Source organism: Trinickia violacea (genome assembly GCF_005280735.1).
Lineage (GTDB): Bacteria > Pseudomonadota > Gammaproteobacteria > Burkholderiales > Burkholderiaceae > Trinickia_A > Trinickia_A violacea.
Window position 1 is genome coordinate 1596906 of sequence record NZ_CP040078.1, and the last position, 57671, is coordinate 1654576.

A 57671-nucleotide genomic window follows, 5' to 3' on the forward strand; every position below is an offset into this window, starting at 1 on the left:
TATCTCCGCTCGATCGACGTGCCCTTGCTGGCCAACTCCGGTCTCAACAGCAACTGGCACGAGGCGGTGCTCGAAGTCAGCGAGCAACGCGAGCTGGTGGTGGCCACGCTAGAGCTGTGGGAGCGCAACTATCGCACGCCGGAGGACCCGCTACAGGCGACGGCGAGCGTCTCCAAAGACGCCGACGACCGCTCGGTATTCGGGCAGATCAGCTGCAGCACTGAGTTCCACCTGACGCAGCCGCAGGGTGAGGCGCTCGTGCAGACGCGGCGCGACGAGCAGATCGCGCGGCAGGCGACGCTCTCGGGTACGACCAACGCGAAGGGCGTTGCGCCGGGCGTGGTCGTGAAGCTGACCAACACGAAGCTGGCAAGCGCGGAATATGGCTTCGTGATTACCTCGATGAAGATGGACGGCAGTCGCACGCAGCCTGCGCATATCCGCTTCAAGGCGATGCCTGCGCACCTGACGTACCGTCCGGAATTCGTTTATGCACAGGACTGGCGTTTTCTGGAGGGGCCCGTCGTCGGCGTGGTCACGACGTTTGACTCCGCGCCTTACGGGTGTATGGACGAACACGGTCGCTATCCGGTTCTCCCCAAGTTCCTGCAGGGATCCGGCAATACCGACAAACAACTGCTGAAGCTGCGCCTACTGCGTCCATCGTCGTCCTATCAGGGCGGCTTCCATTCGCCCCTGCTGCCGGGGACCGAGGTGATCCTCGACGCGGCCCACCGGGATGTGGATCGGATTCACATCACCGGGGCTCTGCATGACTACTCCCATCCTGACGTCGTGCATGGGGCACAGGCGATGTTCAGCTACGCGATCTGGCGCTCGCCGCTGCGTGGCGCGGAGATCGTGTTCAACGACCTGCAGAGCAAGGAAAGCGCGCGCATCGCGACGGTGTACAGCCAGTCGGCGGTCAATCTCGGTTATCTGCTCAATAGTAAAAAGCTCCAGCGCGGAGAGGGGTTCGAGATCACGACCCAGGCGTGGGGCACGATGCGCGCGCCGAAAGGGCTGTTTCTCTCGGCGGACGCGGCGACCGGGGCCGACACGCCGCACCTGGAAATGCAGGCAGCGATACAGCAGCTTGAGGCATCCCAGGCTGAAGTGGCTTCTCTGCGTCAGCAGGCGCAGCGCGCCGCGGCAGAGCTGTCGGAACTCAAGGCGCAGCAGGATCAGCTCGCAGGCGCGTTCCGGGAGCTGCAGAAGGCCGTGATCCTGATGTCAGCACCCGAAGGCATCGGGATGGTTACGCCGAAGACCATCCAGCTTGCTGGCGGTGAACATCTCGCGCTGACGGCAGCCAGCAATGCCGACGTGAACGCCGGCGACAACGTCACGATGGCCGCCGGTGAGGCCGTTTCCCTTTTCGCCGTGAATAAGGGCATCAAGGCCCTAGCTGCAAACGGCACTGTGGATATCCAAGCACAGGCGGGCAAGCTGCAGCTGTTCGCCGAGCAGGACATGAAAGTGACCAGCGCGGACGGCAGCCTCAACGTGTGCGGGGGCAAGTCGGTCACGATCTCCGACGGCGCGGGCGCATACATCAAGCTGCGGGGCGGCAACATCGAAATCGGCTGCCCGGGCACGGTGCTTGTGCGAGCGGCGGGCATGCCTCGCGGCGGACCTGCAAGTCTGCAGCGGCAGTTCCAGACGGACAAGCAGCTCGACGACCTGCACGTAGGCTACATGGATGCCGACGGCCAACCGATTCATGCAGAGGTCCTGAGCCTGCTAAAGAGCGATGGCAGCATCCAGAAACTGACAACCGGTGCAGACGGTCGCGCCTCGCTGGTCCAGACCGTATTCGATCATTTCAAGGCGCAGATGCCGCAACGACTGGAGGGCAGCAGCGGTGAGTGACGTAACCAGCGATTACCGGACGCTCGTGAAGAGCAGGCACTACATTGACCTGCCGGGCGAACCTCCAAAATCCAAGCTGTGGCCGGGGGTGAACAACCTTATCATTCTGCGCAAGCATCGGGATGTGGTATTCGATATCAAGCTCGGCAACGGCGCGACGTATACCGTGACGACGGATCGGCCTCAGTCCGAATATGGCCGCTTCTACGATCCGAAGCGCAATCTCAACGTGACGAAGGTGACGTTCAAGGACGGCGAGCCGTGCCACCTCTGGCTCGGCAGAACCTTCCAGGGAAGCCTGATCCTCAAGCAGGGTGACAAGCTGCTGGGGCGGTACCCCATTCGCAAGATGGACTACACGCAGGGCTGCACGGAGGATCCAAAAGACAAGCCTGCGCCTATCATTATTGCCATGGGACTCGCGCAGAAAGCGGAACAGGCAACCACAGTCTCCTCAAGTCGGACACCGCAAAGTCCGGAAAAGATACTCTTCCCGCGACCGACAGTTCCGGGCTTGACAGACGATTCGCTAATTTTTGATCAATCGCTGATGCAAGAACAGCTGGCGTGTCGGCTGCCAATCAAACTCGCACAGGATTTAACAGTCGCACCGCCACAGGAAGCGCACATCGTTGAGGTCGACGCACGCTCGATTCCGGAGGAATTGTTGGATGCAGTGGCGGCGGGTGGTTCGGACGAGACTGCGATTGATAACAACAAGATTGCGACACGTAATTGGCTGTTCGGACAGCTCGGTGGGGCGTTGGGTTTTTTCAGCGACAACAAGGAGTGGATCCGCGAAATTTGGTCCGAGAAGTTCAGGTTGATGAAGATTGTCCACAAGAATGCCGGCGAGCGGTGGTATGTCGTTCTCACCGGTAATCCGAGGTTGCGCAAATATTTAACTGCGGCACGGTACGGTGCGAAAAATGAGAAGGTGCTGACGATCGCTGGTGGCGCGGGGACGCTGGAATCCGGTGCTGCTGCTGCTTGGGAAGCATCAAAAGGCGCTTTCAAGAAAGCTGGCCTGCTTGCATTGATCTTTACAGTCGCGCTTGATACGGCAGAGTGGCTGCACGACTATCAGCAGATTGGGCCGGATGGCAAGCCCAAGAAGGATTTTGCGGATTTGCTCGGAAAGATCGGTATCGACCTCGCCAAGGCGGGACTGAGCGCAGCACTCGCGTCGATAGCAGTGGGCGCAGTCATCGCTTTCCTAGGTACTACCACGTTGCCGGTGTGGGGGATTGTAGTAGGTACCATCGCGATCGCCGTTGGAATCGGTTATGGACTCGATTTGATCGACAAAAAAACCGAGGCAACCGGACACTTTACGTCTGGAATCCGGTGGCTTGGCAAATCACTAAAGGATTCTGCTGAGTACCTAGAAAAGGCGATGCCCAACGATTATCAAGGGTACTCGCTTATGTATATGCCGTAGAGGCGAGGCTATGGGCGAAGCTTTGCTATTGGACTAGCTTGAATGAAGAGAGTCAAATCGATGGCTGAATTTCAGGATGATTACATTTTTGCAATTACAAAGAGAGCACTGCTGGTATGTGTGATTTTCCCACTGCTGAGCACGGGGCTGTCGTATGCCGCATATGAGAGCGATTTCTCCGTGTCGGGATGGCCCTGGAAGATTGGCGCAGTGACGACGATTGTGTGCTGCCTTACGCCTGTCCTTATCTGGCTCAGGTATCGGGGAACGAATGCGTTGCGAGCCTATGGAATGGTAATGCTGATTGGGGTGTTTGCAATTTACTATTTCTTCGGAGTGTTTGGTTACTTCTACTTTTTCATCTTTGCCCCGATGAGTGAATATCTCCGATGGGTGGGGGGCGGAGGGGGCGCTGCTCTAACCGCGTACTGGATTTGTATCACGTACAGGATTGTTTCGCACACCATCGATAACACTTCGTTTGTCAGGAAGACTTTTTTGGACGATGCGGGTACTGTGATATTTCCACTGCAACGAGGAATGAAAGCGTATGAGAAGGTCGACAAGGAACGGCGCCCTTTCCCCAAATTGTTCATGTACGTTATCTATGGCATCGCGCCTTTTTATCTCATCCTGAACCGATTGCTGTCGTCAAATTTTGGAACAACGGGTGTCTTGCTGTTTGTGGCCATACTAGGTATGCCGTTGTCATTGTGGCTCGCTGGCGCTTTTGTACGCCTTTATCTTGTGATGATAAAAACGGCATCATGTATAGAAAAAGAAAGGAAAGTTCGAGTGGTGGTTGCCGGCTAAAACAATGTCCACGGTTGCAGTGTGCATCGAATGCTAGCGGGCCAAAGCTAAGAATTCATCGTCGGACCATGACTGCGAACCCAAGATTAACTGCCATGAAGTCAGCCATTGGCAAACAGTTACTACCGCTGCGCATAAAGAGGATTGACAGCGTGCCGGTTGATTTCCTCGACCGCGCCCACGAAGAGGTGAATGACGCGAAGCCGCCCAGCCCGATTGTCTGGGGGCTGCTGCTCGTCATCGCCATCGCCGCAGGCGTTGCCCTGACGTTCTATCTCTGGCCAAAGGGTCGGCCCGCGCGCGGCTGGAGGTTTTACGGCTGGTTCGTGGTGGCTCCGTTGGCCTGGGCTTTGTGCTTTGCCGCGCGTTTGCACAGCTACGAGATCCGCGTCTGGCGCACGCAGGGGCATAACTCGGAACGTACTGTGACCATCGAGCACAACACCACCTATACACGACGACCGCTCGCGTTGCTCGGTTACGCCTATGACACGGCGATGGGGCGCGACAAACTCGCTAAGCAGGTCATCGGCGGCAAATCGGCACTCGGATGCCGACGGCCAGCCGATTCATTCAGAGGTGCTGAACCTGCTCAAGGGCGATGGCGGCATGCAGAAGCTGACCACGGGAGCAGACGGCCACGCCTCGCTGGTCCAGACCTTGTTCGATCATTTCAAGGCACAGATGCCGCAATCCGATCATTTCGAAGCGCAAATGCCACGACTGGAGAGTAGCAGCGATGAGTGACGTAACCAGCAGCGATTACCGCACGCTCGTCAAGAGCAGACATTACATCGATCTGCCGGGAGAGCCCCCAAAGTCCAAGCTGTGGCCGGGGGTGAACAACCTCATCATCCTGCGCAAGCAACGCGATGTGGTGTTCGATATCAAGCTCGGCAACGGCGCGACGTATACCGTGAAGACGGACAAGCCCCAGTCGGAATATGGCCGCTTCTACGATCCGAAACGCAATCTCAATGTGACGAAGGTGACGTTCCAGGACGGCGAGCCGTGCCATATCTGGCTCGGTAGAACCTTCCAGGGAAGCTTGATCCTCAAGCACGGCGACAAGGTGCTCGGTCGCTATCCGATCCGCAAGATGGACTGCACGCAGGGTTGCACGGAGGATCCGAAGGACAAGCCCGCTCCTATATTGATCATCATGCACGACGACAAGGCGCTGGCCCATGACCTTCTGGCCTTGCAAGACTCTGCGGTGGCTGCGCAACCGGCGTCGGCTTCGATGATTACCGCATTCAATCGTGCCAAGTCCCAACCCGGCCTATCTTCCAGCCCATTCGGCGATACTCCCCGGCCGACGGCAGCGACGCTTGCTGATACGCATGGACTGACCGTGACACGGGACGGGCAGCAGGAAGTGCTGCAGATGGTTCACTTGTTCGAAGTCAAGCCGACTGCGGGAGTTGATGTACCCGAGTGTGTCTTGCAGTTTTTCGCAAGTGGAGACGAAAAGTACGAGATCGATCAAAGAAACATTCTGAGCCGCAACTGGATTCTCGGGCAGATGGCCGGCGTCGGCGGCTATTTCAGGGATGCGCTTGCCGGGGAGGAGGCTTGGTTACGCAAGTTCTGGCAGCGAAAAATCTATCTAGTCCGAAGCGGCGGGAAATTCGTGATGACATTTGCCACGGGACCCGAGGATTGGCGCATTCTCGGCGTGCTCCTTGTTGGCTACCGCAAAACAGTTTCAGCCGGCAGTCAGGTCATGACTATTGCCGGCGGTGCGGGAAAGCTTGGCAATACCGCCAGAGCGGCATGGGGTGCAGCGCATGACTCGGTGATGCATGGCGCGGGAATGGCGCTTGCATTCACGATGACTGTTGATGCCATGGTCTGGTTCAAGGACTACCGTGAAGGTAAAAAAGATTTTTGCGACCTGTTTTCTGTACTCGGTATCGATATAGCCAAGACAGGGTTGGTTGCTGGCGCAACTAGTATGCTTGTTTCCACTGGAATTACCATATGGGCAGCGTTATTCGGAACCGCTGCTCTTACGATATTAACAATCACTGTCGGAACTGTTTTATTTACGATTGGCGTGGGATACGGAGTCGATTGGATGTTTGATAAGTTCGACCTGAACCAGAAGGTTACAAAATTTGTTCATGAGGCCGGGAAAATCGTCGAGCAGGCGTTGTCGCGAGATTATGGCGATACTTATGCCGCGTCGGAATGGGCGATTGTGCCGGCGTTGGCGATTCCGTAATAGGGGCCAAGCGATGAATGACCGACCAATTGAGAAACTGCAAAGCCAAAAATCGCCATCGTCCCGAACTCGAATCGATGATCATCCTCTGGTTGCCGGCCTGAATCTTTTGTTGGGCGGCTTTATCACATTTATATATTACGCAGGGTTCAGCGATTTTCGGGCGTCGACTCTTCCATGGAAGATTTCAGGTGCGCTTACGCTTGGGGCCACGGGAGCCGTGTTGCTCGAATATATTCTGAATCGTCGGAGGAGGCGACTTGTATGGGAAGGCTGCGCAGCAGTGTGTGGTGTAGTGCCTAGTTGGCTAATGTTGGGCTCGTGCTGGCTTTTCTACTTCTTGTTTGCACCGATCGCAACTTGGGCGCGCGTTGTCGTACTTTCACCATGCTTTTTGGGAACAGTCTATTGGCTACACGTAGTATGGAAGGACTACGCGCGTGATTTCGAGAAGTTTAGCTTGAGGGAAAAACTATACAAGCTTGAACCAAGCCAAATTATGTACCCGGGGGGCGCATCGGATATGAGCGTCGCTCTGCTCAAGCAGCGCAATCCTTTTACGCGATTGCATTTCTGGTTGGCGACGGCATTCGGCCCAATATTTGCAGGTATAGCAATGGTCTCGGTCGAGCACTTTCAATCGTCGCAGGGACCTCATACGGTATTTTTAATACTGTCGTTCTTTTCATTTCCAATGTCCCTATGGATCCTCGCGTACTTGGGGGTGAGGACGGTGTTCTTCCACATTTGTGTTCCGCTGAGGCTTGAGCGGGAGACCGGAAAGAAGGTCATCCTTGGCCCATGAGAAGTCCTATGCAATGTGATGGCATGGCGTCTGCTAAGGCAGGCATTGGTAGACATCCGATCAACGAGAACTTACGACGTGCCCGTTGATTTCCTAGATCTCCCCGCAGAGGAGAAGCTCGACGCAAGGCCGCCCAGCCCAATTGTCTGGGGGCTACTGCTCGTCATCGCCATCGCCGCAGGCGTCGCCCTGACGTTCTATCTCTGGCCGAGGAACCGCCCCGCGCACGGCTGGCAGTTTTACGGCTGGATGCTCGTTTCCCCACTCGTATGGGCACTCTGCTTCGCCGCGCGGTTGCACAGCTACGAGATGCGCCTCTGGCGCACGCAGGGGCATAACTCGGAACGTACTGCGACCATCGAGCACAACACCACCTATGCACGACGACCGCTCGCGTTACTCGGCTATGCCTACGACACGGCGATGGGCTGCGACAAACTCGCTGAGCAGGTCATCGGCGGCAAATCGGCACTCGTGACGCGCGCTGTGCGCAACACGATGGAGGTGCGAGCGCACAGCGAACTGCCGCGCGACGACTTCCCGTCAATCGCCGATCAACTCGACAGCGTGGTCGAGGGTCTGCTCGCAAACCTCAAACCGGTTCTGCAGGGACTTCCACCAACCGCGGTGGTCGAGGTATGGCTTGACCTTCGCGACGACGCAGTTGCCGAAGAACGCGACGCAGTATGGGAGCTCATCCGACGGGCTCTCGGTGCGCGAGCGAAGGCAGTCGTTGTCCTGGGCGGCGACGAGCGCGTGATGGCGCTCGACACGTGGCTCGACGACGATACTCCCGCCGCAGTGAAGTACGTGCTGGTCATCGCGGTGCAACTGCATACCGAAGTGCCCGCAGAGACGGGAGAAGCGGCCGTGGCGCTGCTTCTGGGTTGGCCTGCACGTGTCGATCAGGATCGACGCACGGCCATCGCGATGGTTCACCGGCCAGTGGTGTCACCGTCCGATCGAGCTCGCACCTTACTCGATACCGCACTGGACTGGGGCGCGACTGAGCCTGCCGCCGTTGAGCGCACGTGGATCAGCGGCATGACCAAATTGCGGCAAGACCCCGGCCTTATCCCGGCACCGCAGGCGACGGGAAAAAGCGCTCCCGTCACGACGGACCTTGACTCGGCACTGGGCCATACGGGTGCAGCATGCGGCTGGCTTGCGATTGCAGTGGCTGCCGAACAGTGCCGTGAAAGCGGCGGAATCCAGCTCATTTCGACCGAGGCGACGCAGCAGCCGTGCTGGCTCGTCGTGTGTTCTCCTTCTTCGACTCCTGAAACTTCCCTATGAGCGACGTCAAACCGATGCGCCGCCCCGTTGGCTACGTGCTTGGCGTAGCTGTGGTCTGTCTCCTGTTGTTGGTGGTGGCCTTTCTGATGGACGACGACTGGGGCCTGTCACAGCGCGGCTGGATGGGCTGGATCGTTGCCGCCATCGCCCTACTCGGGATGGTGCTGTACTTTCTGTATGGTCCGGTCTATGGCACCTGGACATGGCTTAACCGTCTGGCGTTCCAGCCGCACCGCCGCGGCACTGCGCCCGTCGTAAAAACGCCGAAGCGTGATCCCCGACTGCAAAACCTGAGTGAAGAACTGCGTACCTCATACGGCTGGCGCTGGCGTTATCGGTTACCGTGGCTCATGCTTTCGGGTGTTGACGAGCGGATCGAGGAAGTCGCGCCTGGCCTGAAGGAAGCGGGCGTCATGCACATCGCTGACGCGATCCTGGTGCATGCGACGCCCGATGGCGTCGAGGCGTCAGTGTGGCGTCAGCAAGTTCGGCGACTGCGTTCCCGCCGACCGGTCGATAGTCTGATCTACGCTGGACGTATCGGGGCCAGCAATCGGGCAACAGACTCGGAACTGCCGCGCAGACTGGCAGGCATCGCGACCGATCTTGGCTGGGCCGCACCAATAACGTTCCTACATGCGGTCAGGACGCACGGCACGAAGCCTGAGCATTTTGATGCTGTCGGTGCATTTGTAGCGGATTCACGACGCCCGCAGTCTGGCGATGCTCCTGGGCAGATACGGGAGCAGCTCGGATTGCTCGAAGCGCAGACCGCAGATGCTGGCGTGAAGCGGCTACGCGCGCCGGAATGGATCAGCTGGCTCGCCGAAATATCGGACTATATCGGCGAGCAGCGCGAAAGAATCGCTGAAGGCTGGGAGACGCTCGCTGCGTCGAAATGGTTGCGTGCGCCACTGGCTGGTGTCATGTTCGTCCCGGCATATGCGGAGCCGGTTCCGGTGCTAGCGGCAGACTTGCGCATGGTCAGTCCTGATGCGCGCAATGCGGTTGGAGGAGCCACGGCAATCTCAGGAAACACTGCCGGGCATAGTGCCACGCCTGCCGTCGTCCATCTGCTGCGCGTACCGTCGGTGGCGGCAGTGCCGGCGTGGAAGCAGATCGCAGGTGCCGTACAACAGCACCATGGTCGACGGGTGGGCTTCTACTGGCCCAACGTGCTGGCTGCCGGTCTGACGGTGGCGGCGATCGCTTGGACGGTGATGCTGATGGTATCGGGCCTCGGCAACCGGGCGCTCGTTGAGGAGGCCGAAGCAACCGCCGCTGCGGCGCTGGCGGCTACACCCGGCACACCGCAGGCGCTGCGTACGCAGCTCGCTCTGCAGCGGCAGATCGACACGCTCGAGTACCGGCGTCAGCATGGGGTGCCGTGGTACCTGCGCGCGGGTCTCTCGCGCAATGACGACCTGCTCGACGCGCTGTGGCAGCCCTACAGGACCGTCGCCCTGCGCAACCTGCGGCAACCGGTCGTACAGGCGCTGGAAGGGCAACTCGCCCAACTCTCGCAGGTCCGCGCCGACGAGCAGCAGAGCCACGATGCTCAGCAACTCGCCTACAACCGCCTCAAGGCGTACCTGATGCTCGCCACGCCGGCGCGCACCGACGCGCCTTTCCTCAAGACGCAACTGCTGGACGTGTGGCCCGCGCCCGCCGGCATGCGCGCGGGGGAATGGCTCGACACCTCACAGCAGCTCGCGGGCTTCTGGTCCGAACACCTCGAGGCGCATCCCGACTGGCGGATCAGCGCGTCGACACAGCTCGTCACGCAGATGCGCTCGACACTCGTCAACCAGATCGGCCTGGCGGCGAGCGACGACATGCTCTATCAGCATGTGCTTGATGAAGCGCGCGGCAAGTATGCGGACGTATCGCTTGCGACGCTGCTCGCCGGCACCGATGCGCACGGCCTATTTACGACCACGCAGACGGTGCCGGGCATCTTCACGCGCGCAGCCTGGGAAGGCGTTGTCGAAAAGGCCATCGACGACGCCGCGAAGGAACAGCGCGTCGAGGGAGACTGGGTGTTGACCGGCGACCAGCCGACCGCCCAGGTGAGCGCCACCGTCGTGGAAGGGGCCGTCGACGCGGCGCGTACCGCCCTCGACGCGAAGCGCGAGAGCGACGCTCTCCGGCAGCGGCTGCGCGAGCGTTACTTCACGGACTACACAGCAGCCTGGGCGAGGCTGCTCAACAGCTTCCAGTGGATTCCGGCGACGAGCTTCTCCGGCGTGATCGACCAGCTCACGCGCATGACCGATGCCCAGACCTCGCCGCTGCTGGCGGTCATGAAGTCGGTGCAGTACCAGGGCGAGGCGGGCCGTCCCTCGCAGGCGCTCACCGATACCCTGGTGCGCAAGGCGCAGGGGATATTCGGCGGCGGCGATGCGACCCAGGCGTTTGCGGTTAACCCGCTCGACCGCTCGTTCGGTCCGCTATTGGCGTTGCTAGGCGACGCGAACCCGGCAGCGGCCAGCGGCAATACGGGCAACGGCCAGGCAGCGAATGCCGCCGCGTTCAGCGGCGTCAGCCTGTCGCGCGTGCTGACGGCCGATACGACCGTGCGCCTGAAGCTGCAGCAGATCCAGTCGAGCCCGGATGCGCAGTCGATGGCGCGCTCGCTCGCGCAGGCGGTATTCCAGGGCAAGCTCTCGGACCTGTCGCAGGCGCGCGATGACGCGGCGCTGACTGCTGCGAGCCTCGGCGCGCAGTGGTCGGGCTTCGGCCAGACGATGTTCGTGCAGCCGCTCGACGCGGCGTGGCAGGCCGTGCTCCAGCCCGCCGCCGCGAGCCTGAACGATGCGTGGCGCGCAAGCGTGACGGCGCCCTTCGAGTCGACGTTCGCCTCGCGCTATCCGTTCTCGCCGACGACGGCGGACGCATCCTTTGCCGAGTTCGGCCGTTACGCGCGGCCCGATACGGGGCTGATCAACCGCTTTATCGAAGTCGAGCTGTCCGGCGTGCTCAAGCGCCAGGGCGACCAGTGGGTACCCAACGAACTCGCGCCGCAGTCGCTGCAGTTCGACCCGAAGTTCCTCGCGATGCTGCGGCTGATCGGGCCACTGGGCGCACGCCTTTATGCGCAGGGCCAAGCCGGTTACCACTTCGAGATCATGCCGCGCTCGACGCCCAGCGTGACGCGCACGGAACTGACGATAGACGGGCAGCCGGTCGTCTACTTCAACCAGCGCGAGACCTGGACGCCGCTCGCATGGCCGGGCAACGGCCTCGCCGGCCACGCGTTGCTGACCTGGCAGACGCTGAACGGGGGGCTGCGCATCGCGTTCGACGCCCCGGGCGACTGGGCCTTCCTGCGCATGCTGGAGAAGGCCCAGGTGAAGCCACTCGACGAGACGCGCTACGAACTGGTCTGGAATGCCGGGGCGGGAGACGAGGCCGCGAAGGCAGCCTCCGCCGCAGCCGGCGACACGCCGGACGGCACGACGGCACCGCTGCGATACGTGCTGCGCACGCAGGCGGGCGCCGGGCCACTGGAGCTGCTCAAGCTGCGCGGCTTCCGTATGCCGGAGCGCATCTTTGTGACGGGCCGCGCCGGCACGTTCTCCACCTTGCCATCCCTGCCGCCCTTACCACCGGAATTGCAGCCATGACTGCACCGTGGAAGACAAACCCGGTTGAACACGAGAATCCGTTCCTCAGGTATTTCGACGGCGAGATGCGCTATCTGCGCGAGGCGGGCCGAGAGTTTGCGCAGACTTATCCCGACGCCGCGCGTCGCGTGGGGATCCTCCATGGCGAGCCCGATGGACCTGTCCGTGCGGTCAACGAAGGCTTCGCGATGCTCGCGGCGCGGTTGCGCATGAAGCTCGACGACGGGATGCCGGAGGTGACTGATGCGCTGCTCGACAACCTGTATGAGTACGCGGCGCGGCCGATTCCGTCGTTGTCGATCATCGAGTGCATGCCCCAGAACGGCACGGGCTCGACCAAAGTGCAGATCCCGGCCGGCGCCGTGGTGCGCTCGGCTCCGGTCGGTCCCGATGCGGTGCCGTGCCTGTACCGGACGACGCAGGCCGTCGAACTGCTGCCGCTCTCGGTGGAGGACGCGCAGGTCGCGGTACGCACCGACGGACATACAGTCATCCGCCTCACGTTCGGGCTCTGCCTCGCGGAGCAGCGCGAGCGTGTGGACCTGTCACGCATCCGCCTATACCTGCATGGCGACCGGCCCGCCGCTGCCGCGCTGTACGCGGCGCTGACGCGTCAGGTGGCGTCAATCGGTCTGCGCCTGCCGTCGGTGCGCGATGGCGAACTGCAGCGACTCGATAGCGTGTGCTTCGAAGCGGCAGGCTTCGGCCCGTCGACGCGGCTATGGCCAATCACGGATCCCGGGCGCGACCAGCAGCTCGACCGCGAGCAGACGATGCTCGAGTATTTCGCGTTTCCGCAAAAATTCCACTTCGTCGATCTGTGCGGCTTCGATACCGCGGTGCTGCCGGCGGGCGAAGCTCAGATGACCTTCGAGATCGAGTTGGATGCTCGCATACCGGGCGATCATCCGGTCGGCCGCGACAGCTTCCGTCTGTTCTGCACGCCCGTGATCAACGTGTTCGAGGTCGACGCGCTACCGCTGCAGCCTGCCGACTGGCTCGACCGGGAGCACCGCGTCCGCGTGCAGCCTGCCGCGGCTGAACATGTCGAGCCCTACGACGTACTCGCGCTCATCGCTGCCGACCCGGAGGACAGCGCACGGCACGCCTACCAGGCGTTTACGAGCTTCCGGCATCGCGGCTGGATGCTGCGTTACGAGAAGCCGGAGCGGTACTTCCATACCTCGACGCGTTTCGGCGCGACGGGCCGAGAGCTGTGGGTGACGCTGGCGGGCCAGCTGTGGGCGGGGACATACCGGAATGCGCAGGACGACGAGGACCGCCCCGACCCGGACCGCTACCTGACGGTGCGGGCGCTCGCCAACAACGGGCGCCTGCCGCGCATGGCGCTCGCTGAGGCGGCGATCACCGAAACCGTGTCGGGCTTCACCGGTATCGCGTCGGTGCGCAATCTGACGGCGCCGACGCTGCCACTCTATCCGCCGCGCTACCACCCGGAATATGACTGGCGCGTGCTCGGCCACTTTACGGCGGGCAGCGCGAACGAACTGAATCGAATTCACGTGGAGGGCGCATCAGCGCTGCGTGAGACGCTGGAGCTCTACGACTGGGCGGCAGACGACGCGATCGAGCGGCGCATCGAGGCGATCAGGGACGTGCGGTTCTCCGCGCAGCAGTTGCTGCTGCGCGGCTACGTGCAACGTGTCATCTGCGCACACGTCGAGCTCGACGCGACCGCCTTTGACGGGCCGGGCGATGCAGTGCTGTTTGGCGACGTGCTGAGCTGCTTCGTGGGGCGTTACGCGTGCTTCCACCATTCCATGCAACTGGTGCTGATGATCGACGGTAAGGAGACCGTCTATCCGCGCATCGACTTCGAGGGGGCACCTTTCTAATGAACCTCGCCGTGACGGCGCATCGTCGCCGGTACTTCGCGCACTGATGTTCGCGGATAGCGCGAATACGGCGGCGGGTTATGTCTCGACAGATCTCACTGAAACTCAACGCGATGGTCATCAGCAACCTACGCCAGCCGGAGTAGGCGAGTGGCGTACAACCCAGCGAAGACAGCATGAAACGATATGACATCCGGAATGGCGATACGACGACCGCAGGCGGCCGCGTTCAAGCGAGCGGTCGCGACGACCCGATTGACGGCGTGCCTGTCGCATACGAAAACGATCCGGTCTGGTGCGAGAAATGTCGGACGACCGGATACATCGCCTGTGTCGGGCCGCGTGTTTCCTCAACGGGGTCGGACGGGCGCCAGCAGGCGTTGAGCGATGACCTGTGCCGGTGTCGCTGCACGCCCGCCCCACGCCTGATCGCTTCGCAAACCCGTTCGTACTGCGAGCTGACCACTGGTGCCGGGAGTGCGTGATCCTTCAGCGCTGTCTGAGCCGCAAGGCGAGACGAAGGTTTATTGTGCGAACACAATTTTCCGGAAGTCGATCGACACCAGCAACGGCTCGTCGACCTTTCGTCCCGCTTCGTCGTAGGCATAAACCCGGCGCGACATCGGCACCATGACGCCGCGCACCTCGCGGTAGTCCGACGCGTAGTTCGCGCCTTGCGCCCCGCCCATCACGTCCACGGTGTAGTCGTGACGGCGCAGCAATCCGTCTTCGCCGAAGTAGGAAATCTGCTCGCGGCTGTGACTGGCGATCGAATCCGGGAACGTGACCTTCAGCCGCCGCCAGACTTCGCCGTTCTCGTTCCATTCGGGCAGCTCTTCGGTCTGGAAGCCGGGGAGCGTGTAGAGAAACGGTATCGTCAGATAAGTCCACAGCGCGTAGCCTGTGAAGTACAGCGCGTGCAGGCGATCCCACGGTGTCATCTGGGTGTGGCCTTCATATGCCGACCGCGGTGCGTGCCGCTTCTCGGTGGTACGGCCGTCCAGCGAGTCGAGGTGCACGACGTCCGGTGCGAACGTGCCTCGCCAGCCGGCCGCCGGCGCGGTGATCGTGAGGTGCTGGCGTCGCAGGTCCGCAGCCAATTCTATGCCCTTGAACATATCGGGCTGGCCCTTGAGGTGCCAGATGGCGCCGCCGGTATCGAGCGCGGCTGTTGCGCTGCGGAACCTGGCCCAGTTGTCGATGCCGCCGTGCGCCCGCACGGCCTCGTCAAGTAATGTGCTCATTGCATTCTTCCTGTATGGCGCGAGCGTTACTGCTCGTTGGCGAACGTGTCGCCGAACATCGGCAGGCCGCTGACCGACTCCGCTTTCGTCGCCTCGTCCTGCAGGACGTCCCAGTGTTCGGCCAGCTTGCCGTTCTCGAAGCGCACGACATCGGCGGCGATCCATGCCCGCGGCCGTCCGTGTCCGGTGAAACGGCCATGGGCGATCACGTAGTCGCCTTCCGCGACGATCAACTGGTTCTCGTAGCGCAGCGTGGCGGGCAAGTCGCGGATCAGGTTGAACAGGCCGTCGCGTCCCGGCGCGATGTGCGCGCTGTGCTGGATGTATTTGTCGGACCAGAAGCGTTCGGCGGCGGCATAGTCGCGCTGGTTGAAGAGCGTGTCGAAAGCCTCGAGGACAAGGGCCTTGTTCTGTTCAGGGGTGGTTTTGCTCATGTTGATCTCGCTATCTCATTCGACCGGAATCGGGTTGTCGACGATGAACTGATTGAACTGCTCGACAAACGCGTGCTCGTTCGGCCCCGCGTTGTCGCGCAGCGGCTTGGCCGCGTCGACGATGACCTCGGTCGTGGCGGTTTCCAGGCGCTCCATCGTTTCGGCGATGAACGCGTCGAGCGGCATGGCGCGCGGGTCGCCGCTCTTGTGAATGAGGTCGGTGTCGACCCAGGGCGGCGCGATCTCGAGCACGCGCACGCTCGTATTGCGCAGCATGAAGCGTTGCGACAGCGTGTAAGAGTGAATCGCGGCTTTGGTGGCCGAGTACAACGCGGTCTGCGCGATCGGTACGAAGGCGAGCACCGAGCTGTTGTTGATGAGGGTCGACTCGGGCTGCTGCTTCAGATGCTCCACGAAGGCTGCGCTGACCCGTACCGGGCCAAGCAGGTTTGTTTCGACGAGACGGACGGCCTGCTCGTCGTCGAGTGCGCCGCCGGCGTCGTCGAACGGCATGATGCCGGCGTTGTTGATCACGACGTTCAAAGCCGGATAGCGTGCGATCAATTGCGCGGCGACCTCGCGAATCTGCTGGCCGTTGCCGATATCGAGCTCGACGGTATCGATGCCGGGGTTGGCCTTCGCGACCTCATCGAGCAGTGCCTTGCGGCGGCCCGCGACGATGACCTTGTTGCTTCGCTTGTTGAGGGCTTCCGCTAATGCGCGGCCGATGCCCGACGTGCCGCCGGTGATGAAAATGGTGTTTCCGGTGAGTTTCATGATTAGCAATCCTTTGTATGATGATTCGAAAGCAGGTTCGAAATTCGCGCCAAATTACGCCGTCGTATAGCGCGGGGCCGGAACCTTGTTCGACAGAATCGGGGCCATCGCTTGACGTGCGGCCTCATAGGCATCCCACTTTTCGCCCGCATGCAGCGACGGGATCGTCACGAGTTCGCCGCGGTCGAAGCCGATCAACGCCGCGTCGACCATATCGGAGGCCGACATGACGATGCTCTCGGGCAAGTGCTCGATCGGCAGGCCGCCGGTCTCCCAGAAGTCGGTCGCGGTGGCGCCGGGCAGCACGGCTTGCACTTGCACGCCCTTGCCGGCGAGTTCGTGATGCAGCGACTGGCTGAACGCGAGCACGAACGCCTTGCTGCCGCCGTAGACGCCGTTGAGCGTTTCCGGCGAGATCGCGACGATCGACGAAATGTTGATGACGGCGCCCTTGCCGCGCGCGATGAAGCCGGGGACGGCGGCATACGTGAGGCGGGTGAGCGCGGTGACGTTCAGATCGATCAACCGCGTCATCGCGTCGACGTCGCTGTCGAGCAGGGGCTTGTGCGTACCCACACCGGCGTTGTTGACCAGCAGCGTGATGCTGGCGTCCTGTTTCAGTTTCGCTTCGACGGCGGCGAGGCCCGCGCGGTCGTTGAGATCCGCGTCGACGATCTCGACGCTGCGGCGCGTCTCGTTCGTGATGCGGTCGGCGAGGGCGATCAGCTTGTTGCGGTTGCGTGCGACCAGAATCAGGTCGTAGCCGCGGCGCGCCAGCCGCTCGGCGTAGACTGCGCCGATACCCGACGAAGCGCCCGTGATAAGTGCGGTACCTTGGTATGCCTGAGCCATGATGTCACTCCTTGAAGAAGGTGGTTGGTGAATCCGTGAGTGCATTCTGGCTTCGTTTCGCCATGACGGAAATGACGTAGAAGGGTATGATTTAGGACATTGCCTGGAGGATGACGGAAATGCACCGGATCGGCTTTCTAATGAGTGACGGCTTTCAGATCATGGCGCTCGCGCCTCAGTCGGTGTTCGAGTACGCGAACATGACCGCGGGCGAGGCGTTCTACACGCTTGAGAATTTCTCGATAGACGGCGGCGAGGTGCGCTCGTCGCTCAACGTGGCGGTGAGCACGCGGCCGTTGCGCGGGAAGGTCGACGTGGACACGTGGTTCGTCGCCGGCGTGAACGATCCGCTTAGTTCGCCGGCGCCGGAAGAGATTCTTGCGTTCCTGCGCAAGGGGGGGCAACGCGCGAGGCGCATCGCCGGGATCTGCACCGGCGCCTTCGTGCTCGCGGAAGCGGGCTTGCTGGCGCAGCGGCGCGCCACGACGCATTGGTATTTCGGGCGCGAAATGCAGAAGCGCTTTCCGGACATCCGCGTCGAGGAAGACCGGATCTATATCGTCGATGGTCCGATCTGGACGTCGGCCGGCATGACGGCCGGCCTGGATCTCGCGCTCGCGATGGTGGAAAAGGATCTCGGTCCGGAAATAGCACGTTCGGTGGCGCACAAGCTGGTCATGCATCATCGCCGGGCGGGCGGCCAGTCTCAGCATTCAGAAATGCTGGATCTCGCGCCGAAGTCCGATCGCATCCAGAATGCGCTGAACTATGCGCGCCAGAATCTGAGCCGGGCGTTGACGGTGGAGGAGTTGGCCGACAGCGTGCATTTGAGCCCGCGCCAGTTCAGCCGTGTCTTCACGCTAGAAACAGGGCAGTCTCCGGCCAAGGCCATCGAAGGTTTGCGCCTGGAGGCGGCGCGGCTCATGATCGAGCAAAGCCGGCATCCACTTGAAGTCATCGCTAAGGAAACCGGCTTTCGCGACCGCCGCCATATGCGCGAAGCGTTCGTGCGCGGATTTGGCGTTCCGCCCCAGGCGGTCCGGCGCGAGGCGCGCGTGGATGTCGAATGAGTCGAACGCTAAGCGCAGCAGCACGCAGCGTCAGCAGCAAATCGCAGATTGCGTCAAACTAACGCGCACCCAATGACCCTTGCCACACGGCGAGCGGTGCTTATGCACACGCCGAATACCTGGAGGATGCCACCCATGCCTAGCCAATCCCTCGTCAGCGTCGCCATTCTCGACGACTACCAGAATGTCGCGCTCGACCTGGCGGACTGGTCGCCCTTGAACAACCGTGCGCAGATCACGGTGTTCAACGACCACGTGTCGGAAGATGCGCAAGTGATCGAACGTCTCAAGCCGTTCGACGTGCTGTGCGTGATGCGCGAGCGCACGCCGCTCACGCGCGAGATCCTCGAGCACCTGCCCAATCTCAAGCTGATTGCCTCGACGGGCGCGGGCAACGCGTCAATCGACACGGACGCGGCCGCAGAGCGCGGCATCGAGGTCGTTCACACGGGCTACTCGTCCACGCCGACCATCGAATTCGCTTGGTCGATGATTCTGGCGATGGCCCGCAATATCTCTGTCGAGAATCAGTCTTTGCGCGAAGGCGGCTGGCAGGTCACGCTCGGAACGGAACTGGCGGGCAAGACACTCGGCCTGCTTGGGCTCGGCCGTGTCGGCTCGGCGGTCGGCGTGATCGGCCGCGCGTTCAGGATGAATGTGATTGCCTGGAGCCAGAACTTGACTGCCGAGCGTGCGGAATCGAAAGGCGTTCAGCTGGTCGACAAAGATACGCTGTTCTCGACTTCCGACTTTCTGTCGATCCACGTCCGTTTGAGCGAACGGACGCGAGGTCTGGTTGGCGCGGCGGAGTTCGCTCAAATGAAACCCACGAGCCGCATCATCAATACGTCGCGCGGGCCCATTGTCGATGAGACGGCGCTGCTGGCGGCGCTCAAGAGCGGGCAGATCGCAGGCGCCGCAATCGATGTCTACGATACCGAGCCGCTCGATCCGGCGCACCCGTTTCGCTCGCTGAACAACGTGCTCGCCACGCCGCATATCGGCTACGTGTCGCGTGAGTTGTACCAGACGTTTTACGGCGACAGCGTGCGCAACATCGTCGAATGGCTCGATAAGACGCAACAGCCTGCTCATGGCTAACGTCAGACAAAACTCCGCGCGCGAGGCCGCCAGGAGCGCGCGTTGAAGCTCGATCCCGTCTCGCTGAAGCTATTCGTGCGCGTGGTGGACGAAGGCACGATCGCCGGTGCGGCCGAGCTCGAGCATATCGCCGCGCCGGCTGTCAGCAAGCGCCTAAAGGAACTTGAAGACCTCTTCGGCACGCCGCTGCTCACGCGCACCAACAAGGGCATTACGCCGACTGCGGCCGGCGTCAATCTGTCGATCCTCGCGCGCGATGTGCTGGACGACATGCGCAATATCGTCCTGCAAATGAAGGCGTATTCGGATGGCCTGCGAGGATCGGTGCGCGTGCTCGTCAACATCTCGGCGATCTCGACCTTCATGCCGCCCATCGTCAAATCGTTCAGCGAACGCTATCCCGACGTCAACATCTCACTGCTCGAACGCGACAGCCTGGCGATTACCGAGAGCGTCGCGGAAAACGTCGCGGAGATCGGCGTGTTTACGCGGCTGCCGCATAGCGCCGACATCGAGGTTCATCCGTTCCGCACGGATGAGCTCAAGGTGCTCGTTCCATCCGCTCATCCGTTGGCGAATCGCCGTCACGTCGCGTTCGCGGAAACGCTCGACCATGAACACGTGGTGCTGCGCGCGGGCACGCATCTGCGCTTCCAGATGCTGTCGGAGGCGAGCAAGGCCGGAAAAACGCTGCGGGCGAAGGTCGAAGTCTCGTCGTATGACGCGCTGTGCAAGATGGTGCAAGTCGGCATGGGCGTCGGCATCTTGCCAGCGGGCAACGCAGAGCTATACCGCTTGCCGGGCACCCGCATGCTGAAGCTCGACGAGGCGTGGGCGACGCGCGAGCTTGTCGTGTGCGTGCGCCGCGCGGATGCGCTGTCACCTGTCGCACGGCTCTTTTTCGAGCACCTTCTCGCGAGCCACTGACGCGCTCGGCGTCTCCCCCTTGCCATCACCGTTCGCGATGGCAGGCTCGCCATTCGTTGATGTACAGGGCAAGCCCGTCTACCTAGCATGAAGGCACTCGACGCGCGTTCGCGGTGCCAACCACCCATTGACTGCACCCACCGACGTGCGAATCCGAGTTCTCGGATCAACACGGTCGACCCGGCCGTCAGTGGAAAATAAATGAACAGTACTGGAGCAGTGGAGACAACACGGGCGGCTCACGCCACCTCAACCGACATGCCGCGCTTGCAGCGTTACGTGACGCTCAGCGGTTCCTGGGGCGCATGGCTCTTCGACGCACTCGACGCGACTGTGTTCGGCTTCGTCATTCTCGCCATCTCGCATACGTTTTCGGCAACGCTCGCCGACGTCGTGTCGACGGTCGCGTGGTTCCTCCTCGCGACCGGCATCGGCGGCTTTTTCCTGGGCAATATCTCCGACAAGATCGGCCGCAAGCGCACCTTGCTGATCTCGGTTCTTACCTACGGAACCGGCACCCTGTTGTGCGGATTCGCGCACAGCATCGCGGAACTCAACGTCTATCGCTTCGCGGTGGGCATCGGCGTAGGCGGATTGTGGTCCGCCGCGGTGGCCCTCGTCAGCGAGATCTGGCCGCCGTCGGGCCGGGCGAAAGCCATCGCCGTGATGCAAACGGGCTGGTCCGGCGGCAGCCTGCTGGCCGCGATCTTCGCCTGGACGCTGCTCGATGCGTCCAATCCCGATTCGTGGCGCCGGCTCTTTATGTTGTCCGCAGTGCCGGCGTATTGCGTGGCGGTCTACATTTTCTTCTTCGTGAAGGAATCGCCCGTGTGGCTCGCGAACCGCGAGTTCTTGAAGAACCACGCGAGCAAACGCAATCTGCTGCAGATTTTTCAGCCCCAGTACCGCCGCACGACGCTGCTCGCGTTGACGATCTCGATTCTCGGCATGTACGGGTACTGGATCATCACCACGTTCACGCCGACCTATCTGCAGTTCGTGCTGCACGTGCGCATCGATCAGGCTCCGGTCTTTCTGGTCTGGACGGGCATCGGCGCGACGCTCGGCTATCTCGCGTATGGGTCGCTCGCGGAACGCTTCGGCCGGCGCGCGGCATTCGCGGGGTTCTTTATCGGCATCGCGATTGCCGTCCCCGTGTTCGCGTATGGCGCGACGATGATTCCGCTCACCAACGGCAAGCTCGAATTCAACGCGCACAACATCGTCATCATCGGCGCGCTGTCGGCGCTGCTCGGATTTTTCACCGGCTATTTCAGCGGGTTCGGCGCATGGTACGCGGAACTGTTCCCGACCAGCATCCGTTCGACGGCCGCGGGCTTCTGCTTCAACTTCGGACGCGTCGGCGCTATCGCGGGCATCAAGCTCGTGCCGGCCTTGATTCCGTTGATCGGATTTACGACGACCTACTGCATCGCCTCCATTGCCTATGTCACCGCCGCGATTCTCGTGTTTACGCTTCGGGAAACGCAGGGCGTTCAACTCACAAGCGGAAACTGATTTTCAACTCTTGGCGTACCTATCATGAAGACCTATCGAATCGGCCAGATCGTTCCCAGCTCCAATACGACGATGGAAACGGAAATTCCGGCCATGCTGACCTCGCGCTACGACCTTTTCCCCGACGAGCGCTTCACGTTCCACTCGGCGCGCATGCGCATGATGCACGTCACGCCGGAAGAACTGAAAAAGATGGACGTGGATAGCGACCGCTGCGCGCTCGAACTGAGCGACGCGCGCTGCGATGTGCTCGCCTATGCGTGCCTCGTCGCGATCATGTGTCAGGGCCCCGGGTACCACCGCGCGTCGGAAGCGCGCCTGAAAGCGACGGTCGAAAGCAATGGCGCACCCGCGCCGATCATCAGCTCGGCCGGTGCCTTGGTCGACGGCGTAAAGACGATGGGGTTGAAGCGCGTCGCGATCATCACGCCGTATATGAAGCCGCTGACGCAACAGGTTGTCGACTACATCGAAAGCGAAGACATCCAAGTGACGGACTCGATCAGCCTGGAAGTGTCGGACAATCTCGCTGTCGGCCGTCTTGATCCGATGAATCTGATCGCTCACGCGGATCGGCTCGACATCAGCCAGGCTGACGCCGTCGTGCTGTCCGCCTGTGTGCAGATGCCCTCGCTGCCCGCGATTCAAGCAGTCGAAGACCGGCTCGGCAAGCCGGTGCTGTCGGCTTCGGTGTCGACCGTCTATCGCATTCTCAAGACGCTGGGATTGAAGGCGCAGGTGCCGAACGCCGGTTATCTGCTGTCGGGCCGCTTCTAAACAGCACGGCTTCGCGCCGCCCGGTGACTAGGCGGCGCGGGATATGTGTTCGGTTGAGATCGGCGAATGTTCTTCGTTTGCACAGAATTCGAGAATGCATATCGGCACGCACCGAGCTGAACTTTAGGGTGTTGCGGCAAATAAAAGAGAAAAAAACGATTTCATTTCGCGAGTCGACGAATCCCCTAAGTTCGCGCCTGGACGGACACGTGTCTGTCACAGTCCGTCCACGATAATCCCCGCGCCCGATCAAAGACAAACACATGGGCCGCTCGCCAAAAACAGGCGAACGTCGAGATGTAGATGTTCGACTTCGGGGAAACACAGATGACCATTCGCCACCGCATTACTCTGCTCGTCGTTTTGATGCTGCTCGCGCTGTCCGCCATCGGCGGCTACGCGGTTCTTCAGACGCGCAACAGCGCCGTCGACGTGCGGCAAGTGACCCAGGGCGTCGTGCCTAGCGCGCTCGCCTCCGCCGATCTCGTGTCCGAAGTGAAGGACGTGCAGCTCGCGACCATGACGCTCGTGTACGCGCCCGATGCCAACATGGTCCAGCAGGCGCAGGACCAGTTGAAGAGCAAGCAGGCGGCGCTGCAAGCCGCCCTCGACGTGCAGGCGAAAGCCGCGCGAGGCCAGGCGCAGACGGGGCTCGTCGCGCAGGCGCGCGAAAGCCTTGCCAACTATTTCGATGCGATCAACCAGACCGCGCAGATGAAGGCGGCCGGCAAGAACGAGCTCGCGCAAGCGTATCTGTTCGCGAACGTCGCGCAGTATCGCGACGAGCTCGAAGGCATCGTCGAGACGATGCGCATCGAAAAGAATCGCCAGAAGGACGACGCGATCGCCGCGCTGAACGGCGCGCTCGCGACCACGACGACCGGCATCGCCGCCGCGACCGGTGCCGCGATCGCGCTCCTGATCGGGATCAGCACGCTGCTGTATCGCCAGATCACGCGGCCGCTGTCGAGCATGCAGGCCGAGATGAGCGAGATCGCATCGAGCCAGGACTTCACGCGCCGCGTGCCGGTCGGCCGCATGGACGAGATCGGCCGTTCGATCGTCGCGTTCAACGGCATGATCGAGAAGATCCAGCAGAGCTCCGTGCAACTCAAGCAGAAGACCGCCGACATCCAGGCGATGCTGCAGAACATGCAGCAGGGCATTTTGACCGTCGTCGACGGCGGCATCGTGCATCCGGAATACTCGGCGTTTCTCGAGGCGATCTTCGAGACGAACCAGATCGCCGGGAAGCCGCTTCTCGAGCTCGTGTTCGACGGCACGGACGTGGGCAGCGACGCACGTTCGCAGATCGAGGCCGCGCTCGACGCCTGTCTCGGCGAAGACAGCATGAACTTCGCGTTCAACCAGCATTTGCTCGTCAACGAGATCTCGAAGACGATGGCCGACGGCCGCGTGAAGATCCTCGACCTGAGCTGGTCGGCGATCACCGACGAGAACGACGTCGTCGTCCGCCTGATGCTGTGCGTGCGCGACGTGACGGAACTGCGCGAGCTCGCCGCGGAAGCAGGCGAGCAGAAACGCCGCCTCGAGATGATCGGCGAGATCCTCGCGGTGAGCGAAGAGAAGTTCCACCAGTTCGTCGAGAGCTCGAGCAGCTTCATCCACGAAAACGAACACATCATCCGCCAGCACGACGTGCCCGACCACGAAGCGGTCGCGAAGCTGTTCCGCAACATGCATACCGTGAAGGGCAATGCGCGCACTTACAGCTTCCAGCACCTGACGAGCATCGTCCACGAGACGGAGCAGCGCTACGACGCGCTGCGTCAGGCGCAGGGCGGCGAGTTGTGGGACCAGCAGCTGTTGATCTCCGATCTCGAGCGCGTCAGGTCGGCACTCGAAAGCTACGCGACGATCAACGAGGTGAGTCTCGGCCGCAAGCGTACGGGCGCGGGCCAGCGGGCCAGCGCCGGCGGTTACCTGATGGTGGACCGCCAGCAGATCCAGCAGCAATTGCACCTGCTCGAGAGCGCCGATCCGGCGGACCCGCACGCGCTGCTGTCGATGCGCGAGTCGCTGTACCGCACGCTGCGTCTGCTTGGCACCGAAGGTCTCGGCGACGCGCTGAGCGGCGTGATCGGGTCACTGCCGTCGCTCGCGAAGGAGCTCGGCAAGGAAGAGCCGCACGTGCGCATCGACGACAACGGCTACTGCGTGCGTCACGAGGCGTCCGGCATGCTGCGCAACGTGTTCACGCACCTCTTGCGCAACTGCGTCGACCACGGCATCGAGCCGGCTGCCGAGCGCATCGCGCAGGGCAAACCGGCGGCAGGCGTGATCGACCTCGAAATGGGCGTCGACCATCATGCGCTGCAGATCACGGTGAGCGACGACGGCCGCGGCCTCGCGCTCGCGAAAATCCGCCGGCAGGCGATCGAGCACGGCTGGCTCGCCGAGGGCGAGCAGGTGAGCGACGAAGCGATCGCGGAATTCATCTTCCGTCCGGGCTTCTCGACCGCGCAAACGGTGAGCGAGGTGTCGGGGCGCGGCGTCGGCATGGATGCGGTGCGCGATTTCGTGCGCCGCGAACAAGGCCGCATCGAGCTGCGCTTTACCGACGACCACCCCGGCGCCGACTATCGCCGCTTCCAGACGATCGTCTACCTGCGCGAAGACTGGGCGGTGGACAGCCTCGGCACGGCGGGAAAGCTTGACGGCGTGACGAAGAGCGCGGCGGCGAGCGGCGAGCCGGCGACGGCGCAGGAATCGAAGTAACAGTCGAAGTCACAATCGAAGTAGCAGCGGGGCAACGGAGCAGGTGGTAATGGAACGTTATCTGGTGGCAGCCTGTGCCGGGGGCGCGCTCGTCGCCCTCATCGCGTGGGGGTTCTATCGGTGGCAAATGAGCCGGGCGATTCGCGCACAGCAGGCGTTTGTCGCCGAGCTGCAGGAGCGCGCGCGCAGCAGCACGGCCGAGCACGAGGCGCAGGTGGCCGAAGAAGCCAAGCGGCGCGAAGCGCTTTTCCATGAAGAGATCGCACGGCTGCAAAGCGAACTCGATCGTAGCGAAGGCGAGCAGCGCGAACTGCGTACCGCCCTCGCTTCCGCGACGGCAAAGAACGACGAATGGCTGCAGCACGCAGCCCGGATCGCGGGCGAATCGGCCCGCCTGAAGGGGCTCTCGATCACGTTCGAGCGGTGGCACGAGCAGATGATTTCGCTGATGGCGCAGAACCGCGACATGCACGCGAAGAATCACGAGCTGGCGTCGATCGTGCAGCATGTGCTGATCGTTTCGCTGAACGCGTCGATCGAAGCGGCGCGCGCGGGCGCGGCCGGGCGCGGCTTCTCGATCGTTGCGAGCGAGGTGCGCACGCTGGCTTCGCGCTCGCAGGAGTTGTCGAAGAGCTACCGCGACAGCCTGCATCGCAATGACCTGACGACTGCCGCGACGTTCCAGGACATCCAGGCAGGCGGCAAGATGATCACCGCGTCGCTCGGCAGCGTCGAGATGCTCGCGAATCAATTCCAGTCGAAGCTCGAGCAGGTTGCCGCGTGATCACCGACGACGCCAGGAAGAGCTTCGAAACGATCTTCGCGCAGGCCGCGCGCACGCGTCTCGCACCCAGCGCGGGCGACAGCTGCGAGATCACCGCGGCCGATCCGCAAGCGCGCGGCGAGACGCTCGGGCCGCGCGCGCTCGTGCTGACCATCTCGTCGATCGAATTCCGGCTGCTGTTCGTGCTGCATTTCCACGACGACGAGACCACGCGCCAATACTACTTGGGCACCGATACGAGCCGCACGCTGTCCGAAGTGCTCACCGAAACGGGCAACCTGTGCTGCGGCTATATGAATCAGCAGCTGGTCGCGCATTTTCCGGACCTCGGCATGTCGACGCCGTACGAGCTGAGCAGCCGCTGCGTCGACTACCTCGGCGAGCTGAAACCGAACCACGTGTGGGCGTACGACGTGCGGGTCGGCGGCGTGGCGCGGCTCGCCGTGACGCTGTGCGTCTGCACGAAGGCGCCGCTCGATTTCAAGGTCGACGTGGTCGAAGAAACCCAGAGCGAGGGCGAGCTCGAGCTCTTCTGACCTACCCGTCACGCGAGAAACACGATGAATACGAATAGGCCCGTCAGCAAGGTGCTGGTGCTCGACGACAATCCGGACCACGCGGCCGCGCTCAAGCGCTTCTGCGACGAGCACAACCTGATCGCGTTGACCGCGCGCGGTCATCGGCTGACGTCGTTGCTGCGCTCGAACATCGATCTCGGCGGCGTGCTGCTCGGCGACGATTACGGCGGATCGGTCACCGAAGCCGCCGCGGTCGCCACACGCATCGATGCGCTCCGGCCGGAACTGCCGGTGATTCTGCGCCGCTCGCCTGACACGGCGTTCGACGCGCTGCCCGCCGCGCTGCGCGCCGCCGTGTGCGCGAGCTTCGATACGACCGACATGGCGGCGTTCAGCGCCGCCGTCGACGAGTTCATCTTCAGCCTCGATTTTCCGAACGCGCTCGTGCGCGGCATCTCGGAGATCACCGAGGCGCGCCTCGCGAGCCTGTTCCGCGGACTCGCGGTGACGTGGGACACGCCGAGCATCGTGCGCGACCGGATCATCTTCGGCGAGGTGTTCAGCCTGATTCCGCTCGAGAGCGCCTGGTGCCGCGGCTACATGCTGATCCAGACCGACGAGGAGCCGCTGCTCGCCATGATTTCGCGCGACGGCGGCGAGGCGCCGGCGGGTTTCCGGGACCTCAACAACGTGCTCGGCGAGCTGACGAACCTGATCTGGGGCGCTTTCAAGAACCGCTTTCTCGACCAGCAGGCGCCGACGGGACAAAGCCAGATCCAGGTGCCGCTCCTCGTCAACCATCGGCGCCGGTATATCTCGTTCGGGTCGAACAATCCGCAGCTGTGCTTCCGCTATCGCCTCACGGACGAAGCGACCGGAGCGGCGGTCACGATCGACCAACGTTTCGTATTCAGTCTCAGCTGGTCGCCGGAAGATTTTTCGGAGAAGACCGCGGACGTCGACGAGCTCGTCGAAGCGGGCGAACTCGATCTATTTTGAGCTTCTGCAACAAGGGGAAATGACATGGCAAAGGTGTTGGTGGTGGACGATTCGAGCACGGTGCGCGACGAAGTGGCAGGCTTTCTCAAGAAGGCCGGCCTCGATGTGGCAACGGCCGTGGACGGCAAGGACGGTCTTGCAAAACTGAAGGCGGACTCGGGCATTCGCCTCATCGTGAGCGACGTGAACATGCCGAACATGGACGGCCTGACGATGGTCGAGAAGATTCGCAGCGAGCTGGCGAATCAGACCGTCAACGTGATCATGCTGACGACGGAAAGCAGCCCGGCGATGAAGGAACGCGGCAAGGCGGCGGGCGTGAAGGGCTGGATCGTGAAGCCGTTCAAGGGCGACGCGGTGCTCGAGACGTTCAAGAAGCTCGCAGCCTAGCGACGCAGCGCGGAGAGGCTGCATGCGGGCGCCGGCCCGCATGCAGCAAGCCGATTCAACGGCCAAGCTAGACGACACCTTTCAGGCAGTCTTCCGCGCGCCATCCGTGCAACCACTGCAACGCATCGTAGAACTGCTCCTGCGTGCGGTCGACCCACAGCGAGTTGCGCACGAGCCGCTCCACGCCCTTCGCGTGATAGATCCGGCCCATCTCGCGAGCCGAGTACAGCACACGCGCGGTGCGTGGAATGCGCGCGCGTTCATACAGCTTGAACGCGGCCTCGAAGTCGCCATCGGCCGCTTCGATCGCAGCGCCTAGCGTGACCGCGTCCTCGAGCGCCTGACAGGCCCCTTGCGCGAGGTATTGCGTCATCGGATGAGCCGCGTCGCCGAGCAACGTGACCCGGCCCACGCTCCACTGCTCGACCGGGTCGCGATCGGCCGTGGCCCAGCGTTTCCATGAGGTCGGGCGGTCCAGCATCTGATGCGGCAACGGATGAATGCCCTGGAAATACGACAGCACTTCCTCCTTGCTGCCTTCGGTGACGCCCCATTGCTCCTGCTGCCGGCTATGGAACGTCACGACGAGGTTGTACTGCTTGCCGCCGCGCAACGGATAGTGCACGAGGTGGCAATGCGGCCCGGCCCAGACCACCGGCGCATTGATCTGCAGATCCGGCGGCATGTTCTCGACGTCGACCACTGCGCGATAGACGACGTGCCCGGTCACATGATGCTCGTCGCCGATCAGCGCGGCGCGCACCGCGGATTTCACGCCGTCGCAGCCGATGACCGCGTCGGCCCGATACCGGGTGCCGCGTTGATCGATGACGGTCGCACCGCGTTCATCCTGCTCGATCGCCTGCACCTGCGTGTTGGTGCGAAACTGGATCAGCGGACTTTCCCGAACCGCCTCGAGGATCGACAGGTGAATATCCGCGCGATGGATCACGGCATAGGGATTGCCGAAGCGCTGCCGATACGGTGCGCCTACGTCGATTCGCACGACCTCGCTGGCGTCGACGGCGTCCATCAGCTTCAGATAGTCGGTGAAGACCGCGCGGCGGCGTGTCGCTTCGCCTACGCCGAGCGCGTCGAGTGCGTTGAACGCGTTCGCCGCGAGCTGGATGCCTGCGCCGATCTCGCCAATCTCGGGCGCCTGTTCCAGCAATTCGACGCTGATGTTCTGCCGCGCCAGCGCAAGTGCCGCAGCGAGGCCGCCGATGCCGCCGCCGACCACGATCACGCGGCGCGTGCCTTTGCTTGTCTCACTCATGTCTGTCTCCTACAGCCTCAAGCTTTGTAATCCGGCTGGCGCGCTGGCCGCGCCATCTCGAACGCCGGGTGTTCGATCGCATGGCGGTACACCGCCAGGCTGCGCGGGTAGGCGGTGAGATCACTGCCCATGCGCAGCGCATTGCCGATTTGCGGCACGAGGCAGCAATCCGCCAACGTCGGCTCGTCGCCGAAACACCACGGGCCGCGGCCATATCGCGTGAGCAAGCGTTCCACCCCTGCCATGCCTTGCGCGATCCAGTGCTGGTACCACGCATCCTTCTGTTCCGGCGTCACGCCTAGCACGTCCTGCACGTAGCGCAGCACGCGGAGGTTGTTGAGCGGGTGAATGTCGCACGCAATCAGATACGAGAGTTCGAGTACACGGATCCGTGCATCGAGTTCGAGCGGAATCAGCCGGGGCTCGGGATACTGCGCGTCGAGCCATTCGATGATGGCGAGCGACTGCCCGAGGTGAAAGCCGTCTTCGGCGAGCGCGGGCACCGACGCCGACGGATTGACATGGTCGACATAGTCCGGCTCGCGATGCGCGCCGGCGCGAATGTCGACCGGAAGATAGTCGTAAGTGAGCCCTTTGAGCGCGAGCGCAATCCGCACGCGCCAGGACGTCGAACTATTGAAAAAGCTATGAAGCTGCACGATTGCGTCCGCCTGGTTCGGGTTAAACGGGTTAGACGGGTTAGACGATTCGCACCGTCAGTTCGCCGAGTCGTTCGACGCCGACGGCCATCACGTCGCCGCGCTTCACTGCGCCGACGCCTTCAGGCGTGCCCGTGAAGATCACGTCGCCCGGCTCGAGGCGGAAGTACTTGGACAGATCGCTGACGGTTTCGGCCACCGACCAGATCAGATGCGAGACATCGCTTTTCTGCTTGGTTTCGCCATTGACGGTCAGCCACAACGCGCCTTGCTCGAAATGACCGGCCGAGCTGGCCGGATGAATCGGACCGATTGGCGCCGAGCGGTCGAATGCCTTGCCGATTTCCCATGGGCGGCCCATCTCGCGCATCTTCATCTGCAAGTCGCGCCGTGTCATGTCGACGCCGACTGCATAGCCCCAGACATGGTCGAGCGCCTGAGCGAGCGGAATGTCCGAGCCGCCCTTGCCGATGACCGCGACCAGTTCCGCTTCGTAGTGGTAGTTCTGTGTCTGCGCCGGATAAGCCAGCTCGAGCGTTTCGCCGTACGCGACCGGCACCACGGCATCGGCGGGCTTGCAGAAGAAGAAGGGCGGCTCGCGGTCCGGATCGAAACCCATCTCGCGCGCATGGGCCGCATAGTTGCGGCCGACGCAGTAGACCCGGCGCACCGCGAACTGGTCGTCGCTGCCGACGACGGGAATGCCGATGGGGGCTTCGGGCGGGAAAACAAATGCCATGATGATCGACTCGCTCGTACAGAGATAGAAAAAAGGAGACGCGTTCAGATGCGCTCTTCGCGCAGCAGGTTCAGCGCGGCGAGCACAGGCCGGTCGGAATAGCTGAACAGCACGCTTTCGCCGTGCGCCGACAACTGCACCGTTTGCCACGACGGCACGACGAACACGTCGTGCTCCGCGAATGCGAACTCAGCGCCGCCGATGTTGACCGTGCCGTGTCCATCGACGACGCAATACACGGTGGCGTCGGTGCTGCGCCAGGCTCGACCCTTGAAGCCTGCGGGCAGGTACTGCATGAACGTCGCCATCGTCGGCATCGGCCAGCCGCCCGTCGTGGGATTCACGTAGCGCAGCTTCACGCCGTCCCACGCGTCGAGCTCGCTGTGGCGATAGAGCATGTCGAGCGCCTCGCGGCTGCGTTCGTATGGATAACTGAAGATCGGCGAGGTGGGGTTCGATACGCGCTCCCGCACCGGCGCCATGTTGTGGCCGAAGCGCGCAAAGCTGTAGCCCTCGGGGCGCGTGACGGGCTGCGTCGCTTCCGGGTAGGTCTCGGCAAACCCGGCATCGAGACTGGCGACGAGCGGAATATCGAGTCCATCGAGCCAGACCACCGGTTCGCCGCCGTCCTCGACGGACGGGTTGCCGTGGTCATGCCACGTCCATGACGGCGTGACGATGAAGTCGCCTGGGCGCATGGTCGTGCGTTCGCCGTCGACGGCGGTCCATGCGCCACGGCCTTCGACGATGAATCGCAGCGCCGATTGCGTATGGCGATGACTCGGTGCGATCTCGCCCGGCAGGATCAATTGAAGTCCGGCGTAGAGGCTCGGCGTGATGCTCGACTTGCCCGGCAGCCCCGGATTCTCCAGCACCAGCACGCGGCGCACGGCTTCCTCCGCGCTGATGACTGCGCCCGCCTGCATCACCAGGTCGCGGATCTGCGCGTACCGCCAAATCGCGGCTTGCGCTTGCGGTTTCGGTTGAGGGGGCACCAGGGTGTGGAGGGATTCCCAGAGTGGGGCCATCTGGCGCTCGGCAATCCGTTCGTAGTAGGCCGTGCGTTGTTCCTGCACTGCGGTGGCGGTTGGCATCTATGTCTCCCATGCAAAGCTTGATCGTTTGCGCTTGATCGTATGGGTGATTTATACGTCGGCTAGCTATACCTCGTAAAATGAAGAATTGCTCTGATCCATATTGTTTTGGATATACCTAAGAGGGGTGGCTCGATGGACTGGACTTATCGATTGCGTCTGCGGCATCTGCAGGTCCTGGTGAGCCTCGCCGAGACCGGCAACCTCAGCCAGTCCGCGGCAGCGCTCAATACGACCCAGCCGGCGCTCTCCAAGTGGCTCAAGGAGCTTGAAGCGGATGTCGGACTGCCGCTGTTCGAGCGGCACGCGCGCGGGCTGCGGCCGACCGCCTACGGCGAATCGCTGATCGAGCACGCCCGGCGCATCGAGGCGCATCTCGACGGCGCGCGCGACGACATGCAGGCCTTGCTCGACGGCGGCAGCGGGCTCGTGACGATCGGCACATCGGGCGTCGCGTCCGGCGATACGGTGCCGCTCGCCGTGTCGCAGCTGTTGGAGCGTCTGCCGCGAGCGCAGGTGCGGCTCGTCGAAAGCACGATGAACCTGCTGATTCCGCAGCTCGTGCGCGGCGAGCTGGACATCGTCGTCGGCCGTTCGGCCCCGGACAATGCGGACCCGCAGATCGAAGCCGAAATCCTCTATATGGAGCCGATTCATTTCGTCTGCCGGCCGCAGCATCCCTTGGCGGAGAAGCGCACCGTCGATTGGGAAGATCTGCTCGCGTACCCGTGGATCGTCTGGCCTCGCGGCACGCCCGTGCGCACCGCTTTCGAGACCGCTCTCGCGGCCGCCGGACAGGCGATGCCGAGCCGTTGCGTGGAATCGAACTCGTCGCTTCTCAACATCACGCTTCTCAATCACACCGATCTCCTGGGCGTCGCGTCGCATCGGGGCGCACTGCGTTTCGAGCGGATGAACGCGGTGAGGATCTTGCCAATGCAGCTTGCCGGCTTCGGCTCGGTATCGATGTACTGGCGCCCCGACAGCCTCAGCCGCATCGCGGTTTCCGCCGCGCTGGACTGCTTGCGAGCTTGCGCGGCGGCCAATGCGGAGCCGTGATTTCCCAATGATCCTTGACAATGCATTATACACCATAGGATCATGCTATATAGAATGAAATGACGGCGATCGATCCGATTCCGAGGCTCGAATGGCCATGCCGTCGCTCACGCTTCGCTTGGTTCTACATAGAGAGGAGATGCAATGGGAAATCACAAGCTCCGGCTTTCGATCGCCGTCGGCAACTATGACCGCATCCGGCCGATGGTCGACGGCGATGTCCAGATCGACGGCGTGGATCCCGTTTTCATGCTGCAGGATCCCGAGGAAATTTTCTTCCGGGCCTTCCGGCACGCGGACTACGACATCTGCGAGCTATCGCTCAGCAGCTATTCGGTGAAGACCGCGGCGGGGACCTCGCCGTATATCGCCATCCCCGTTTTTCCGTCGCGGGCATTCCGGCATACGTCGATCTACGTGCGCGCGGATCGCGGGATCGAGAAGCCCGAAGACCTGAAGGGCAAGCGGATCGGCGTGCCCGAGTATCAGCTCACCGCCAATGTGTGGGTCCGTCTGTTCCTCGAGGAGGAGTACGGCGTGAAGGCGTCGGATGTGACCTGGGTGCGCGGCGGCTATGAAGACCCGTCAAGGGTCGAGAAAATCGCGCTGAAGCTGTCCGGCGATATCAAGATCGAGGATGCGCCTGAAGGCGAGACGATCTCCAGCCTGTTGGCCGCAGGGAAGATCGATGCCGTCATCGGGCCTCGCGCGCCTTCATGCTTCGATCAAGGGCATCCGCAGGTCAAGTATCTGTTCGACGATCCGCACAAGAGCGCGGCGGATTGGTATGCGCGAACGAAGCTGTTTCCGATCATGCATACGCTTGGGATCAGGAAGACGCTGGCGGAGCAGCATCCGTGGCTGCCTGGTGCGGTGATGAAGGCGTTTGAGCAATCGAAGGCGCTCGCGCTCGCGCGGCTAAGCGATACGGCAGCGACCAAGGTGACGCTGCCGTTCGTTGAGGATCAGTTACGGGCGGCGCGGAAGTTGATGGGGTTTGATTTTTGGCCGTATGGGTTTGCGCAGAACGAGCATGTCGTGGATCGTTTTCTGGCGCGGCATCATGCGGAGGGGCTCTCCAGCCGCCGGCTGGAAGCGCGTGAGTTGTTTCATCCAGCAAGCCTTGAAAGCTTCAAAATCTAATTGAAAGTTACGTGTCCGCCAGCGAACTGGTGGACACGCAGGCGCGCATTCCAAATAACGGGTAGCCGCATTTTGCGGTTGATTTCGCTTCGTGCCGGCCGTCCTTTTCCTCTTTATTGCGCAATTCGTGCTGTGTTAGGATTCGCCGAAATCTCAATAATGCGGTGCATAACATTGCTGCTCGGGCCGAATCTACATGAACGACGAGACTGTCGGAAACACTGCGGATGTCGCATCGGGGAACGAGGCAGAGCGCGACAGCAGCACCAGCGAGGGGCATAAGTCCACTTTCCGCGCGCCTGCGAGCGTCCCGACGCAATCGGCGGCGCAAGGAATCCGCTTCGATTTCAACGATGGCTGCCGGGTTGTATTGCCGAACCGTTCGAGCGGCACATGGACCGTCAAGCTCGCCGACACCGAGACGGGCAACGGCCTGTTCGAAACGACCCTGGCCGGTGGCATCGTCGCAAGCAGCAAGAAATACTTCGTGCCGTTTTCGATCGAGGTCGACGCCGATGGCCAGCGGGTTCTCGAGCATCGCTTCTGCGCACGCGACCAGGACGTGCTGATCGAGTTTCCGGTCGGCACCCTCGGCGACATCATCGGCTGGTTTCCTTACGCCGTGAAATTCCAGCGCCAGCATGGCTGCCGGCTGACCTGTTCGATGGGGCCGCTGCTGATCCCGCTGTTCCGCGCGTGCTATCCCGACATCGTTTTCGTGACGCCTGACGAAGTGCAGCCGGAGCGCTTCTACGCGACTTACCGTATCGGCCTTTACTTCGGCGACGAAGCGAACGTCCATCAACCGACTGACTTTCAGCTGGTCGGCCTGCACCGCACGGCTGGCTATATGCTCGGTGTCGCTCCGACCGAAGAGCCCCCGAAGATCGACATTCCGGACCAGGAACGGCCGATCGCCGAGCGTTACGTCTGCATCGCGGTACAAAGCTCGACACAGTGCAAATACTGGAACCATCCGACCGGCTGGCGCGAGATCGTGCAGTTCCTCAAGCAACACGGCTACCGGGTCGTCTGCATCGACCAGAAGGCGACCCACGGCACGGGCATGGTGTGGAACCACCTGCCTCATGGCGTCGAGGATCAGACCGGTGACCGTCCGCTCGCCGAACGGGCGCAGTGGCTCAGGCATGCCGACTTCTTCATCGGCCTGTCGAGCGGCCTGTCATGGCTTGCCTGGGCAGTCGGCACGCCGGTCGTCATGATCAGCGGCTTCACGCATCCCATCAACGAGTTCGCGACACCGTACCGCGTGATCAATTTCCACACCTGCAACAGCTGCTGGAACGACGTGCGCGTGCGATTCGATCACAAGGATTTCCTGTGGTGCCCGCGTCATGCGGGCACGCCGCGGCAGTTCGAGTGCACGCGGCTCATCACCACCGAGCAGGTCAGGCAGACGATCCGGCGCATACCGGGGTTCGGCGCAGCCCCGTAGCGTCGCGGGTTGGCTCGTCCTCCGAAGCATCGCAAAACGAAGTGAAACGAAAAAGAAGCGAAAAAGGGGTGAATCGATGAAGCCGTTGACGTATCGCCGCAAGTACTGCGTACACCGGTTCGGCGCGCGCCATGCACGCTTGCCGAAATTGACGGCCTGGCTGCTCGGCGCGCTGAGCCTGCCGGGGGTGGCGCATGCGACCTCTTATGAAATCGTGAGTCCGGACGCCTTCATCGGCCTGTCGTTCTTCAGCAGCGGCGACGTAGTGACCGTCGTCGACGGCGGGTCGATTCTCGACAACGGCTTCCCCACCGGCTCGGTGCTCAACGTGTCGAGCGGCGGCGCCGCGCTCTATTCGGTGATATCGAGCGGCGGGTCGGCCAATCTCTTCAGCGGCGGCAGCGGCGTGCACTTTACCGTCGAGGGCGGGGGGCAACTCAACGTCTTGGACGGCGGCGTGCTGATCGTCGACACGTCCGACGTGATCCTGGCGGGCACCACCACGCACGGGTCGTTCACGATCGACGCCAACGTTGCGTCGAACGTGTACCTCCAGAACGGCGGCTCGCTGACCGTGCTGGCCGGCGGCTCGTCGATCGACACGCTGGCCGGCAGCGGCGGCAGCGAGTACGTGCTGTCGGGCGGCGTCACGTCGAACACGTCGGCCGGTTCGGGGGGCAGGCAGGTCGTGTCGAACGGCGGGCATGCGTCGAGCACGGACGTTCTGTCGGGCGGCGCGCAGGACGTGCTGAGCGGCGGCACGGCAGGCAGCACGGTCGTCCAGTCGGGCGGCACGCAGACCGTGTTCGCAAGCGGCAGCGCCACGTCCGCGGACATCCTGTCGGGAGGCGTGCAAAACATCTCGTCGGGCGGCGTCGCGAGCGGGACGACCCTGGCAGGCACGCAGAACGTGTCGAACGGCGGCTCGGCTGTGGCGACGACAGTTTCCTCCGGCGCCTCGCAGAACGTGTTCAACGGCGGCCACGCCATCTCGACGTCCGTGAACTCGGGCGGCACGGAAAACATCTCGTCCGGCGGCACGGCGTCGGCAACGGTCGTATCGAGCGGCGGCACGCAAAACGTATCGGCGAACGGCAGCTCGGTATCGGCGACAGTGCTGAACGGCGGTACGCAAAACATCGCGTCCGGCGGGACGGCGGCCTCGACGGTCGTCTCGAGCGGCGCCGTGCAGAACATCTCGGCGGGTGGCAGCGCAGTGTCGACGATCGTCGACAGCGGCGGCATGCAGAACATCTCGTCGGGCGGAACGGCCACGTCGACCACGGTGACGAGCGGCGGCACCGAGAGCATCGCTTCGGGCGGCACCGCGATTTCGACCTTGGTGTCGAGCGGCGGGGTGCAGAACGTGTCATCCGGTGCGACCGTCGTCGACACGCAGATCATGTCGGGCGGCATTCAGAACGTGCAATCGGGCGGCACAGTGAGCAGCGCGACCGTGTCGTCGGGCGGCGAGCAGACGGTCACGTCCGGGACCACGGTCGGCACGACCGTGACCTCCGGCGGCACGCAGGTCGTGAGCGCGGCCGGCGTCGCGGTCGACACCGTGTTGAACGGCGGGCAGTTGACCGTGTCATCCGGCGGCCAGACGAGCGGCACGAACGTCAATTCGGGCGGCACCGAAACGGTGTTGTCGGGCGGCACGGCAAGCGGGACGACGATCAACTCGGGAGGCACCGAAAGCGTGTCGTCGGGCGGGTCCGCGATCAGCGCGACCGTCAACGCGGGCGGCACGCAGAACGTCTTCGCGGGCGGCGTCGCGTCGGGAACGACCGTCAACAGCGGCGGCAAGCAGTATGTCGACGGCGCGACCGAGGGATTTGCGTACAACACCGTCGTCAACAGCGGCGGGACACAGGAAGTCGCGGTCGGCGGCACGGCGTCCGGCACGACGGTCAACGGGGGCGGCACACAACAGGTCGACTCGGGCGGCTCGGCCGTCTCGACGACGCTCAATGGCGGCACGCAGCTCGTGCTGTCCGGCGGCTCGGCGATCACGACGCTCGTCACCTCCGGCGGCGAGCAGAACATCGAGGCGGGCGGCTTTGCGTCGGGCACGACGGTGTCTTCCGGTACGGTGATCGTCGATGGGACGGCGGCGAATCTGACCTTGCTCAACGGCGCCACCGTGACGGGTACCGGGACGGTGGCCTCGGATCTCACGGCCGGCAGCGGAGCGACGCTTGCCGCGTCGACGTTGGGCACGGGTCTGACGGTCAACGGCACGCTGTCGTTCGCGAGCGGGTCGACTTATGACGTGACAGTCAACGCCGCGGGACTTTCCGGTGTCACGACCGTCGTCGGCAGCGTCGTGATCGCGAGTGGCTCCACGCTCACGCTGACCGCAAACGCGGGGACCTATTCCGCGGGCACGAAATTCACCATCGTGACCTACACGGGCACCGAGAGCGGCAGCTTTTCCACCGTCAACGCGAACTTTGCGTACCTGACGCCGTCGGTCGCCTATGGCGCCGGCGTGATAGCCGTGACGCTCAATGCAAGCCAGTCGTTTCAAGCGGCCGGATTTGCGGCCGCCGCTCACACCCAGAACCAGATCGACGTAGCCAACGCGTTGACGAGCGTCTATAACGCGGGCGGCACCACGCTGACAGCGGCGCTCGTTGGCGCGTCGACGTCGCAGGCGGGCACCGCGCTGACCCAGATTGCGGGCGATGAGGCCCCGGTGTTCCGTCAGATCGCGGCACGACGCACGGGGCAATTTCAGGACGTCGTTGCGCAGCGGCTCGCGTCAGGGGGCGCGGCATCGTCGGATCCATCGACCGCGAACGACTTGTGGGTGAGCGGCGACTACAGCCATGCTCATCAATCGGGCGACGACGGTCTTGGCAGCAGTGCGTATAGCGAGCAATCGGCCCGCGTCACGCTTGGCTTCGATCGTGCGGTGAGTCCTTCGGTGCGTGCAGGCGCAGCCATTGCGCTGAACGACGACACCATTCAGTTCACCGACCGCTCCGCGGATGCGCGCAGCGACGGCGCGCAAGTGCTGGTGTATGGCGGGTGGCAGCCGCGGCAAGGGCCGTTCTACGTGAACGGGATGGCGGGCGCGGGGTACTGGGACAACTCGCTTACGCGCTCGGTGACGCTGGGGACGTTAAGCGGGACGGCCAATGGATCCTTTCACACGGCTGCGACGGCCATCTATGTCGAGTCCGGGTTCAACCTTCCGCTTACGTACGGAACCTGGCAACCCTATGCCGCTTTGCGCGCGGCTCACTATATGCAGCAGGGGTTTGCTGAGCACGGTGGCGGCGTTTTTGACCTCGACTACGCTTCGGCGAACAGCAACGCAGTGTCGAGTGTGCTTGGCGCGCGGTTCACGAGGCGGGCGGGGACGCTCTTTAGTCGCCCGCTCGATTGGCGGGCGAGCATTGCTTGGGAACACCTCTTCGGCAGCGCGTCGCAATCGCTCAATGCGAGCTTTGTCGACGCGCCGAGTGCGACTTATCAGGTATTCGGTTCACCGACCAGCCGGGATATTGGGCGGGCCAGCGTTGGCGTGGACTGGCATTGGGGACCGCTTACGACGGTGTTCGCGCGGGTGGGGGGCGAAGTGGGGTCGAAGGAGCATGATTACGGCGTTTTGGCGGGGGCGCAGTGGAAGTGGTAGTCGTGGTGGAGAAAAAAGGCTCAAGGCAGTGATTTGCGCTGGAAGGGGCATTGGCTGCGCAAGTCAGGGAGTGGCGGAGAAGGGGGGCGGTGGGGAGGCCTGCTAGATGATTTTCAATCGTCGATGAACATAAGCTAGCAACCGTGATGAACGGGGCGCCAAAACACGACTTTCAAGGGACGCGAGCTACCCATGCTGATTTGGGCGCCGACACGGAAATCCTTTGATTGCAGAGGCACAAACCAAGGCAAGAACAGGAAGGTCGAGATCGAACAGCTTAACGACTGAAGCTTCTTACTGATGCGGTACGAATCCGTAGAGGCATCAATTCCGACCTCGGATTATTGGTACGCCTTACTCGAAGAGGCATACGACGAGTGCGATCGCGTCTAAGGCATCGGTCGCAACGATTGGCTTTAACTGTGACTGCACGGGGCCCGTAGCGCTCAGTCGCGGGGCGCGGCCAATTGCTGCTGCTTGCCAATCGCACAAACTAGTCAATCGAACGGCTGGTCCGCTCTGAAAACTGCTGGATGCCCTATGCGAACATATTGGCCGTTCCTGCCGCCGGCGCGATCATTGGGCAACGGCGGCTATGGTCAGCCTTGCTGACGTAAGCCCCGCGACTCGTCCGAACGGCAGCTTTACTCCGATTGGAAAGACAGCAAGCGGACCCGTTGCCGCCGTTCAAATACAAGAACGCCGACGGCCGCTTTGGCAGCCGGAACCGGACCCTCATGATGTAGCGCATCAGCTATTGCTGTTCTTCCGCAAGCGGACGTGGCCAACGGAAGGGAGAAACAATCTGCGCCCAGCGCCGATGGGCGATACCCGACCCTGAACCGCCTCTCATTACGTCCAAGCACGTATTCGTCGGGACATTTCGTGATGGTGCTATATTTTCGCAGGGAGTGCGCGTCACCGATAACTACGTTGACGTCGAAAAACAGAATTGAAGGCCGGCGGGCTTGCCGAGGTCTCAATGAAGTTGGCCAACTTAAATTATCTGAACGCTATGACAGAAAAAGATTTCTTGAATATCGTGCTGCAGGCTGCGGGGAAACATCCATCAAACCATTCCGACGAACCAAGTCAGTTTAGGATGGCCTGGGCGAGCGGCGAACGATGGGAGACTATGGCTCAGGTCGCGGTCCATTACCATTTATCGCGCCTCGCGGGCGTAACAGATCTAGACAGAGAAACTCCTTATTCAGAGGGAAGCAGGAAGGAAGCTGACATATCTTTCTCATTTCAAAATGAGACATATGCAATTGAGCTAAAAGTAGAAAGTCCAGCTACCAACCAATATGGCGGCCATGATCTGGAAGACGCTATTAGGATGGACGTAGAAAAGCTTACAAAATTTAAGGCGGACCATCGATGGATGGTCGTCGTTGCCTTCTCCCCGAGCCACAGATTGACGCTTGCGATGGCGGCGGAGTGGGAAAATTCCTTGTTTTACGATTTTGAGGACGACTTTGCTGTGTTTCTATGCAACGTCGATACGTATCCACATGGGCTTCCGTTTCAGTTCAGCAATAGCATACGCAGGGCCGATACATCGGACTAGGCTAAGAGTCCAGTCATGCGCGGCTATTTACGAGTGAATATACGGAAAACGATGTGCAGACGCTAGTCAGCGACCATGCTTGAACGGCGGCCGACAAGCACCACCTTACATTCCGAATCAAATGGCCGGTTCCTGGGTGGAAGCGACACCAGAATGTCTGAGCGACGGTGATGGTGAATCGCGCTTCATGGCCGATCGCACCAGCTCGACAAAATCTCCATAGAGGGGACATTGAAGTCCTCAACGACAGCTTTCCGCTGGCTTGAATGGGCGAGTACTTCCGGCCAGAAGCCGACATTCGCCTGCGCCGTCGATCGGACATTCAAGCGTCGGCTCTATCCAGGAAACGGCCGTCCAATTCGCGACATCGAACGTTGCTTCATCGGCCAATGCCGACGATCGCCGGGTGTGGGGCTGCTGTTGATTGCTTTACTGATGTTCGCTAACCGGCAACATCAGCCGATAAGCGGCCGTCTGAGGGTTCTCGTTTTCAACGGGACCATGGTGCTGACGTTGAAGTCCATGAGCGTGCATCACCCGAGCGGCACGCCAACGAGAGTAGCTAAACCACTAGCAGACGCGTCGGGAGTAACTGGCTTGGTGGCTATCACAAACAAGAGCACATCCAGGTGTTCTTGGATGTTTACCCTGACATCAGGATGCGCTTTGCGAATCTCCGTCGATCGGGATCATTTGCCCGGAAATGGAACGTCCGGCATCGGATGCCAGGAAAACAGCGAGCGCCGCGATATCCTCCGGATTCACGAAATGCCTGATGGACTGATTGGCGAGCGCAGCCGCCTCTTCCTGCGCAATGGAGCGGCCGCTGGCCGATGCGCGGCCCGCCAGCACCTGCTGAATACGTGGTCCTCCCACGGCGCCCGGCAAGATGGCGTTGACGCGTATGCCAAACTCGCCCAACTCTCGTGACAAGGTTTTGGTGAATCCGATGAGGCCCCACTTGGTCGTCGCGTAAGGACTGCGGTTCGGATAACCGAAGCGGCCGGCGAGCGACGACATGATGAGAATCACGCCCGCGCGAGATTGCTTCAGGAACGGGATGGCCTGTTGCGTGACAATGAATGTGCCGGTGAGGTTCAGACGAAGCACCGCTTCCCAGGCGTCCGGATCCATCTCCTCGACACTCGCGGTCGGGCCCGCAATGCCGGCGTTGTTGATCAGGACGTCCAAGCCACCGAGAGCGGACACGGCGTCCGCGACCATGCGCGAAGCCGCCGCGCGATCGGCGATGTCACACACTGACGTCACTACGCCGGGCAAATTCACCTGCATCTGTTGAAGCGCTGCCGCGTCGATGTCGCAGACATAAGCGCTCGCGCCCGCCGCCACGAATGCTTCCGTGATGGCGCGCCCGATACCGCCCGCGCCAGCGGTCACCAGCACGCGCAGGCCTGTCGACGTGGTCATTCAACCCTCCTTTCCGACCGAGTCATGCTCGCCGCTCACTCGCAGGCGGCACGTATGAATTCAGGCACACCGACGGCCTTCAGACGTCCATCGTCCCGCTTGACACACAATGCGCGCGTCGCGTTACCCTCGCAGATCAGCGTATCGTTGCGCATGATGCGATGGCTCTGGATAAACACTTTGCCTCGCCATTCCTCAACACGCGTATGCACCGCCAGACTTTCGCCGTAGGTCGCCGAGGTGTGAAAGCGAGTGTGGAATTCCAACAGCGGCGCGCCGATGCAATTGGGTAGCGCTTGCATCTCCCGCCATGGCGGCAGCCCGCACTGGATAAAATAATCGTGCGAGGCGGCGTCCATCCAGCGCGAAAAGTTCGGAAAAAAGACGATTCCGGCCGGGTCGCAATCGCCGAATTGCACGTCGATTCGATAAACAGTTTCTTTACTCACGGATATATGCTCCTGCTTCCAGTTCAGCCATTGTGCGTGTATTGCCCGCGCGACACTGTCCGTGCGGCGACATTTCGCGTCGGCTACCGGGCGCGTGGCTCGGAGGGGCGGGAATGACGAGGCAAAAGCGCATGGCGACGGTGTCGCTTACGCTTGACGATCTGCTCGCCAAGTCGCCGTGGTTCGTCAGGTTGGACGAACCCACGCAGTCCCGCGTGCGCGCTGACGTGTCGGAGCGCGCCGTCGCAGCCGGTCAGGCTCTAGGGCACCACGGCGAACGACAACACGCGTGGTTCGGCGTGCTCGAAGGCGTCATCAAGTGGTCGATCACCGCCCGCGACGGACATACTGTCACTTTAGGCGGACAGTCGGTCGGGAGTTGGTTCGGCGAGGGCACGCTGATTCGCAACGCGCCGCGCGAGTCGGATCTCATCGCGTTGCGCGACAGCCGCGTTGCGCAGCTTCCACGCGCGACCTTCAATTGGCTTCGCGAGCGCGAGCCCTCGTTCAACGAATTTTTGCTGCTGCAGGTCAACGAACGTCTGCACTGGTTCATGGGCGTCGCCGTCGCGCACGGACTGCTCGACACCGACAGTCTTGTCGCCAGAGCGCTGGTGGGTATGGTGCACCCGTTGTCCAATCCGAGCGGCGCGGGGTATCTGCCGCTGTCCCAGGAGGAGCTCGCAAACCTAGCCGGCGTGTCGCGTCAAACGTGCAACAAGGCAATGACGCGCTTCAAGAATGCGGGCCTCGTGCGCACCGAGTACGGCGGAATCGTCGTGCTGGATGTGCCCGGGCTCGACGCCTTGGCCCGATAGCGGCGTAGTCCTTGCTTCGCCACTGAAGCATCCGCGTCGCCGGACCGCTCGGTGTTTACGCTGACCCCAACTGTCGCGCGATCGACAGTTACGGCAGCGGTCGCTCGAAATAATGCGTGTCATACAAGACCTGGAGACACGCAATGAATCGCGCCCATTCACTGCCCCCCGTAGTCGCACTCGTCGAGAGTCCGTCGGATCACATAGCGGAAGACGCCGTCTTTCGGAAAATCAGTTGGCGCGTGATGCCGCTGATTCTGATCGCGTACGTCTGCGCCTTCCTCGACCGCATCAACATTGGCTATGCGCAGTTGCAGATGAAGCAGGACCTCGCTTTCTCCGACGCGGTATATGGACTCGGCGCGGGTGTTTTCTTCCTGACCTATCTGCTATTCGAGGTGCCGAGCAATCTGCTGCTCGAAAAGATCGGCGCGCGACTCACGTTCCTGAGGATCATGGTGCTGTGGGGCCTCACGTCCGCGGCCACCGCGTTCGTCACGGCGCCGTGGCAATTCTATGGAATCAGACTGATGCTCGGCTTGTTCGAAGCGGGCTTCTTTCCCGGCATCATTCTGTATCTGACCTACTGGTACCCGAGCCAGCGCCGCGGCCGTGTGACGGGTCTGTTCCTGTTCGGCATGCCGATCACGGGCGTCCTGGGCGGCCCGTTGTCGGGAACGATCATGAGCCGCCTGGAGGGCCTTGGCGGCATGCATGGCTGGCAATGGCTGTTCCTCGTCGAAGGCCTGCCGACAGTCCTGCTGGGGATTCTGCTCTATTGCATGCTTCCGGACCGGCCGGTCCGCGCCCCGTGGCTGAACGACGCGGAGAAGGTGCTGGTGCAGTCGGTCCTGGATGCCGACCACGGCGGCAAGACCAGGGCTCGACATCATGGCCGGCTCGCGGCGGCGCTGGCGGACCCGAAGACCTATGTGCTGGCCTTCGTCTACTTCTGCTGCGCTTGCGCCGTCTACACGCTTACGTTCTGGTTGCCGACGATGATCAAAGGGCTTGGTATCGCGCCGATCGCCACGATCGGCTGGTACACGGCAGTGCCCTATATCTTCGGCGCGCTCGGTGTTCTTCTGATCAGCCGCAGTTCGGACCGCTTCAAGGAGCGGCGCTGGCATGTGGGGGGAACCTTGGCCCTCGGTGCGATCGTCCTCGCCTCGACCTCCTTCCTTGGCGCCGCCGTCGTACCTGTGATGGTCCTGCTGTGCGTGGCCTCGTTCTTCATCTTTGGAGGCGGCTCGCTGTTCTGGTCGATTCCCCCGACCTACCTGGGCCGGGACGCGGCCGCGGCCGGCATCGCGGTCATCAGCTCACTCGGCATCCTCGGCGGCTTTGTCAGCCCGACGCTGATCGGTTGGATCAAGGGCGCGACCGGCAGCATCCAGATGGGTCTGCTGGCCTTGACCGCGGTTGTCATCGGCGGCTGTCTGACGATCCTGCTGGGGCTGCCAAAGAGCGCGGTCCGAGTGGGCCCCGGCGATGGCGCGAACGCGCACTAATCGATTCGTCACAGTCAATCCCGTTCTTTAAATCAATTTCAACTCTGGAGTGGTCCACCATGAGCAAGCCCAAAGTCATCGTGACCGTTGCCCCGACCGGCGGCATGGCCAACAAGAAAATGAACCCGAACCTGCCGACACAGCCGCGGGAGATCGCTGAAGACACCTACCGCTGCTACAACGCGGGCGCCAGTGTCGTTGCAGTGCATGCACGACGTCCCGACGACGAGGCCACCTGCGATCCGGCGATCTATAGCCATATCAATCGGCTGATTCGCGACAAATGCGACATCATTCTGAACAACTCCACCGGCGGCGGCATTAACGGCGACATGGTTCGCGAACTCGACAACGGCCTGTGGGAAATCCAGTGGGAAGAACGTCTGAAGGGCATGCAAGGTGACGGCGTCGAGATGTGCACGCTCGATGCGCAGACCGTGATCGCAAGTTTCAGCGGCAAGGAGATCCTTGTGGCGACGCCGCCGTCGCGAATCCGGCAGATCGCCTCGATGATGAAAGAACGCGGCATCAAGCCCGAATGGGAAGTGTTCGGCCTTGCCGACATCGTCCAGGATGTGCAGCGCGCCATCAACGATGGACTCGACGACGTACCGCACTTTATCAATATCGTGATCGGCGCCAATGCGTTCCAGGGCGCGTTGCCCTACACGCCCCGGCTGTTGCAGACGATGGTCGACCACCTGCCCCGCAACACCGTGTTCAACGTCAGCGCCATCGGTGCGGCGCAGTTGCCGGCCGCGATGAACTCGCTGTTGCTGGGAGGGCATGTGCGCGTCGGGCTCGAAGACAATCTGTACTACAGGCACGGGGAGTTGGCCACCAATGTGCAACTGGTCGAGCGGCTCGTTCGCCTGGTGCGCGAGATGGGTTACGAGCCGGCCACGCCGGCTGAGGCGCGGGAGATCGTTGGACTGCGGCCGTTGCGCGAAACGCGCCACGCCGCCTGCCTGGAGGCTTAGGCCATGACAACGCGAGGCGTCAACGTCGCCATCGTCGGCACCGGTGTTATCGGCGCAGGTTGGGCGGCACACTTCCTGGCTCATGGTTTTACCGTCACCGCGACGGATCCCGGCCACGAGGCCGAGTCGCGCCTGCGCAACTGGATCGACAATAGCTGGCCTGTGGTCGAGCGGCTCGGGCTGGCAAACGGCGCCTCGCGAGACAAGCTGACATTCACGACTGACGTCGGCACTGCGGTACGCAATGCCGATTTCATTCAAGAAAGCGGCCCCGAGCGTCTGGATGTCAAACACGCGCTGATCGCGAGCATCGAATCGGCGGCAAGGCCGGACGCGATCATCGCGTCGTCTTCGTCCGGGCTGGCAATCAGCGAGATTCAGGCAGGCGCGAAGCATCCGGAACGAATCGTCCTCGGGCATCCATTCAATCCGTCTCACATCATGCCGTTGGTAGAGGTCGGTGGCGGCAAACTGACATCGCCCGACAACATCGCGAAGACCATGGCGTTCTATGCCTCAACGGGCAAGAAGGTCATCAGGATCGACAAAGAAGTCAAAGGTCATATCGCCAACCGTCTTCAAGTGGCGATATGGCAGGAAGCCATTAGTCTGGTACAGCGCGGGGTCGCCTCCGTGGAGGACGTCGATGCGGCGATCTCCTACGGCCCAGGCCTGCGCTGGGCACTGCTCGGTCCGTTTCTCAACCTCCACGCTTCCGGAGGACCCGGCGGCATCACACATGTGCTACAGCACCTCGGTCCGGCCCAGCGCGAGTGGGCCAGAGACTTGGGTATGTATCCCGAGACAGACGACTACATCGAGTCTATTGCGAGCGGCGTCGATGCGGAACTTCGGCTATACGATTTTCCAGAAATGCTTCGTCAGCGCGATGAATTGCTGATTCAATTACTGGACGCGAAGCGAAGTCTTTCTCAGATCCCGTAGCCGGACGGTAGCTGAATATGAGGTGGATCTGAATGCAGATCTCCGCGGCACACATTGAATCTGCCATTATTGCGGCGGAAAAGATGCGACTCGTCCCGCGGTATGGCCGTTCCACTCTTCGAAGCGGTCGTAGGCGCGGCGTCAGGTAGAACGGCGGTAGCGAGTCGATCTACTGCGCTCAGTTCCTCCGTGTAGCCGCGTCTCCGACTCCACGACTCTCATATCGCTGCATGCGATGGGAGCTTCAACCGCGAAATGCAGAGATCCGAATTAACGGAATGCGCCGCTTCTAGGCTCAAGCAAGCCCCACTTTCTGAGTAGAGGAAGGCGAGGGCGCCGGTTGGTGGCCGAGCCTCTGCGCTAGCCCCGTTTCCACCAGCGCCATCGCCGCCAGATATCCGAACGTCAGCGCAGGCCCGAGCGTGATCCCCGCGCCGATATATCGTCCGCCCACCGGCGAATTCATATCGTTGCCGCACGCGTACAGCCCCGGAATCGGCCGGTCTTCTTGGTCCAAAACTTCGCCGACCGGGCTCGTAACAAGCCCCCGACTGGTTCCAAAGTCCCCAGGCATGAGCTTGACGGCGTAGAAAGGACCGCGCTCGATAGGCCCGATGCAGGCATTCGGCGAGTGCGCAGGGTCGCCCTTATAGACGTTGTAAGCTGAGGAACCCTTGCCAAAATCCTCATCAACGCCACTCACCGCAAACCGGTTATTGCGCTCAACGCTGCGTTCGAGCCCGCTCGGATCGACGCCAATCTTTTGCGCAAGCTCACCCAGCGTCCAGCCGCTGAACAGATACCCCGCCTTCTCATATCGCGCGAGCGACCGGCTACCAGGCAAGATCACCCCAATCCCATACTTCTTCACCGCCGCCGCATCCGCGATCAGAAATGCCGGAATCGCCCCCGCCTCGAACATGCCGAGCGTGAACGCATGATACGAAGCCGCCTCATTGGTAAACCGCTTCCCATCCTTGCCGACCGCAATAAATCCAGGTTTAGGCCGATCGAGCATGAAGTGTCCCCACTGCGTCGTGCGGCCTGCTTCGTCCGTATAGACCGACATCGGCACGTAGTACCCCGTGTCCCCGGCGTTGTGATCAAGCCGCCCGCCAGCCGACAAACCAAGTCGGATGCCTTCACCGACATTGCTCGTCAACCCGAGCGTGAGGTCAACCGTCGGCTTGCGCGAGTGCTCACGGCGCATCTCAGGGTTACCGGGGTAGCCCCCGGTCGCGATCACCACGCCGCGTCGTGCGCGAACGCGGAGGGTGCGGCCGTCTCGAACCACTTCCGCGCCCACGACCTTGCCGCCCTCCATGATCAGCTTGGTCGCGGACGAACGCAGCCACACGTCGACATTCCGATCGAGTAGGGTCTTATACAAGCGCGCAATGAGCGCATTCCCGCCGACGAGCCGCGTACCGCGATGATGGCTCAGCCGATCGACGCCATAGCGCGCAAAGCGCTTCATCACGTGAACAAACGACCGCACAGACCTCGTGACGGACAGAAAATGAAGCAGATCGGGAAGATCAAGCATCATCCCGCCGAACGGCGCGAACGCCGGAAGCGGGGCGCGCAGGTCCTTGAAATGTGTGCCCAGCTTGCGCCCGTCGAATTCCAGCGGCGCATGGGCGCGGCCAAACATGCCGCCGGGCAGCTCGGGGCTGTAATCCGGATAGTGAACCGCCATCACCTCAAGCTCCGAATGCTGCAGCAAATAGTCGAGCGCGGCACGGCCCTGAGTGATGTACGCCTCCTGCAACGATCGCCCGACACTGGAGCCCACCGTCGCGGCAAAGTACTGCCGCGCCGTCTCGAACGAGTCCTTGAACCCTGCGGCCTGCATAGGCGTGCTGTCGACGAACCACATCATGCCCACGGACCACGCGCTGGTCCCGCCAACCTGATCGGTCTTCTCGAGCACAAGCGGCTCAAGTCCTTCGTTCTTCGAAACGATTGCAGCCGTCATGCCGGCCGCGCCCGCGCCCATGATGACGACGTCGACCTCGTGGTCCCAGTGTTCCGTCGCAGTGGTGCTCATTGCATGTGTCCTGTGGTTGGCGCTTAGGAGCGATGCGCCGGTTTCGCTGTCGAGCTAGTCGATGTCAAACCAGCAACGTGCCGAGATTGACGCTTCCGGTGCGCTCTCTCGAAGCGATGACTTTCTCGGTCCCATCCTTGCGCACCCGCAACTCGATTCTCGAAGACTGCGCGGTGACGCCGGAGAACCGGAAGTCGCCGAAATGATCGGTCGTCGTCGTGCGTTCGCCAACGGCCGCGGAGTCGTACAGGACGACTTCAACCCCCTCGAGATTACGCAGCCGGCCATCGCCCATGTCTTCGCAGACGTTGCCCGCCACCAGGTGGCTCAGCGCATCGTCGAGATTTCTGTAGAACACGCGCGGCTTGGTGCAGAACTCCGGATGGATGACCGACAAGTGCTCCTTTTCGACCATGTCCTGCAATTGTTCCGGCTCCGCCTTCAGCGCGCGTATCGCTTTGGTCGGGCAGGCTTGCGCGCAGCGCGGCTCTTTCCAGCCGGCGTCGAGCAGGTGGGCATCGAAGTTCCAGTTCTGCGGCACCTGTTCCTGTTCGTTCCATTCGATCATTCCGTAGGGACACGCCTTGACGAGATCGCGCCGGCCGCGCGACTTGACCGGGTCGATCATGACGACCCCGTCGGGACGCTTGTAGATGGCCCCGTCCGGCGCCGCCTTGACGCAAGGCGCGTTGTCGCAGTGATTGCACGCTTGCGGGATATAGGTGACGTCGACGAGCGAGCCTTCTCCGCGAACGTGGCGCTCGACCCGGATCGTCTCGAGGCCCTCCGGAGGTTGAGGCGCCGAATAGCCTGGGAAGGTGTTGCCGGCGTACTCGTCCTTGGTCGCGATGACGCAGTTTCTGCAATTGATGCAGAGCGAAACGTCGATGATCAATGCCCAGCCGCTCATGCTGCTTGCTCCATTGGCGCGTTCCATTTCTCCACCTCCACCCAGCACGTGTTCGGCATGATCCCATCCGCGGTCTGGCTCATTTTTCTCCCCGGAGTGAGGAGGTTCAGGCACCCTCCGCGATCGACCACGCCGACCGAGGTCTGGATCAGGTCGAGTTCCGCACACGATTCGTTGCCGCGCGCGACGCCTTCCTTGACGAGCAGGGAGACGTCCACGGCGCAGATGACCGACGCCTGCGCGTTGTAGACCCGCACGAGATCGCCGCGCCGCACGCCTCGTGCGTCGGCATCCTTGGGACTCATGCGCAGGACCCAGTACCGATATCCGCCGACGTTCATCCGGTGCTCGTCAATGGTGTTGACGTGGCTGTTCTTGCCGTCGGCCTGCGTGTGGAAGCTGTAGACCGGATGATTGGTCACGAGCTGCAGCGGAAACGGCTGCTTCACGCCGCTGTCGCGGTTGATGTACCGATTGACCGCCGGCCGTGCGGGATCGATGGCCTCGATACGGCGCAGGCTCGACGGCACGAACTCGAACTTGCCCGACTGCGTGGGAAGCCCCTCGCCGAACGCGGTCGAGTACACGCCCGGCAGCGGGTTCGCCTCGGGCAGGTCCTTGGGGCGGCCTTCGGCGAACCAGCGCATGTCGACCGGCGGCTTGTCGTTGTCCGCGGGCGGCGGCACGACGTGATAGCCCTTTTTCAGGAACGTCTTCCAGGTGGTCTGCTTGGGCAGATCCGTGGAGTTGAACATCCGTTCGCACCAGGTCAGCTCCGAGCCGCCGCCTTCCGAGTACATGCCGCCGTAGCCGAGCCGCAACATGATGTCGAGGAAGATCTGGTAGTCCGATTTCGATTCGCCGAGCGGCTCGATGCACTTGTGCTGCATGATCATCATCCGGTGATTGAGCTGGCTCTGCGCGTGCTGGATGTAGCCGCCGCAGTTGGCCCATTCGGAGATGTCGTCGCGTTCGAGCGCCGTGCAGGCCGGCAGGATGACGTCGGCAAACTGCGCTTCGTTCTCCATCCAGATCGACTGGTTGACGACGAATTCGAGCGACGGGTGGCGATACGCGTCGACGAGCCGGTTCGACCCCGGGACCGTGCCGAACGACGAGGAGCCGTAGCGGTACAGCATGTGGACCTTGGAATAGCCCGGCCGGGGGTAGGCGTAGTGGGCGAATTGTCCTTCTACCGAGAAGCCCTCCCACAGGTAGCCGTCCGCGGCGCCCTGCGTGATCGCCTCCGCAAACCGCTGGCGGGGAATCGACTGCTTCACCGGATTGATCGTGATGATGTGAGGCATGCGGCAGTAGTTGTGCGCTGCGCTCGCCGTGTAGTTCAGGTCGCCGGAGATGCCGCCCTCGGCGTAGCCGGGGAAGTAGAAGTTCAGGTCCTGCGGCGCGCCGATCTGCAGGTTGCCGAAATTGATGCCCGGCTTCCCCCAGCCCTGCATCGCCATCATCATCACGACGTTGCGCGCCCACTGCGCGCCGGTTTCCGTGCGGCACGCGCCGCCGAAGCCCGCGCCCAGGCCGCCCGCCGCGAGGTAGGTCTTCTTCGACGCCCACAGCGTGGCAAGGCTGCGGACGTCCTTCGCCGCAATGCCCGTTTCGGCTTCCTGCCACTCGGGCGTCTTGGGCACGCCATCTTCTTCGCCGAGCACGTAGGCGCGCCATTCGTCGAAGCCCGTCGTCCGCGATGCGACGTACGCCTTGTCGTACGTCTCGTTCACCATCCATTCGTGCATGATGGCGATCGCAAAGGCGGAGTCGGTGCCGGGACGGATCGGAAGCCATTTTCCGCCGAGAAACTGGGCGGATTGCGTCAGGTACGGGTCGATATGGACGAACTCGATGCCGAGCTGCTTCGCCCACAAGCGGCGCTCCGTGCCTTCGAAGCCGGCATAGACGCCGTTGGTCGACTCGGGGTCGCTCGACCAGAAGACGATCACCTCGGCGTGCTCGAGGCAATCCTCGGTCGTCCCGTAAAAGCTCGGCGTGCCGAGGCGAAGGCTGTTGCCGTAGTGGTGCATGGCGCCCCAGTACCAGCCTTCCCAGCTGATCGGGCTCATTTCGATGCGCGTGTAGCCGATCAGGTTGCCGAAGCGCTGCATCGCGCTCAGGTAGTAGTTGATGTTGCCCCATTGATGGTGCGCGCCCGTCGCCATCGCGATCGCGCCGGGGCCATGCTCCTGCTTCATGCGGCGGATCTCGCCCGCGACGATGTCGAGCGCCTCGTCCCAGCTGATCCGTTCATACCCGGAGATCCCGCGATTCTGGATATTGCGCTCGCCCTTGGGGTCGAAATCGACGCGCTTCATCGGGTAGAGGATGCGTTTGTCCGAATACACCAGCGACTTGAGCGAGAGCGCATGCGGGCTGACCGTCCCGCGCCGGGCCGGCGAAAAGCGGCGGCCGCGCGCAGTGATGGTCCAGCTCGGCCCGTCTTCGTCGACGAGGTCGATGGGCGTGGTCCGGATGATCTTGCCGTCCTTGACGAACACGAACACGGGGCCGCCGTTGGTGAGGGTGACGAAGCGCGTCGTCCCGTCCTTCATCGGCGTGCCCTTGCGCCACGAGGCGGTCTTCATCGTATTGACGAGCTGGCCGAACCAGACGAGCGCCTGGTCGCTGCCGCCCTGCGTGATCTTGAAGTTCTTGAGCGCGTCGATCAGGAACGCGTGATCGGTGGTCGGCGCGAGCATGCGGCGCGCGGTTGCCGCGTCCATGAACACGAGCTCCGCGTCCGGCGCGGCGCACGGCCCCCAACTCCCGGTTACGGTGCCGTCCTTGAAATGAAGCTGCCGCGCGAGGCTGTTGTCCCTCAGCCGCAGTTGGATGACCCATCGCCCCGTGCCGAGGTGCTGGCGCACGCTGGGAAACTTGCGTGCCGCGATACGCAGGACGGCCGGCATGAGCCACAGTATCAATACGAGAATTTGTCTCTGCATGAGCGTTCTAATCTCTGAGCTTCCGGTCCGGCGGGTCCTGGCTGCGCCACGCGCTGCTGGCGATCCTGTTCATGTTTTAGACCCTGCCTGCGTCTCCGTGTTATCGAAACGAGTCGCGCCGCATGCCTCGCTGTTCCCGCCTGCGCCTCGAGGGGCTGATATTGCGGGGCAGCACGACGAAGCGGCCGCTCGTGTTGTATGATCTTTCTGGTAACGGATCATCTGTATAGCGATGATGCCGAGGCAAATCGATCTATATCGAATGATTGGTCATGGTATTAAAAAAGTCAAGGCTCCTCTGACGAGAGGGGGCTTGAGCGTCGATGCTTCGCGGCCCGGATCTCTGTACGGGGCCGCTCATACAATGAGGAAGAAGGGAATGGCTAAGTCGAACTCCACTGCAGCCAAGGCCACGAAGGAGGTTCGGGAGCTGCCTGGCGAGTCAGCCGCGCATCCAATGTCCGAGCTATTCGATGACCGTGGCAGGACCGTTCCGTGGATGGCGCGAACGGTGCACCGCCTCTATGACGCCCAGGCGCAGAAAATTCTCGATAAGGAAGACCTCGCCATCGCGTACTGGTACTACCTTCGCGTTCTGGCCGAGCGCGGCGAGTTGAATCAGCTCGAATTGAGCAAGCGCGTGGGGATTGCCTCGACCACCGCGGTTCCGGCGCTCGACAACCTGGAAAAGCGCGGACTCGTGCAACGCGTTCGAGATCCAAAAGACAGACGAAAGTACTATGTCCAGCTCAAGGACGAGGGCAAGCGTCTCGTCGACGACATGCTGCCCGAGATCACGGACATGATTTCGTCGTCGCTCGACGGGATCACCCAGCGGGACATGCGCGTTTTCTGGAAGGTCATGCACCAGATCGAGAAGAACCTGGGTCAGATGTCCCAGGACGATACGGTCGAGGACTGACGATTCAGGAGCGCTGGCAAGACGCATCGAAGCGCCGCAAGCGCGGCGCTTCGATGGAGTGCCCCGGCACGTGGGGGCTTAGAAATAATGCATGACGCCGAAATAGCCCCCTTGTTGATTATGGCCAGTCAGCGGCGGCGAATCGCCTGTCTCGACCGGGAACGCCGCATTCGTGCCGTTGAACATCGCTCCGACCGTCAGGTACACGAAGGTCCGCTTCGACAGGTTGTAGGTGGTGCCGAGGACGCCCAGGTTGCCGGTTCCGCCGCCGTGATTGACCGTGCCGTGGAACCATCCCGCCTGGAAGGCGAGGGCGGGGGTGGCCTGATAGGAAGCGCCGAGCCACTCTTGCTGGCTGCGTGTGGCGCCGTAAGGGTTAAAGGACGTGGTGACCGTCTCCGCTCCCGAGGCCAGCAGCTGATAGCCGGTATAGAACTTGAGCCCGCCCGTTTGGTAGGTTCCGCCGATCATGTATTCGCGTGACGAGTTGTAAAGATCGGAAAACTTCCCGTTCGCGTCGCGGATTTCCTCATAAACGCCGTATGCGCTGAAGCTGGCAAGCGTATAGGCGAAACTCGTGCTGAACTGGCGTCCGGCCTGGAAGTTTCCCGCCGTGCCGCCGAATCCGTTCTGCACGCGGAACGAAAAGCCGGCCCACTTCGGCGAGTTATAGGTGACCACGTTGGGGCGGGGACCGTACGCGCGCCCGTAGGCAAAGTTGCCGATACCCGTCGCCTGCTCTCCGAAAGGGTCGATGTACCAGCCGGTTTCGTCAGTCAGGCTCATGGCGCGGCCGAACCAGATGCTTCCGTAGTCATCGTGCGACAGGCCCACGTAGGCGTCACGTGTCCATATCGTGTTGGGCGGAATCTGACCTGTTCCGGAAGTAAACAGGCTTTCGAGTTTGAAGACAGCGTGCAGACCGCCTCCGAGGTCTTCGTTGCCTTGCAGGCCGAACCAGCTGTATCCGTACTGGTTGCTGCCGAATCGAAGGTTGTGCGCCGAGCCGCCGTTTGGCGTCGCGACGTTGGTAATGTAATCAATGCCTGAAGCGATGCGTCCATACAGTGTCACGCTGCTTTGGGCGTACGCATTGCACGTACCTAAACATGACCCTAAAGCCACCATTGTCGTGGCTAAGATTAGCCTTTTCATTTAGATATCCTTACGGAATAGAAGTCTCCAGGAACTGCTTCGAAGCCTCTGACGGGCTAAGTCAATAGAACTGCAAAGTCAAACTGCTAGGTTCAACCGAACTGCCTTTGAAAACAGCGTTCTGTCTACTGCTTGAACCTGCGAAAGGTCCGCAGGGCCGTCGGCAGATGACGAATCAGCGTCGCAAGCAAAATGGCGCATGCCTGCACGAGCAGCTGAACCGAGTCGCCCGCGCCGAGCGCCAGGACGAGCTGCCCGAGTTGCGCCATGAACAGCGCCGCGACGGCGCTGGCGATGACGCTGCCTTTGCCGCCGGTGAACGGCGTGCCGCCGACGACGACCGCCGCGATGGCGGGAAGCAGGTAGTCGTTGCCGGACGTCTGTGACGCGCTGCCGATGAATCCGGCCAAGAGCATTCCGGCCGCGGAAAAGCACACGGCGGACGCGACGTAAGCGCCGATCCGGTACCACAGCACGCGCACCCCCGCCGCTTCAGCCGCACGCGGATTGACGCCCACGGCGACGAATTGGCGCCCGACCGCGGTCTTGCGGGTGATGACCCACGCCGTCACGACGAAAGCGAACGCGATCAGCACGTTGGCGGGCAAGCCAATCAATTGCGCATGCGAGATCGTTTGCATGATGGTCGGAACATTGACGGGGACGCTTCCCGTCAACGAGCGAACACTGCCGACGAGCAGCGCGTTGACTGCCAGCGTCGCCACTAGCGGTGTAATGGCCAGCCGGGACACCAGCGTTCCGTTGATGACGCCGACAATGGCGCAGACGCCGACCGTGAACACGACGGCAAGGCCAAGCGAGTCGAACGCAAAGCCGGTTCGGGCCATCACCACGCCCGCCAGCGACACCATGCCGATCGCCGACATATCCAGTCCCCGTTGCTGGATGACGAGGGTCTGGCCCGTCGCGACAATGGCCAGGATGCCCGCGAACGGCAGCATCGCAAGAATGGAGCCGCGGCTCAGGGTGCCCGGCGCGACGGCCAGACTGATGACGAAGAGCAGTACCAGTCCAACCCAGATCCATCCGAACTCGCCGATGGCGGGAACTCTGACGGACCTCGGCTTCGAGGACGATGACGGCACGTTGTCCGGTGCCACGGCTGCTCGATTGCTTATGACTTTTCTCATTTCGCCACCGCCATTTCTCGACTCTTCGAATAGAGGGCGACGGACACAAGGATCATCCCGCCCAACAAATAGGACTGCCATGAATCTCCGATGTCGAGAAACGAAGTGACCACGTTTACCTGAATGATCAGCAGCGCACCGAGGAGCGAGCCGACGAAGGAGCCGCGTCCGCCGAACAGGCTTGCCCCACCGATGACGACCGCAGCGATGCTCGCCAGCGTGTAGTTGATGCCGGCGTTCGGGTCGCCCGAGCCGACCTGCGCCATCATCGGAACCGCCGCGACGGCCGCAAGCAGCGAACAGCCGACATACGCCGCCAGCAACGTCAGCTGCGTGCGAACGCCGGCCATGCGGGCTGCTTCGAGCCGCGAGCCGACGCCCCGAAACACGAGGCCGGTCCGTGTCTTGAACAGCGCAAACTCGAGTACGAGTGCCAGACCGGCAGCACCGATCGCGATGACCGGCACAAATCCGATCTGCGTGCCGATGGTGTCGAGCAGCGAGTCCGCGATGATGCCGCCGGGAACCGGACGCAGTATCAGGGAGATCGCCTGCAACGCCATATAGGTGGCCAGCGTCGCAACCATGGGATGGAGCCGGAAGGGGCAGACCAGGACCCAGTTCACGAGCCCGACCGCTATCGCGACCAGGCAAGCAATGGCCCATCCCGTCAGTTGATGACTCAACGCGGAACCGTCGTTCAGGAAGAACGACTGGATGACGACCATCAAGCCCATCAGGGGACCGACCGACAGGTCGATGCCGCCGACAAGCATCAGCGCCTGCTGCCCGTATGAGACGATGGCCAACGTCGCCACGAGCGCCAGCATGCCGCTCAAGTTACGTGCGGACAGGTAGGCCTCGTTCATATGCGCCGCATACAACCCGAGCGCGCAAATCGCCAACGCGAGCATGGCGAGGGGGGCCCAGTCTCCGGATGCCCACTTCCAGAAAGCCGGGATGCTTGCTGTACCTCTTACCCGCTCAGTGGTCGCCGTGAGCACCGCGGAAGTGATGTTGTTCTCGCTGACCGCGCCGTCTCGCAACTCCTTGACGATGTGTCCGCGCGAGAAAATCAGCACGCGGTCGCACAAGCCGGCCACTTCAAGCGCGTCAGACGAGACGACGATGACAGCGGTGCCGGCTGCGGCGGCCTGGCGGAGCACTTTGTAGATTTCCATCCGGGCGCCGATATCCACGCCCTGCGTCGGTTCGTCGACGAGCAACACCTTGGGTTGGCTGGCGAGGACGCTCGCCAGCACGACCTTTTGTTGATTGCCGCCCGACAGCGAGCGGATCGGCGTCTCGACTGACGGCGTCTTGACCGCGAAATCCGTCACCGCCTCCCGGGCTCGTCTTGTTTCGCCTCTTTGGTTGATCCAGCCCTTGAGCGAGTCGAACGGAAGACTGCGGATCGAGAAGTTTTCGCGTACGGACAACTCGCCGAAGATGCCTGCCCGGTGGCGGTCTCCCGGGAGCAAGCGGATGCCTGACGCCGCGGCCGCCTGGGAATCCCGGAGGTTCACCGGATTTCCGTTCACGCTGACGGTGCCGCGGCTTCGAATCAGGCCAGCAAGGGCAGACATGAACTCGCGCTGCCCGTTGCCGTCTATCCCGGCCAGCCCCACGATTTCGCCCTTCTTGATCCGCACCGACACATCGGTGAAGCCGGCGCCGCTCAGCGAGGCGA

45 protein-coding genes (2 of these 45 cut by a window edge) are annotated in these 57671 nt (G+C 62.3%); 29 read left to right on the forward strand and 16 right to left on the reverse strand.

What is annotated here, in order from left to right; all coding sequences use genetic code 11:
• The 9 genes from FAZ95_RS29285 to FAZ95_RS29325 form a co-directional block, all read left to right on the forward strand.
• On the forward strand, positions 1-1872 hold the 3' portion of the coding sequence (locus FAZ95_RS29285; RefSeq protein ID WP_254700335.1) for a DUF2345 domain-containing protein. Its footprint begins 501 nt before the window's first position; 1872 of the gene's 2373 nt are visible here — the last part of the coding sequence; its start codon lies beyond the left edge, outside the window; it ends in the stop codon at positions 1870-1872.
• On the forward strand, positions 1865-3313 hold the full coding sequence (locus FAZ95_RS29290; RefSeq protein ID WP_137335940.1) for a UbiA prenyltransferase family protein: 1449 nt from the start codon (positions 1865-1867) through the stop codon (positions 3311-3313). Before FAZ95_RS29285 ends, FAZ95_RS29290 begins: the two co-directional genes overlap by 8 nt.
• A 42-nt stretch (positions 3314-3355) precedes the next feature.
• Entirely contained in the window at positions 3356-4126 is a 771-nt protein-coding gene (locus FAZ95_RS29295; RefSeq protein WP_137335941.1) for a hypothetical protein, read from the forward strand.
• A gap of 95 nt (positions 4127-4221) precedes the next feature.
• A complete protein-coding gene (locus FAZ95_RS29300; RefSeq protein WP_137335942.1) occupies positions 4222-4860 on the forward strand; it encodes a KPHS_23130 family T6SS system protein in 639 nt (212 codons plus the stop codon).
• 5 nt (positions 4861-4865) lie between these two features.
• Positions 4866-6353: a hypothetical protein gene (locus FAZ95_RS29305; RefSeq protein WP_137335943.1), complete on the forward strand. Its 1488-nt coding sequence runs from the start codon at positions 4866-4868 to the stop codon at positions 6351-6353.
• A gap of 883 nt (positions 6354-7236) precedes the next feature.
• Positions 7237-8454, forward strand: coding sequence for a KPHS_23130 family T6SS system protein (locus FAZ95_RS29310; protein ID WP_137335944.1), 1218 nt, complete (start codon positions 7237-7239; stop codon positions 8452-8454).
• Positions 8451-12080 (forward strand): ImcF-related family protein, encoded by a 3630-nt coding sequence (locus tag FAZ95_RS29315; protein ID WP_137335945.1) that lies wholly within the window; start codon positions 8451-8453, stop codon positions 12078-12080. The genes FAZ95_RS29310 and FAZ95_RS29315 overlap by 4 nt, the downstream gene beginning before the upstream one ends.
• Positions 12077-13936, forward strand: coding sequence for a type VI secretion system baseplate subunit TssF (gene tssF / locus FAZ95_RS29320; RefSeq protein WP_137335946.1), 1860 nt, complete (start codon positions 12077-12079; stop codon positions 13934-13936). The genes FAZ95_RS29315 and tssF overlap by 4 nt, the downstream gene beginning before the upstream one ends.
• Positions 13937-14112: 176 nt before the next feature.
• Positions 14113-14421 (forward strand): PAAR domain-containing protein, encoded by a 309-nt coding sequence (locus FAZ95_RS29325; protein WP_137335947.1) that lies wholly within the window; start codon positions 14113-14115, stop codon positions 14419-14421.
• Positions 14422-14460: 39 nt separating this feature from the next.
• On the opposite strand, the gene FAZ95_RS29330 is transcribed toward FAZ95_RS29325, so the two are convergent.
• Genes FAZ95_RS29330 through FAZ95_RS29345 form a run of 4 tightly spaced genes read right to left on the reverse strand, consistent with a single transcriptional unit; the run spans position 14461 to position 17243 of the window.
• On the reverse strand, positions 14461-15180 hold the full coding sequence (locus FAZ95_RS29330) for a hypothetical protein (protein ID WP_217497484.1): 720 nt from the start codon (positions 15178-15180) through the stop codon (positions 14461-14463).
• Positions 15181-15206: 26 nt separating this feature from the next.
• Entirely contained in the window at positions 15207-15614 is a 408-nt protein-coding gene (locus tag FAZ95_RS29335; RefSeq protein ID WP_137335948.1) for a nuclear transport factor 2 family protein, read from the reverse strand.
• A gap of 15 nt (positions 15615-15629) precedes the next feature.
• Positions 15630-16391 carry an SDR family oxidoreductase gene (locus FAZ95_RS29340; RefSeq protein ID WP_137335949.1) on the reverse strand — a complete coding sequence of 254 codons (762 nt, stop codon included), beginning with the start codon at positions 16389-16391 and terminating at the stop codon, positions 15630-15632.
• Positions 16392-16445: 54 nt separating this feature from the next.
• Positions 16446-17243: an SDR family NAD(P)-dependent oxidoreductase gene (locus FAZ95_RS29345; RefSeq protein ID WP_137335950.1), complete on the reverse strand. Its 798-nt coding sequence runs from the start codon at positions 17241-17243 to the stop codon at positions 16446-16448.
• Positions 17244-17362: 119 nt separating this feature from the next.
• Here FAZ95_RS29345 and FAZ95_RS29350 point away from each other — a divergent pair, with 119 nt between their 5' ends.
• The 10 genes from FAZ95_RS29350 to FAZ95_RS29395 all read left to right on the forward strand — a co-directional run bounded on the left by FAZ95_RS29350 (position 17363) and on the right by FAZ95_RS29395 (position 28066).
• Positions 17363-18313, forward strand: coding sequence for a GlxA family transcriptional regulator (locus FAZ95_RS29350; protein ID WP_137337662.1), 951 nt, complete (start codon positions 17363-17365; stop codon positions 18311-18313).
• Between the two features lie 135 nt (positions 18314-18448).
• Complete coding sequence (locus FAZ95_RS29355; RefSeq protein WP_137335951.1) at positions 18449-19414, forward strand: D-2-hydroxyacid dehydrogenase family protein; 966 nt, start codon at positions 18449-18451, stop codon at positions 19412-19414.
• Between the two features lie 42 nt (positions 19415-19456).
• A complete protein-coding gene (locus FAZ95_RS29360; protein WP_137335952.1) occupies positions 19457-20341 on the forward strand; it encodes a LysR family transcriptional regulator in 885 nt (294 codons plus the stop codon).
• A 201-nt stretch (positions 20342-20542) separates the two neighbouring features.
• The gene (locus FAZ95_RS29365) at positions 20543-21859 is read left to right on the forward strand and encodes an MFS transporter (protein WP_137335953.1); all 1317 of its coding nucleotides are present in this window, start codon (positions 20543-20545) and stop codon (positions 21857-21859) included.
• Between the two features lie 24 nt (positions 21860-21883).
• A complete protein-coding gene (locus FAZ95_RS29370) occupies positions 21884-22636 on the forward strand; it encodes a maleate cis-trans isomerase family protein (protein ID WP_137335954.1) in 753 nt (250 codons plus the stop codon).
• Positions 22637-22963: 327 nt separating this feature from the next.
• Positions 22964-25375: an MCP four helix bundle domain-containing protein gene (locus FAZ95_RS29375; RefSeq protein ID WP_137335955.1), complete on the forward strand. Its 2412-nt coding sequence runs from the start codon at positions 22964-22966 to the stop codon at positions 25373-25375.
• A 49-nt stretch (positions 25376-25424) separates the two neighbouring features.
• Positions 25425-26159, forward strand: a complete 735-nt coding sequence (locus FAZ95_RS29380) for a methyl-accepting chemotaxis protein (RefSeq protein ID WP_137335956.1) — start codon at positions 25425-25427, stop codon at positions 26157-26159.
• Entirely contained in the window at positions 26156-26695 is a 540-nt protein-coding gene (locus FAZ95_RS29385) for a hypothetical protein (protein ID WP_137335957.1), read from the forward strand. The genes FAZ95_RS29380 and FAZ95_RS29385 overlap by 4 nt, the downstream gene beginning before the upstream one ends.
• A 24-nt stretch (positions 26696-26719) precedes the next feature.
• On the forward strand, positions 26720-27676 hold the full coding sequence (locus tag FAZ95_RS29390) for a chemotaxis protein CheX (protein WP_137335958.1): 957 nt from the start codon (positions 26720-26722) through the stop codon (positions 27674-27676).
• Between the two features lie 24 nt (positions 27677-27700).
• Positions 27701-28066 (forward strand): response regulator, encoded by a 366-nt coding sequence (locus FAZ95_RS29395; RefSeq protein ID WP_137335959.1) that lies wholly within the window; start codon positions 27701-27703, stop codon positions 28064-28066.
• 67 nt (positions 28067-28133) lie between these two features.
• Here the strand turns inward: FAZ95_RS29395 and FAZ95_RS29400 are convergent, their stop codons facing one another.
• The 4 genes from FAZ95_RS29400 to gtdA are packed head-to-tail and all read right to left on the reverse strand — an operon-like array spanning position 28134 to position 31768.
• On the reverse strand, positions 28134-29342 hold the full coding sequence (locus FAZ95_RS29400) for a 3-hydroxybenzoate 6-monooxygenase (protein WP_137335960.1): 1209 nt from the start codon (positions 29340-29342) through the stop codon (positions 28134-28136).
• Positions 29343-29359: 17 nt separating this feature from the next.
• A complete protein-coding gene (gene maiA, locus FAZ95_RS29405) occupies positions 29360-30001 on the reverse strand; it encodes a maleylacetoacetate isomerase (RefSeq protein WP_137335961.1) in 642 nt (213 codons plus the stop codon).
• 40 nt (positions 30002-30041) lie between these two features.
• Complete coding sequence (locus tag FAZ95_RS29410) at positions 30042-30740, reverse strand: fumarylacetoacetate hydrolase family protein (protein ID WP_137335962.1); 699 nt, start codon at positions 30738-30740, stop codon at positions 30042-30044.
• 44 nt (positions 30741-30784) lie between these two features.
• Complete coding sequence (gene gtdA / locus FAZ95_RS29415) at positions 30785-31768, reverse strand: gentisate 1,2-dioxygenase (protein WP_254700366.1); 984 nt, start codon at positions 31766-31768, stop codon at positions 30785-30787.
• 201 nt (positions 31769-31969) lie between these two features.
• On the opposite strand from gtdA, the gene FAZ95_RS29420 reads away from it, so the two are divergent.
• From FAZ95_RS29420 to FAZ95_RS29440, 5 genes are all read left to right on the forward strand, one after another.
• Positions 31970-32893, forward strand: coding sequence for a LysR substrate-binding domain-containing protein (locus FAZ95_RS29420; protein ID WP_137335964.1), 924 nt, complete (start codon positions 31970-31972; stop codon positions 32891-32893).
• Positions 32894-33037: 144 nt separating this feature from the next.
• The gene (locus tag FAZ95_RS29425) at positions 33038-34036 is read left to right on the forward strand and encodes an ABC transporter substrate-binding protein (RefSeq protein WP_137335965.1); all 999 of its coding nucleotides are present in this window, start codon (positions 33038-33040) and stop codon (positions 34034-34036) included.
• Positions 34037-34232: 196 nt separating this feature from the next.
• Positions 34233-35492: an autotransporter strand-loop-strand O-heptosyltransferase gene (locus FAZ95_RS29430; protein WP_137335966.1), complete on the forward strand. Its 1260-nt coding sequence runs from the start codon at positions 34233-34235 to the stop codon at positions 35490-35492.
• Between the two features lie 76 nt (positions 35493-35568).
• The gene (locus FAZ95_RS29435) at positions 35569-39138 is read left to right on the forward strand and encodes an AIDA repeat-containing protein (protein WP_175425803.1); all 3570 of its coding nucleotides are present in this window, start codon (positions 35569-35571) and stop codon (positions 39136-39138) included.
• 982 nt (positions 39139-40120) lie between these two features.
• On the forward strand, positions 40121-40708 hold the full coding sequence (locus FAZ95_RS29440; RefSeq protein WP_137335968.1) for a hypothetical protein: 588 nt from the start codon (positions 40121-40123) through the stop codon (positions 40706-40708).
• A 654-nt stretch (positions 40709-41362) separates the two neighbouring features.
• Here the strand turns inward: FAZ95_RS29440 and FAZ95_RS29445 are convergent.
• Both FAZ95_RS29445 and FAZ95_RS29450 read right to left on the reverse strand, forming a co-directional pair.
• Positions 41363-42106 (reverse strand): SDR family oxidoreductase, encoded by a 744-nt coding sequence (locus tag FAZ95_RS29445; protein ID WP_254700336.1) that lies wholly within the window; start codon positions 42104-42106, stop codon positions 41363-41365.
• 65 nt (positions 42107-42171) lie between these two features.
• Positions 42172-42585 carry an acyl-CoA thioesterase gene (locus FAZ95_RS29450; protein ID WP_137335970.1) on the reverse strand — a complete coding sequence of 138 codons (414 nt, stop codon included), beginning with the start codon at positions 42583-42585 and terminating at the stop codon, positions 42172-42174.
• Positions 42586-42698: 113 nt separating this feature from the next.
• Between FAZ95_RS29450 and FAZ95_RS29455 the strand changes: the two genes are divergently transcribed.
• The 4 genes from FAZ95_RS29455 to FAZ95_RS29470 all read left to right on the forward strand — a co-directional run bounded on the left by FAZ95_RS29455 (position 42699) and on the right by FAZ95_RS29470 (position 46839).
• The gene (locus FAZ95_RS29455; RefSeq protein ID WP_137335971.1) at positions 42699-43403 is read left to right on the forward strand and encodes a Crp/Fnr family transcriptional regulator; all 705 of its coding nucleotides are present in this window, start codon (positions 42699-42701) and stop codon (positions 43401-43403) included.
• Positions 43404-43546: 143 nt separating this feature from the next.
• On the forward strand, positions 43547-44914 hold the full coding sequence (locus tag FAZ95_RS29460; RefSeq protein WP_137335972.1) for an MFS transporter: 1368 nt from the start codon (positions 43547-43549) through the stop codon (positions 44912-44914).
• Between the two features lie 59 nt (positions 44915-44973).
• The gene (locus FAZ95_RS29465; protein WP_137335973.1) at positions 44974-45894 is read left to right on the forward strand and encodes a beta-keto acid cleavage family enzyme; all 921 of its coding nucleotides are present in this window, start codon (positions 44974-44976) and stop codon (positions 45892-45894) included.
• 3 nt (positions 45895-45897) lie between these two features.
• On the forward strand, positions 45898-46839 hold the full coding sequence (locus FAZ95_RS29470; protein ID WP_137335974.1) for a 3-hydroxyacyl-CoA dehydrogenase NAD-binding domain-containing protein: 942 nt from the start codon (positions 45898-45900) through the stop codon (positions 46837-46839).
• Between the two features lie 295 nt (positions 46840-47134).
• On the opposite strand, the gene FAZ95_RS29475 is transcribed toward FAZ95_RS29470, so the two are convergent.
• The 3 genes from FAZ95_RS29475 to FAZ95_RS29485 all read right to left on the reverse strand — a co-directional run bounded on the left by FAZ95_RS29475 (position 47135) and on the right by FAZ95_RS29485 (position 52753).
• Complete coding sequence (locus tag FAZ95_RS29475) at positions 47135-48889, reverse strand: FAD-binding protein (RefSeq protein ID WP_137335975.1); 1755 nt, start codon at positions 48887-48889, stop codon at positions 47135-47137.
• A gap of 64 nt (positions 48890-48953) precedes the next feature.
• Complete coding sequence (locus FAZ95_RS29480) at positions 48954-49826, reverse strand: 4Fe-4S dicluster domain-containing protein (protein ID WP_254700337.1); 873 nt, start codon at positions 49824-49826, stop codon at positions 48954-48956.
• Positions 49796-52753 (reverse strand): molybdopterin-dependent oxidoreductase, encoded by a 2958-nt coding sequence (locus FAZ95_RS29485; protein ID WP_137335976.1) that lies wholly within the window; start codon positions 52751-52753, stop codon positions 49796-49798. Before FAZ95_RS29485 ends, FAZ95_RS29480 begins: the two co-directional genes overlap by 31 nt.
• A gap of 379 nt (positions 52754-53132) precedes the next feature.
• Here FAZ95_RS29485 and FAZ95_RS29490 point away from each other — a divergent pair, with 379 nt between their 5' ends.
• A complete protein-coding gene (locus FAZ95_RS29490; RefSeq protein WP_137335977.1) occupies positions 53133-53675 on the forward strand; it encodes a MarR family winged helix-turn-helix transcriptional regulator in 543 nt (180 codons plus the stop codon).
• Between the two features lie 78 nt (positions 53676-53753).
• Here the strand turns inward: FAZ95_RS29490 and FAZ95_RS29495 are convergent, their stop codons facing one another.
• The 3 genes from FAZ95_RS29495 to FAZ95_RS29505 form a co-directional block, all read right to left on the reverse strand.
• Positions 53754-54830, reverse strand: a complete 1077-nt coding sequence (locus FAZ95_RS29495) for a porin (protein WP_137335978.1) — start codon at positions 54828-54830, stop codon at positions 53754-53756.
• Positions 54831-54955: 125 nt separating this feature from the next.
• Complete coding sequence (locus FAZ95_RS29500) at positions 54956-55951, reverse strand: ABC transporter permease (protein ID WP_254700338.1); 996 nt, start codon at positions 55949-55951, stop codon at positions 54956-54958.
• A gap of 26 nt (positions 55952-55977) precedes the next feature.
• Positions 55978-57671, reverse strand: partial view of an ATP-binding cassette domain-containing protein gene (locus FAZ95_RS29505; RefSeq protein WP_137335980.1) — the 3' portion only. 784 nt of this gene lie beyond the right edge of the window; only the last 1694 of its 2478 coding nucleotides appear in the window; the start codon falls outside the window, past its right edge; its stop codon occupies positions 55978-55980.

Coding starts and splice junctions, on each gene's coding strand:
- FAZ95_RS29295 (WP_137335941.1), top strand. CDS start 3,356: ATGAAGAGAGTCAAATCGATGGCTGAATTTCAGGATGATTACATTTTT.
- FAZ95_RS29300 (WP_137335942.1), top strand. CDS start 4,222: ATGAAGTCAGCCATTGGCAAACAGTTACTACCGCTGCGCATAAAGAGG.
- FAZ95_RS29305 (WP_137335943.1), top strand. CDS start 4,866: ATGAGTGACGTAACCAGCAGCGATTACCGCACGCTCGTCAAGAGCAGA.
- FAZ95_RS29315 (WP_137335945.1), top strand. CDS start 8,451: ATGAGCGACGTCAAACCGATGCGCCGCCCCGTTGGCTACGTGCTTGGC.
- tssF (WP_137335946.1), top strand. CDS start 12,077: ATGACTGCACCGTGGAAGACAAACCCGGTTGAACACGAGAATCCGTTC.
- FAZ95_RS29325 (WP_137335947.1), top strand. CDS start 14,113: ATGAAACGATATGACATCCGGAATGGCGATACGACGACCGCAGGCGGC.
- FAZ95_RS29330 (WP_217497484.1), bottom strand. CDS start 15,180: ATGAGCACATTACTTGACGAGGCCGTGCGGGCGCACGGCGGCATCGAC.
- FAZ95_RS29335 (WP_137335948.1), bottom strand. CDS start 15,614: ATGAGCAAAACCACCCCTGAACAGAACAAGGCCCTTGTCCTCGAGGCT.
- FAZ95_RS29340 (WP_137335949.1), bottom strand. CDS start 16,391: ATGAAACTCACCGGAAACACCATTTTCATCACCGGCGGCACGTCGGGC.
- FAZ95_RS29345 (WP_137335950.1), bottom strand. CDS start 17,243: ATGGCTCAGGCATACCAAGGTACCGCACTTATCACGGGCGCTTCGTCG.
- FAZ95_RS29350 (WP_137337662.1), top strand. CDS start 17,363: ATGCACCGGATCGGCTTTCTAATGAGTGACGGCTTTCAGATCATGGCG.
- FAZ95_RS29355 (WP_137335951.1), top strand. CDS start 18,449: ATGCCTAGCCAATCCCTCGTCAGCGTCGCCATTCTCGACGACTACCAG.
- FAZ95_RS29365 (WP_137335953.1), top strand. CDS start 20,543: ATGAACAGTACTGGAGCAGTGGAGACAACACGGGCGGCTCACGCCACC.
- FAZ95_RS29370 (WP_137335954.1), top strand. CDS start 21,884: ATGAAGACCTATCGAATCGGCCAGATCGTTCCCAGCTCCAATACGACG.
- FAZ95_RS29375 (WP_137335955.1), top strand. CDS start 22,964: ATGACCATTCGCCACCGCATTACTCTGCTCGTCGTTTTGATGCTGCTC.
- FAZ95_RS29380 (WP_137335956.1), top strand. CDS start 25,425: ATGGAACGTTATCTGGTGGCAGCCTGTGCCGGGGGCGCGCTCGTCGCC.
- FAZ95_RS29390 (WP_137335958.1), top strand. CDS start 26,720: ATGAATACGAATAGGCCCGTCAGCAAGGTGCTGGTGCTCGACGACAAT.
- FAZ95_RS29395 (WP_137335959.1), top strand. CDS start 27,701: ATGGCAAAGGTGTTGGTGGTGGACGATTCGAGCACGGTGCGCGACGAA.
- FAZ95_RS29400 (WP_137335960.1), bottom strand. CDS start 29,342: ATGAGTGAGACAAGCAAAGGCACGCGCCGCGTGATCGTGGTCGGCGGC.
- FAZ95_RS29410 (WP_137335962.1), bottom strand. CDS start 30,740: ATGGCATTTGTTTTCCCGCCCGAAGCCCCCATCGGCATTCCCGTCGTC.
- gtdA (WP_254700366.1), bottom strand. CDS start 31,768: ATGGCCCCACTCTGGGAATCCCTCCACACCCTGGTGCCCCCTCAACCG.
- FAZ95_RS29420 (WP_137335964.1), top strand. CDS start 31,970: ATGGACTGGACTTATCGATTGCGTCTGCGGCATCTGCAGGTCCTGGTG.
- FAZ95_RS29425 (WP_137335965.1), top strand. CDS start 33,038: ATGGGAAATCACAAGCTCCGGCTTTCGATCGCCGTCGGCAACTATGAC.
- FAZ95_RS29430 (WP_137335966.1), top strand. CDS start 34,233: ATGAACGACGAGACTGTCGGAAACACTGCGGATGTCGCATCGGGGAAC.
- FAZ95_RS29435 (WP_175425803.1), top strand. CDS start 35,569: ATGAAGCCGTTGACGTATCGCCGCAAGTACTGCGTACACCGGTTCGGC.
- FAZ95_RS29440 (WP_137335968.1), top strand. CDS start 40,121: ATGAAGTTGGCCAACTTAAATTATCTGAACGCTATGACAGAAAAAGAT.
- FAZ95_RS29455 (WP_137335971.1), top strand. CDS start 42,699: ATGACGAGGCAAAAGCGCATGGCGACGGTGTCGCTTACGCTTGACGAT.
- FAZ95_RS29460 (WP_137335972.1), top strand. CDS start 43,547: ATGAATCGCGCCCATTCACTGCCCCCCGTAGTCGCACTCGTCGAGAGT.
- FAZ95_RS29465 (WP_137335973.1), top strand. CDS start 44,974: ATGAGCAAGCCCAAAGTCATCGTGACCGTTGCCCCGACCGGCGGCATG.
- FAZ95_RS29470 (WP_137335974.1), top strand. CDS start 45,898: ATGACAACGCGAGGCGTCAACGTCGCCATCGTCGGCACCGGTGTTATC.
- FAZ95_RS29475 (WP_137335975.1), bottom strand. CDS start 48,889: ATGAGCACCACTGCGACGGAACACTGGGACCACGAGGTCGACGTCGTC.
- FAZ95_RS29480 (WP_254700337.1), bottom strand. CDS start 49,826: ATGGAACGCGCCAATGGAGCAAGCAGCATGAGCGGCTGGGCATTGATC.
- FAZ95_RS29485 (WP_137335976.1), bottom strand. CDS start 52,753: ATGCAGAGACAAATTCTCGTATTGATACTGTGGCTCATGCCGGCCGTC.
- FAZ95_RS29490 (WP_137335977.1), top strand. CDS start 53,133: ATGGCTAAGTCGAACTCCACTGCAGCCAAGGCCACGAAGGAGGTTCGG.
- FAZ95_RS29495 (WP_137335978.1), bottom strand. CDS start 54,830: ATGAAAAGGCTAATCTTAGCCACGACAATGGTGGCTTTAGGGTCATGT.